Origin of the sequence: Vibrio spartinae (genome assembly GCF_024347135.1) — a bacterium.
GTDB classification, from domain to species: Bacteria; Pseudomonadota; Gammaproteobacteria; order Enterobacterales; family Vibrionaceae; genus Vibrio; species Vibrio spartinae.
On record NZ_AP024907.1, the window covers coordinates 1,554,088 to 1,611,758 of the forward strand.

The window sequence follows — 57,671 nt, forward strand, 5'->3', positions numbered from 1 at the left end:
GTGACGACACACTGGATGCGATGGACCATCGGGATCTGCCTTTCCAGCAATTGGTGCAGGCCTTAAAACCGGAACACAGTGCCGGACAGGTTTCTCTGGTCAATGTGATGCTGAATTTTCAATCTCGTCAGTCCAGTAGTGTCGGAGCGCTTTCAGGCGATACCGTCAGTACGCCGCTTGATGTTGCACCGAGTGATGTGATGACTGATTTGACCTTGTATGTTATGTCGGATCAATATGGTCTGAAACTGACGTGGGAGTATGCAGCCGAACGGTTTGACGAAACTGCTATCGTCCGGCTGGCGCATCATTTACAGCAGTTGATGATTCAAGTCGTCCGGGCACCAGATTGTCCGCTGAAATCTCTTGAGCTGGCCAGTCAGCCGGCGCAGCCGTCGGCTGTTGCTCCGGATCATGATTTTACGGTTGCTGCCCGGTTTGCGGCTGTAGCCGGGCAGTCCCCGGAACGGACCGCTTTGATTCAGGACAATGGCATTGAAGGTGGAGAAGTCATTTCTTATCAGCGTCTGATGCACATGGCAGCAGCAATTCGACAACAGCTTGACCGGTACGGCATTACCGTAGAAACACCGGTTGGTATTCTGATGGAACGTTCAGTATCGCGGGTTGCTGCTTTTCTGGCCGTCTCAGCCTGCGGTGCAACGATTGTTCCTCTTGACCCTGCGTATCCCCACGAGTGGTTGAATGCTGTGCTCACACAGGTTCGCCCCGGTGTCTTGCTCTGTGATGAACTGACCAGTGAAGCCACCGACAGTCATGATGTGATCGATAGGGTTTGTTGTCCGGTGCTGCATGTTCCCGGGGAGATAACAACCAGTGCGGCAGAGATTGCATCGGCTGACTTTGCCGCGCAGGTCGTAACTGTTTCTGCTGATGCTGTCGCTTACATCTTGTTTACCAGCGGCTCGACTGGCCAGCCGAAAGGGGTTATGGGAACTCACCGGGGGCTTGCCAATCGTTTGGGCTGGATGTGGCAGCAGTATCCTTTTGCTCAGGATGACATCGCTTTTCAGCAGGTGTCTCCGAATTTTGTCGACTCCCTCTGGGACCTTTGGGGCCCCTTGCTTGCTGGTGTTCCGGTAGTTTTGCCGCCGCAGGATATCAGCCGGGAGCCACAACGCTTTTTACAACAGTGTTTGGCGTATCGGGTGACTCGATTGACACTGGTTCCGTCATTGCTTGATGTCCTGCTTCAGGAGATGGAGCGAAATGCCATTATGTTGCAGAGCCTCCGTCTGTGCATTTCCAGCGGGGAAGCTCTGCCCCGGGCTTTGGTGACACGTTTTCAGACCCTTCTTCCGGATGTACAGCTCCTGAACTTGTACGGTTCTTCAGAAGTTGCCGCTGACGTGACTTACCGGGAGATTACGATTGAAGATGTGCAGGCGCCGGTGGTTCCGGTCGGGTTTTCGATCGCACGGACAGACATTCACTTGCTGGATGATGAATTGTATCCAACACCTTTGGGAGCCTGGGGAGAAGTTTATGTTGCCGGAGCTTCATTGGCCCGGGGTTACTGGCAGCAGCCAAACCTGACGGCCGCTGCCTTTATTCCTCATCCCTTCGGCTTGCCGGGGGAGCGCTTGTACCGTACCGGTGATATCGGTCGCTGGCGAAGCGATGGCGCGCTGATCCTTGGCGGACGAGCGGACAGCCAGATCAAAATTCGTGGGGTTCGGGTTGAGCCAACATGGGTAGAAGAAATGATCCGGAATTATCCCGGCGTCGATGATGCGGCCGTGACTGCCGGAGAAGAAACACCGACGGTATTGACGGCTTGGATTTGCGGTAATGTTGCTGATGAAGAAGTATTGCGCCAGTTTCTTTCCCGACGGCTACCGGCCCAGATGATTCCGGCGCGGATTGCGTTTGTCCAGTCGCTTCCCCGGCTGAGCAACGGCAAAGTTGACCGCAAGCGGCTCCGTTCGGAAAGGGTTATCACCAAAGGCGGGCACACAGCAACAGTGCCCGAAGGAGAAACAGAGCAGGCACTGGTGGAACTATGGGCGACGCTGTTGCAATATCCGGCCGATAGTCTGAGTGTGACGGCGAATATTTTTGACCTCGGCGGTCACTCGCTGCTGATGGTTCAGGCGCATGCTCTGATTCAAAAGCATCTGGCATCGGACTGTCAACTGACGGATTTGTTCCGCTATACGACGATTCGGAGTTTGGCCCGCTATCTTGCACAATTAGCCTGCGAAACGGAAACCTCACAATATCAGGCAACGGAATACCGCCAGGGACAACGGTCGAGGAGTCATTTCCGGCGGCAGAGCCGCGCAGCCCGGCGAACTACGTTACGGACAGCCTTACCTAAATGAGTGGAGAGATGGATATGGATTCAAATGGCTTTGATTCAGATGATGTTGATTTACATGATGGTGAATTCAATCAAATCGACTCGGACGATATTGCCGTGATCGGCATGGCGGGGCGCTTTCCTGGGGCAGATGATATCGATACATTCTGGCAGAACCTGATCGCAGGGAAGGTTTCCATCGCATCGCTGACGGAGGAAGACCTTCAGGTTGCACGAGTCCAAGAGAAGCTCCGCACTCATCCTGACTACGTTCGGTCTGCCGCCACAGTCGATGACATTGATCAGTTTGATGCGACGTATTTCGGGCTCTCCGCCCGGGAGGCTGCGTTAATCGATCCGCAGCACCGCATTTTTCTCCAGTGTGTTGGCCACGCTTTGAACCACTCCGGATATGATTCGTTTCGTTTTCGTGGCGATATCGGGTTGTACGCCGGCTGTAGCATGAGCTCTTATTTATTGAGCAATTTATTGCCTCATCGGGAGTGGCTGGAAGAGATTGGTGCTTTTGAGGTTGCCCTAGCGAATGACAAAGACTATCTGACTTCGCGGGCAGCTTATCATTTTAATTTGAGCGGACCGTGTATCGCGGTTCAAACGGCATGTTCGACGTCTCTTGTCGCCGTACATATGGCGGTGCAGGGACTGCTGGCCGGGGAGTGTGATATGGCTCTGGCTGGCGGGATCACGCTTCGGGTACCACAAAAGGCTGGTTACCTGTACCGGGCCGGATCGATTCTCTCGCCCGATGGGATGTGTCGGCCTTTTGATCGAGAGGCAAACGGGACGATTTTCGGCAACGGTGTCGGTGTGGTGGTGTTGCGACGTCTGGCTGATGCGATGCGTGACGGTGACCAGATTTTTGCTGTGATTCGAGGATCGGCTGTGGCAAACGAAGGTGCCGGAAAAGCTGGGTTTACGGCACCGAGTATCTCGGGTCAGAGTAAGGTGATCGCAGAAGCTATTGGAATTGCCGGGATTGAACCGTCGGAGATCGGTTATGTGGAAACCCACGGCACCGGAACATCGCTGGGGGATCCGATCGAATTGCTGGCGTTGGCCGATGTTTTCGGTCAGGGGCATAAACGGTATCGTCCGACGATCTTGGGAGCACTGAAAGCCAATATCGGCCATTTGGATTCAGCTGCTGGTGTAGCCGGTTTGATCAAAACGGTTCTGACACTCCATCATGGCGTGATTCCGCCACATCCCATGTATCATGAGCCCCATCCGGCCAGCGCTTCTGTCTTATCTTCGGATGCCGATACCCTGTTTTCGGTCAATACAGTGCCTGAATCCTGGACGGAACCGCATGGTAAATGTCGTTACGCGTCAGTCAGTTCATTCGGTATCGGCGGCACCAATGCACATGTCGTCCTTGCTGAAGCGCCTGTTTCTGCTGAAATATCCAGACATCAAGGTGTTGATGTGCATGAGAACACCACTGAGGAAAAGGCGGTTGTCCTGACTTGGTCTGCTTCTTCCACTGAAGCCTTAGCCAACGTGGCATCAGCGTTGGCTAAGGATATTGAGCAGCATGGAGCCGATGCGTTGAAGCACATCGCGGTGACGATGAACTCCGGGCGGCGTGAATGCCTCTGGCGGCGGGCGGTTGTCGTCACCGGACGAGATGAAGCCATTGAACGGTTACGTCACGATCAAGACATGCCGGTCAAAGTCAGCGCCGCACCAGCCGGAGGATACGCATTGCTATTTCCGGGGCAGGGTGCCCAGTACGTAGGTATGGCAATGACGCTCTACCGGGAAGAGGCGCTGTTCAGACAATATTTTGATCAAGTGCGTCAGGTTCTGGTGGCTCGGATGCAGAGAGATCCCTGTGAGCTGCTTGCCGCTGGTGTTTCCGCAACATCGTCACTCAATCGGACCGAGGTAACGCAGCCTTTACTGTTTGCTGTGGAATATGCATTGGGACGATTTCTGATCGACCGGCTGGGAGAACCAGCAGTGATGGCAGGACATAGTCTGGGAGAATTTGCGGCGGCAACGCTGGCAGGCGTAATGTCCCTTGAAGATGCTGTGTGGCTGGTTTGCGAACGAGGGCGAATGATGGGCGCATTGCCGAGTGGTGCGATGCTGGCAGTGCCGCTCCCGATGCAGGTTGTGCAGGAGAAAACCCATCTGGATATTGCGGTAGTCAATGGACCGGGACTTTGTGTGATTTCCGGTACAGAAGCTGAGATTGCTGATTTTGAAGCGCTTCATCATGATCTTCCGTTAAGACGTTTACAGACCTCGCATGCTTTTCATTCTGCGATGATAACTCCGATGGTTGCACCGTTCGAGTCGCTTTTGGCCTCCGTGCCACTACATCCGCCGCGCTGGTCGATCCTTTCCTGTCTGAGCGGAGAACGAGTTGACGACATGATCTCCACACCAGCCTACTGGGGGCGGCTGACTCGGGAGACGGTGCGTTTTGATTTGGTCTTCAGCACCTTGTCACAGATGGGGCCAACCCTGCTGGAAGCTGGTCCCGGGCGGACACTGAGCTTACTTGCGGGAAACTATGAGCCGTTCCGCACCACTAAGGCGATCCCCTGCATGGGCGGAAGTGATTCGGAAACCATCAATCTGAATCAGGCGCTTGCCCAGCTCTGGTTGCGTGGACATTCGATTGACTGGCTGGCGGGGGAGAAAGTGCAGCGGATGAGCTTGTCTCTGTATCCGTTTGCTCGGACCCGCTACTGGATTGAACCGGAGGAACTGAGGCCGATATCTGATGAGACGCATCGGACAACGGAAGACGTTGCCATGTCGCAACATTACTCTCGTCCGACATCATTGCCGGCCCCGATTCTACCCCGCACCGAAGCCGAGAGTCTGGTTACCGGAGTCTGGGAAAATGTACTGGGAATTGCCCCCATAGGCGTGACGGATGACTTTTTTGAATTGGGAGGGCATTCATTGTTGGCGGTTCAGGTGGTTACCCGCCTGCGGGAAGCCCTCCGGATCGAATTGCCTCTGGAGCTGTTTTTTGAGGCACGAACTGTCATGATTCTGGCCGAACGAACTGAGGGATATCTGGCTGAAGCGATTGAAGCGATGTCTGAAGAAGAAGTCGCAGCTGTGATGGCAGCTTTGGAGCAGAACAAAGAAAACGAAGTGAGCCGGAAAGGAGATCATCAACGGTATGAGTCATGATCCGAGAACATCAGAGAAGGGAATAGCCCCCTCGAAAACCGTAACTGTTGCCACAGACGCTGCAAAGACAGCCACGGAAATGTCTGACAGTAAGCGTCAGCTAATGTCCTGTTTGTTACGCGGTCAGGGGGCGCACGGGAGTGAAATTCGGCATGATCCCAAGATAAGCCCAGTCATTTCTTTTGCTCAGGAACGATTATGGTTTTTGGAACAACTTGTGCCGGGCAGTGCTATCAACAATATCGCTGGTGCGGTTTTGATCGACGGTGCACTGGATACGGTGGCGCTAAGGCAGGCATTCAAGCATATTCTACACCGGCATTTGCCGCTTCGCTCTTGTTTTCGGGAAGTTGACGGTATGCCGACGGTACAGCTTAATGATGTTGATGCGATGGTATGGGAAACTCATGATTTTCGCCAGTTTGATGAAGAAACGCGGGAAGCGAAAGCGATGGCCGAACTGTCGCAATGGTCTGGGGTGCCTTTTGACCTGACCTGTGGGCCATTAGTCCGTTCCTGTTTGTATCAGTTGGCTGAACGACAATTTCTTTTCGGGGTGGTGATTCATCATATTGCTTGTGACGGCTGGTCGCTGAATTTACTAGTTCAGGAGCTGGCACAATTTTACCGGGCTGAGACCGAGGGGGAAGAGATACCCCCTCCGCTGACAGTGAACTATTATGATTATTCATCGTGGCAACGAGGTGATGCAGCCCAATCTGGCTGGTCCGAGCAATTGGCTTACTGGAAGCAACAATTTGCGACGCTGCCTCCTTCACCCTATCCTTGGCCAGATAGTCATGATGCGATCAGAAGCGATGCTATCGGGCGACGAAAAACCCTTTTTATTCCGGCATCACTAAGTCAGAAGTTACGGAAGCTCGGTTATGAGCATCAGGCGACACCATTTATGGTGCTGCTAACCCTTTATAAAATTTTGCTCCATCGTGTCGGAGGGGAATGTGATATTTGCGTCGGTACACCGGTGGCTAACCGGGATCGACGTGAGATTGAAAGTTTGATCGGTTTTTTTGTTAACTTTCTGCCGTTGAGGACGGAGCTGAGCGGTGAGCTCTCTTTTTTACAAGCTCTGGCACGTGTGCGAGCGACATCGATCAATGGTTTTAATCATCAGTCGTTACCATTTGAAGTGTTGATTCGCGAGGTTCAGCCAGAATGGCATGCTGGCTGGCGACAACTGGTACAGGTTGCATTTGCTTACCATCAACAACATCCGACCCATCAGATAGCTTCAGGTAATGCACTACGGATGCAACCGCGTGAAGTTGACCACGGTGCTGCAATGTTCGATTTAATGCTCTCGGTTCAGGAAGAGTCTGACGGACTACGTGTGGTACTGGAATATGCGGTTCCCTTTATTCATACTGCCACAGCAGATATGTTACTTTCGGCATTTCAGGCGCTTTTGACCGATGCGGTGAATGCACCGGAAACGCCGATCGCGGCGATGTCGTTGCAAAGCCCGCAGGCATATGAACGGCAGCTATGCCGTAGCAGGGCGCTGCGATCATTTCCAGTGACCGATACGATTCATCAGCGTTTTTCGGCACAGGTCCGGCGCTATCCTGAGGCTGAAGCTGTCCGCTATGGGCACGAAAGTTTGAACTATAAGGCTCTGGAGCGTTTATCCGATCATTTGGCGAGATCTCTCATCGCCCGTGGAGTCACACCTGGAGCACGGGTCGGTATCTGTCTGGAACGTTCACTCGAGATGGTCGTGGCCGTTTTAGCGGTGCTGAAATCAGGATGTGCCTATGTTCCGTTGGATCCGGCTTACCCGAAAGAGCGGTTGGCGCTGCTGTGTGAACTTGCTGAACCGGCTTTGGTTGTAACCAGAAGCGGGTTATGTTCGCTTGTTCCACCATGCCTGTTGATTGACGAAGAAGGGGTGGATGAAAAAGATACGGATGGACCATACGGAATGACACCATCCGAACTGCAGGACTTGCCGCAGATCACACCCAAAGATGCCGCCTACGTTATTTTTACGTCCGGTTCAACCGGGGTTCCGAAAGGTGTGGTGGTCAATCATGAAAATGTCTTGCGTTTGTTTGAGGCTACGCAGGCACAGTTCCATATCGATGATGAGGATGTCTGGAGTCTGTTTCATTCCATCTCGTTTGATTTTTCCGTATGGGAGTTGTGGGGAGCCTTGCTGCATGGTGGCTGCCTGGTCGTCGTTCCTCAGGCTGCGGTAAAAGATCCACTGGCCTTGAGGCAGTTACTCGAACGGGAAAAAGTCACGGTTTTGAGTCAGACACCGTCAGCATTTCGTGGCCTCATTCGGGCTGAAATGCATCAACCATCCCGGTTGGAACATCTGCGGCTGGTTATTTTTGGCGGAGAGGCGTTGGCATTGCCGATGCTGAAAGACTGGATGGACAGGTACGTCGACAGTGGTCCGGCGCTGGTTAATATGTATGGGATCACCGAAACGACCGTGCATGTCACCGCTCGGCGGATCCACGCTGAAGATATTACCCGCTTGCAGGGAAGTGTGATTGGCCGCCCATTGGATGATATTACGCTTTTCCTGCTGGATGCGAACGGACTGATGGTGCCGGATGGTGTCCCGGGAGAGATTTGGATTGGTGGTACAGCCGTAAGCCAGGGATACCTGAATCGCCCGGATCTGACGGCAGAGCGTTTTGTGGTACGGGACATAGCAGGATTTCATGACCGTTTTTATCGGACTGGGGATTTAGCGAGGTATTGGCCGGATGGTGACCTAGAATATTTAGGACGCATTGATCAGCAAATTCAAAATCGAGGACATCGGATCGAACCGGGGGAAATTGAAGCGGTTTTCCGGCGGCATCCATTGGTTGCTGATTGCCTTGTTTGCGAGCGGACGGCCCATAACGGTAATGCATGGTTGGTGAGTTATGTGATCGAATCCGGTACGGACCTCCGGCCCGACATTGCGCAGGAAACTCGGTTGATGAAGACGGTTTTCGACGATATTTATGCCGAGGGGGTTGAGCCTTCTTCTCCGGAGGTACCGAATATTACTGGCTGGAACCACACGGATACCGGCCAGCCGATTGACCGGGAAGAGATGGAGGAATGGATTGCATGGACACTCTACCGTTTACGCCTGTTGCACCCTAGTCATATTGTTGAAATTGGCAGTGGCCTCGGTTTATTAGCGCTGGAGCTGGCAAAGCAGTGCCGGACATACCGGGGAAGCGATATTTCCGGGGTCGCTGTACGTTATCTGACTCATAAATTTCAGGCATTGGGACTGGCTCACTGTCACGTGGAACAGCAGGATGCTGTGGACTTTATCACGGGTATTATGACACCTGTCGATCTGGTGATTCTCAACTCAGTGATTCAATATTTTCCGAATAAGGATTACCTGACTCAGGTGCTGCGCGGTGCTCAGCGTGTGGTCGGAAAGCAGGGGGTGATATTTATCGGTGATATTCGCTGTTTGTCGCTGATGCCGGCTTTTTACACCGCCGTGGCGATTTCCCGCACCGGCAGAGATGCCGGGATCAGACAAATTGCTCGCCTTGTTCGTCAACTGGAAAAGGAAGAACGGGAAATCTGTATTGCCCCTGATTTCTTTCACCAGTTTGTTCCTGACGGATTTGTTGATGTGCAGTGGAAACGGAGTCGTTATCAGAATGAGATGACCCGTTTTCGTTATGACGTGGTGCTGTATTCACAGTTACAACCACAACTGAAGATTGATAAAAGTTTATCTTGGGAGTCGTTGGGACGGGATCCTGATCGGCTTCACTCTCTGCTGAAGGAGAGTCCTGAAACGTTGCGGGTCCTGTCGATTCCGAATGGCCGTTTTTTTCAGGATAAACTGCTGGGCGATATGCTGCTTGGCTCGGAGAGTGCGATAGAAGGCCGTGTTGATACATTGATCTTCCAAGCAGCCGAACAGACGCGGGAGCAAGGGGCTCTCGATCCGGAAATACTTTGGCAGATGGCACAATTGACCGGTTACCATGTCTGTATTGCGCCTTCGATTGAAGAGGGGACAGCATGGATGGATGTGCTGTTTTCCCTCGAACCGATTGAAGCGGGTCATCCGTGGCAGCCGGAAAAACTCCATACGCAAGACCTAGGATCAGAGAAATCACAATCGGTAAACACGTTTGAGCAGATTAATGATCCGCTCCAACAGGTCTATCGTCGTGACCGACTGGAAAATCTGCGCCGATATGCGGCAGAGAACTTGCCTACCCATATGGTGCCTGATCTGGTTATGTCGGTGGATGTTTTTCCGGTGACGCCGAATGGTAAATTGGATCTGGAATCATTGCCGATGCCAAGAAATCATTCAGAATCACAGAGGAGTGGTGCATCGCCGAGCACTTTTCATGAAAGAGCACTAACAAAGATCTGGACCTCGTTGCTTGGTATAGAAAGTGTTGGGCTAGACGATGATTTCTGGCTGTGTGGCGGGCATTCGTTGTTGGCTGCTCGTCTGATGTTCCGAATTGAAGATGAGTTTCAGATCCGGGTACCGCTGATGGCTTTGTTTGCTAACTCAAGCTTACGGGGGATGGCTGCAACGATCGAAGCGGCCCAGTCGCAAAAGCCGGGGCAGGGAGCGCCTACCAACCCGGCATTCTGGTATGCAGAAGCGGAGGTCGATCCTGACATTGTGCCGCCAACCACGCGTTCTCTTCAGCCGACTATACTGCTGACTGGAGCAACCGGTTTTTTCGGTTGTTATTTGTTGTTCGAAGCCTTGAGTTGTGGCCGTTATCAACAAGTATACTGTCTCGTCAGGGCTGCAGACGATCAGCAGGGCTATGCTCGCATCCGTCATATGCTTGATTCCCGAGGACTATGGCGAACGGAGTTCGCATCGGTTTTGCAGGTGTGGAGCGGAGATTTGGCCCAGCCGGATTTAGGGTTGTCCGAGCAACGGTTGCAGCTGTTCGCCGATCAGGTTGGGGAAGTGCTTCATAATGGCTGTCGGGTCAACTTTTCCGAACCTTATCAGCAACTGAAAAATGCCAATGTCGTTGCTACCGAAACTCTGCTGCGGCTGGCTTGTCGTGGAGATGCAAAACCTTTTCATTATATTTCCAGTTTGGGTGTGTTTGATGACGGTGATATGGGAGAGCGGTTTGGGTTATATGAAGATCGGGAACCGAGCCATCCGCATACGCTCGATGATGCCTACAGTCAGACAAAGTGGGTTGCGGAACGGATGGTGACCGAGGTTGGAAAACGGGGATTACCGATCACAGTTATTCGTCCCAGTCGGATTGGCAGCCATTCGGTGAGCGGTGATATCCGGCCGGATGATCTGTTGTGGTTGGTGATTCGGGCATCGTTGGCGATCGGTGCGCTGCCGGCCTTAGATCTGCCGTTGGATGTCATTCCGGTTGACTATGCTGCTCGGGTAACTCTTGCGCTAATGGATAACGAACAGGCATTCGGCAAAGCATTCCATCTTAATCATCCCAACCCGTCTCGCTATCAGGAAATACAGCTGTGGCTGGCGTCAGCGGGTTATCCGCTGGTCGTTGAGAATTATGCCGTATGGCGAAGCAAAATGCTTGAAGCGGCAAAACAGCATGCCGATAGTGCCGTGATCCGCTTGGTTCCGCTGCTGGCCCATATTGCACCGGACAGTCTGACGGAGGCAAAGTATGCTTGGGCAGATAGTACCCATACCCTGCAATATACAGCGGGAAAAATCGGACCTTGTCCGGCCTTCGATGGTACGTTGCTGCTCCGGAGTCTCCGGACCCTTGAACAAAGCGGATTGATCAGTTCACACAGAGGAAAGGAATAATATGCGTCTTTACTTACTTCCTTATGCCGGTGGTTCGGCGAAATCTTATCAGGTATTACAACCATTCTTTGCTCCGACAATTGATGTTGTCCCGCTGGATGTCCCGGATCGGGGCCGAATGTATGCTGACCTACCCGAGCTGTTGAGCCTTCGGGAAATGGCTCACCGGATTGCTGTTCATATCGGCAATGAGACAGAACCTTACGCGATTTTTGGTCATTCAATGGGCGCGCTGCTTGCGTTTGAAGTTGTGCGGGCGTTGACCTCGATGCATGGCTGTTTACCTCTGCTCCTAATGGTTTCCGGACATCAGGCGCCACATTTGGAGCGGACATGTCCTTCATTACATGATTCGCCTCAAGATGAATTTGATCGTCGCTTATCATTACTTTCTGCCACACCCCAGGAAATTCTGGATCATGGAGAGATGATGGATTTGCTTCGTCCGAGGATCCGTAGGGATTTTCAGGCTTGCGAGACCTATCGCTATACAGAAGGTAGGGCGTTACCCGTTCCTCTGGCTTGCTTGGGAGGAGACGATGATCCCACTGTTAGCATCGATGAACTGCACGCTTGGTCGATGCATAGCAGTGACTATCTTGGGAGTTTTCTGTTTCCGGGCGGGCATTTTTATTTTCTGGATAACTTGCCGGAAGTCGCGAAAGAAGTGGAGCGACTGATGTGTCTGGTTGCAATGACGGCTTGAATGCTCCGGTGGGCTTTTATTGTCTGCGCTGACCATTCTCCTGTGGGGGGAGAATCATATGAGCGACATTCATGGCTACTAAAAAAACCGCTCACAATCAGTGAACGGTATGAGGTCAATTTGTGCGATTACATATCAATCGTCGGATTCAGCAATCGCCAGCGCACGCTGACTAAGACCGGATAGCATGATTGGTACCGCCTGATAAATCTCTTCGAACTGAGCCATCGCATCCGCGCCCGCTTCATTCAATGTTACCAGTGAAGTTTCCGGGTCATAGAGCATGGTAATGGATAGCAAAACGCCGCCCAGTAAGGCACCATTTTCCGTTTCAGGCGGCATCAGTGCTTCCCAGTCATCTTTGGTCAGTTGCCAGCCTTGTAACATACCTTCACAGAAGTCCCGAGTCGCCTGATTGACAATTTCTTCATCATCCAGCAGGCATGAAGCCGGCCATTGCCATGAGCCACTGAGTAATGATTCCCGGGCCGTATTCCATTGTTGAACAACGTGTTGGCAATACATCTCAAGATGAGAGGGCTCCGCGAACGGTGCAACCTCACTCCCACCCCAAAGATAGGGGAGCCATTCTTCCGGTGAAATCAGATATGGTGTTGCAGCGAGAGCAACAATAAATCCCGTCATCTGATGTTCATTGAGCAGTTGTTCGGGTTGTTCTACCGACGCAATAATTTCAGTTAGTGTCACATTCATGCTTGATCAAATCGATTGAGTGGGTGGATCGTTATGGTATTTGAAATTAAAAGAAGTTGCGAGACATCCGATTTGTTTCTTTAAAAACGGCTTGTTTTACAGACATTTGTTTTAATTTTGTTTCTTCATTTACAAATGGTTAACTATTTATTTTTATTAGTTTTTTATGCTAGTTTTTAGTGTATTTATTGGTTTTATATTTAGTGTTTATTTAAATAAATAGTGATTAATTTTATAATTATTGTGTTTTAATGCGCACAAATAGTGTTGTTTATCTGAGTGAAACAAAATGAAAAATAGTGCGCCTTTTTGTGTTCGCCACGCAGCTGCCGATACATTTGCAATGGTGGTATTCTGCTTTGTGACAGGTATGGGCATTGAGGTGTTTATCTCGGGAATGACGCTGGAGCAGTCATTATCTTCGAGGCTGCTTTCAATTCCGGTCAATATTGCGATTGCTTGGCCATATGGGCTCTTCCGTGATTTTGTCTTGAGATCCGGACGGCGCTTTTCTCCCAGCGGATGGATGAAAAATATTTGTGACCTGTTTGCTTATGTCGCATTTCAATCACCCGTCTATGTCGGAATTTTACTGACGGTTGGTGCAACATACGATCAGATCGTCACAGCCGTGTCTATCAATGCGGTGATTTCTTGCGGTATGGGCGTTGTTTACGGTTACTTTCTCGATTGTTGCCGACGCTGGTTTCGGGTACCCGGTTATTATCACGTCTGATTTGTGTGCTGTTGCTGATTGTTCAGATAATCGACCAATCAGTTAATTAATAACCATTTGATTGTCAAAGGGCAGCTTTTACGATTTTTCTCCTTGACCTTCTTCCGAAGAATCATTAAATTAGCGCCCCGTTGAAGCAATAATTTCAACGATTCGGTGAGTTGTCCGAGTGGCTGAAGGAGCACGCCTGGAAAGTGTGTATACGGCAACGTATCGAGAGTTCGAATCTCTCACTCACCGCCACATTCAAGGCCGTAGACGTTCGTCTGCGGCCTTTTTCGTTTCTGAAATTCGTTGCTGAAATCTATACCGGAAAATCAATGTTGCAGCATGAGAATACATTGATGTGAAGTGCCTCGGGAAAAGCAGCGATACGGATTCAAACTGGTGAAAAACCATAGACTTTTGCGCAGCAGTCTCCTGTTGGTTGTTGATCTGCCGAGATCAATCAACAGGAGATACACTGCGATCCCTTCAACACATACACCAGAAATCACTACATCTCTTTTTTGTGTCCGTATACCTTTCTATAACACTTGTATCTAAACCGGATAAAAGAGATGGCATCAGGTCTGAATTATCCGCTCTGGCTGGGAGCTTTAAGGGGCAGTCCTTCCAATGATTTTTACCCCATGAACAGGAAGACTAAACCGGGATTGACCCGGTTATTGCGGCATGTCCGGTGAAAAAACAGTGTCATGATTATTTCGCAAAAATAATATGACACTAAGTTTTATTTAACTTCTTTCTTATTTAATTTGATATGTTTAGTATTGCGACGCTTACACATACTTATACAGGAAATTTGTTAAATGAAACTAAAAACTCTGTTGGCTGTTTTTTCTGCCCTGGCACTGTTGTTCGGTGTTGTCGGGCAGAGTTCCGCGGTGACTTTCTCTGGTACTTTTTATGCCAGCCAGTCATGTCCGGCTTATCAATCAAAAAACAAGAAAACCAATCCTGGTAACATCTATCTGGTTTCCGGGCAGTCTTACCAAATTCGTGAGGCGAATAAAAATGACGCCACCTGGTACCGAGTGGTGGTTGAAAATGCTAATCCGCAGTTGCGTTGGGTCTCTGTCAGTTGTGGTGAGGTAAAAGGTGATGATTCTTCTTCATCTGGCAGCTCGGGTTCTGGCAGATGTTCAACGGCGGGTCAGGAAGACAGTTATGTCTTTGCTCTCAGCTGGCAGCCAGCTTTCTGTGAAACACACACGTCAAAGCCTGAATGTAAGGTCACGGATTCCAGCGCTTATCAGGCCGGAAACTTTACCCTGCATGGTTTATGGCCGAATAAAGCTTCTTGTGGCACAAGTTACGGATTCTGTGGCAGTTATTCTCACTCGGTGAGTCCTTTTTGCAGCTATGATGCGGTTCCGATGTCATCATCGACGCTGGCATTACTGGGACAATATATGCCAAGTGCAGCCTATGGTTCTTGTTTACAACGTCATGAATGGTACAAGCACGGTACCTGCCAGACGCAAAGAAACGCGGATGAATATTTTAAAACTGCGATTCGTCTGCAAAAAGAATTTAACCAGAATGTCGCTTATTTCATGCAGGAGCATCTCGGTGAATCTGTCTCCACGCAGGACTTTTTTGATGTTGTGGATCAGGCGTTTTTCGACGGAGCGTATAAACGGTTACAGATTTCATGTAAGAACAGCAAATTAGTGGATGTCTATATTAATTTGCCGAAACAACTGGATGAAAATGCTTCCCTTGCAAGCTTAATGATGGATGCTGATCCGAAGTTTTCTAACCAATGTGGCAGCAGCTTCACTGTGGATGAAATCGGCTTTTAATCATCCGTTCTGACTGATAAAAAAGAAGGCGGTTTTCCCGCCTCCTTCTTGTGATTACATTGGTATAAAACCCGGTTCAATCCGGGTTTTATTTCTGAAAGTTATCTAAATCAATCAAATTGAAAGATAAAATCCCGCTGAACTCAATGTTGCAGCATGAGAATACATTGATGTGAAGTGCCTCGGGAAAAGCTGCGATACGGATTCAAACGGGTGAAAAACCATAGACTTTTGCGCAGCAGCTCGCCACACTGTGGGCATTGTTCACTAACCGATTCAAATCATTCAGGTATGAAGACTTCACTCGACCATCTTCCCGAACGTAAACAGCATGAACTTGCGCTGATCTCGACCATTTTGCGCGACACGCTGGAAGAATACCTCGTTGGTAAGCAGGGGAGTAAAGCCGAGTTCCGGATCCTGAAAATCATTCTGTTCGGCAGCCACGCCAAAGGCGGTTGGGTTAGCGATATTCCCAACGGCTATGTCAGTGACTACGACATTTTGGTGATCGTCAATAAACCCTCGCTGGTGGAAGAGGATCTCGTTTGGCGCAGGGCGGAAGAACAGATCGACCGCAAAGTCAAAAGCGCGCCGCTGGGGCTGATCGTCCACACGCTCAAAGAGGTCAATGAACAACTACAAAAAGGTCATTACTTTTTTACCGATATTCGTGAACAAGGTATCTTGCTTTATAACGCCAATGGGAAGGAGCTCACTGAACCGGCGAACTTAACCGAAGAAGAGCATCGAGAGATTGCGCAGGGGCATTTTGATCATTGGTTTACGAGTTCTCAGCAGTTTTTGCGTTCTTTTGAATTTTCATTTCACGAGCAAAAGTGGTTGAATCATTCTGCATTCCTACTCCATCAAGCCGCAGAGCGATTTTTCGCCTGTACGTTACTGGTGCTGACCAACTATTTACCCAAAACCCACAATATCGAGAAGCTGAAAAAATTCTGCGCCGACCAAGATCTTGCTTTCGCTGATATCTTCCCGATGGATGATAAATTCCACCGCCGCAGCTTCCGCCGGCTACAACGCGCCTACATCGATGCCCGTTACTCGATGCATTACGAAATCACCGAAGAAGAACTGGTGTATCTGCAAGAGGAAGTGGAGAAGCTGAAAGGGCTGGTGGAGCAGGTTTGTCTGACGCGGCTTACGGTTTAGGCTGTTTGAGGAAGGAGGAGAATGGACCGATCACTTTGTGGTTTCAAAGACCATAAGACTTTTGGCATCCTTTATCTATATTGCATAATTGATCGCATCGATCTTTCTATGTCTGAGGATTATGCCAATCCATGATTATGCGATATCTTGATTAATCACAAATAATCATCCGTTGTTTAATCCCGGGAATACATGATGAGTCCATTCGAACACTCTGGCGCCTTACGTGAAGCCAATCGTCTCATTGAGCAAGCTTTAGCCACCGGCCAGAATCATCTCGATTTAAGCCAATTAAATCTCAGGCAACTCCCCCCACAGCTTGAAAAGCTCTCGCAGCAGTTAACCTCGTTGAATGTGAGTACAGAAGCCTGAGCAGTTTGTCTGGGATAGAAAATCTGACGTCAATTAATGTCGTTGGATATGAGTTGGTGTTTGTTAAACTATAAGTGCACTCACCGCATTCATCGTTTGTCAGTCCGAGTAGGTACATCTATACGCCTTTAAAATAGTCGTATCTTGCATCGTAAGTGGCTGACAAAAATGAGTGAAGCAGAAAGACTGAAGGTAGTATTTAATAAATTAAGGACAAGTGGTACGCAGCAAGACTGGATTCGCAACGAGTGTCTTGCCAACGACGACAAATATACCAAAACAGACTACACGAAAGAGTTCGTGTTGTTTGAAGCTGAGGATGATGAGATTGAGATCATCATGCTCGAAGGTTTGTCTCTCAACCATGTGTCCTTGTACCAGATTTTTATCCGAGACCTAGATACTAAAAAAGTCCGGTTTCCTTTTAATACTGGTGATTCGGAGTTAAAAGACAGCCTCTCACCCGAAACCTATACCGATTATAAATTTACTAAACTCAACAAGATTTCTTCTCTGAATGGGGAGACGATAAAACCATGTAAAGAGTTTAAAGAGAAGTACGCTTACAATCTGACTAAAATGCAGCGCTGGGGTACGGCATCGAGAAGCTGCCTCGTTGCAATCCCCGATAGTGCAATGCTGCCAAAAACCGATAGTTGTCAGAGTCAAAAAAGAAAATCCGACGACTCTTTGTGGGTGCCACTAAAGGAATTGGAGCAAGGGGAAAAGGCTCAGGATAAACGTTTTTTCGAAGCTATGAAGTTTGAGAAAGAAAACCATGTAATTATCGATTCGGGGAAATGTAAGCTTTATTCATTGAAAACCGGGGTGACTTATGTTGGCAACTGTTCGCAAAAAGTGCACGGTAAGAACCTGCTAGAAGCCAATTCGACCTTTGCCATGAGCCGCTCTCAGGCGATAGCTAGTGCTACAAAAAACCGAGATGCGATAGATGAAACCTTCGTTATTCAAAAGGAGTTGCTGACGATTACCTCAAAGATTAATCTCGGTGGTTCTGCCCGAGATGGATTTCAGGTCCGGGATCTATCGGATATGGACCTCACCAAGGAGAATTACCTGCCGGGACACGCGATTCCCTATAGTGCCAAATCGTTTTGCTTAGCCGATAATTCACCCGATAGCGATCTGAGCTTTTGGCAACACAATTTCGCCTATCCGTGTGGTAGGGCCAAGGCCCGGTTGTTTCTCGAATTCGGTTTGATGCAGACTTCGGTCAACGCGCAAAATTATCTGGTTGCCTTTAATAAGCCGGAACGGGGACTGGGCAGTGGATTTCGCTCTAAGATTGAAATTACTCGATTTATTCTGAGGGATATCGGCGATTCGTTTTGGCACAATAAGTATGTAGAGGCAATACTGGGCGAGGAAAGCGGCTGTTATCCGCAATTTAAAGACGAAGAGAATGACAATAAACTTGGGCATACCTTGGTGTATTCTTCTTCCGAAATTTTCCCGGCGCCTTTAATGCTCAGGTTTGGTTCTGCGGTAGTGATTAATGGTCACGGCTTTGGCAGATGTTTAGAAAAACGGCGGGGTTGGAGTAAGTCTCATGTATTGGAGCTGGGTCAGACAATCATCGATGGTTTTGTCAGTTATGTGCGGGAAGTCGGTTTGCTCGATCAGATACTAGAAAATAATGGTAGTGGCTTTAAATCGAAGAAAACCAAGGAGCATAGCATAGAAGATATTCTGAACACGGGGCGCTTGTTTCAGTACGCCGGTAGCGGGACCGATTACACCAATACGAATGTTGAGGAGTATAGTAAAAATGAAGATTGGGCCTCACTTGAAGCCTTTCAAACCGTGCGTAAGGTCATCCATCTAAACAAGCACAAAATCAAAACGGACGATGATATTGTCAAAGCCCTTACTGCTGAAGAGGTATGCATCTGTTTTGCTTTGGAAAACAGTCTGTTCGGTTCTACGAAAAAACACGCAATGTTAAAACGTTATCTCGACAAAAAAGTCAGGTTACCCGACGTTGTCAATTATCCGAAGGATTGATTTGATATTCGCTGTTAGGTAGAAGTTACGGAAATAGAGGAGCACCATTCATTCTAAATTCTAGCTCACTGGGAAGAGATGTTAAGGGACACATCTTGGAGAATAACAGGGACACACATTTCTGGGGAAAGTAGAGAGACATTAAAAGCACTGCTGGTGGAATAGCTTTGTTACAGAATGATCCAGTAACCTGAATTATTCGAGTATTCAAGTGAGATTTACCTACATTACCCATCTATTCTTTGCATTTTCCGTGAATGAAATGAATGTTCAGATATGCATCATTTGTTATATTTGTTCATCATAAAGATGGATGACAATAAGGACATTGAATGCGTTTTATCGAGAATGGCCCCTCAATCCCGGATGAGTTGCTGACAGCGAGAGATCAAGGACGGGTTGTTTTCTTCTGTGGGGCTGGTGTTTCCAGAGCGAAAGCTGATTTAGTCGATTTCTTTGGGTTGGTTAATAAAGTTACGTCACAGCTTGGGGTTCAGTCAGACAGTGATGTCATGAAATTACTCCAAGTATCCGATCAGACAAAAGCTAGTACTGGCATTGAAGGAATTGTCTCAGCGGATCGTCTTTTTGGTTTACTGGAACGTGAATTTTCATCCAGGGAGATTTATCGGGAAGTTGCCAACGCTCTTGTTCCAAAGTCAGATGTTGATTTGAGCGCCCATCGAACGATGCTCAGATTGGCACGAACCCGAGAAAATGCCATCCGTCTTGTGACAACGAACTTTGATCGTCTGTTTGAGTTAGCCAATGTCAACCTGCCAACTTTTATCCCGCCCAAGCTACCCGATTTATCTCATCCGGATGAGTTTCACGGGGCAGTTTATCTTCACGGCAGAATTAATGATGAAGGAAGTGATGCCGATGGTGGCAGCTTTGTACTTTCCAGCTCAGAATTCGGAGAAGCATATTTGTCGCGTGGTTGGGCAACCTCTTTTGTGAAAGAGATTCTGAAGAAATATATTGTGGTTTTCGTCGGCTATTCGGCAGATGACCCACCGGTACAATATTTACTTGAAGCTTTGAGTAAGGACTCAGATCATTTCAATGATATTTATGCGTTTCAGATTGGGAATGCAAGTGAAGCGAATGTAAAGTGGCAGCATAAGGGGGTGAAAGCCATTGCATTTGATCAGTATGATGCGCTTTGGAACACTCTCGAAGCATGGGCAGAGCGAGCCGATGACCCTGATGAATGGGTGCGTAAAGTCCTTGAAAAAGCGCAATCTAGGCCTGAATTGCTAAAACCTCATGAGCGGGGGCAAATTGCGTATCTTGTCTCGACTGCAGAGGGAGCGCGAGCGTTTGCAAAGGCTGATAATTTACCACCAGCAGCTTGGTTAAATGTGTTTGACTCGAAACTGCGTTATGAAAAACCGAAGCACTCCTATTTTGAAGAGCCTCAAGAGATTGTTGATCCTTTTGATTTATACGCTTTAGATTCTGATTTTGCACCGCAACAAATTAGATCTGAAGATATCTACGCTGATCGTGAAATCCCCGAGGATGCTTGGGACGCTTTTGATCTTAATTCGTCAGATATTATTTCAGTAAACGAGCAAAGAATGCTTTGGTTTCGTAAGAATAATGAACTTTCAACGCTCCCTAATCGATTGGAACAAATCGCATTATGGATCAGCCGGGTAGCCGATCAACCTGAAGCAATATGGTGGTCATTGAAGCAACCTTATCTGCATCCTTGGGTGAAACAATTGATTCTGTCAAAAATAAATCATTATCCAAACTCGGCTGTATGTGATGCATGGGGATATTTGTTTGATTCGTTTGACAATAAAAAAGATTTCAATGTTTTTAGATTCTTACGAAAAGTAACCGCCAGAGGGTGGAGTCATCAGTTATTACGTGAATTTGCCGCTGAAATTAAACCTTATCTTACAGTTTCTGAACCATTTAGCCGTAATAAAAATACAGACTTAGAAAATATTCGAATCAGCGACTTTATTTCCTTACGGGTTCAGTATCCATCATTATCCAGAGAGATAACAGTTCCGGATGAATGGTTAGCTCGAGTGGTCGTAGTGCTCCGTCGTAATATAGAATTTGCGGTTGAACTATCTGAAATTGGTAGATTTGGCTGGCGAGATGATTTTTCAATTCACTCTGGAAATAATGCATTCCGAGGACAGAATCGTTTATCAACATGGGTTCAGTTCTTGATTGTTCAATTTGAAAAACTATGTCTATTTGATCCAGTGGCCGCACAAGCTGAATTTTCTAAATGGCCTCATGATGATGTGGAAGTATTTGCCAAGCTCAGAATGTGGGCTATTGGAAAAACAGGCTTAATTCCCAACAAACAATTTACTTATGTATTTGAGAGTATTCCTGAAGAGGCACTGTGGAACCCTCGTCATAGCAGCGACCTGCTTCCGGCGCTTAAAGCACGATGGGACGATTTAAATATAGAAAACCAGCTTATGGTTGAAAGGAAATTTATTGAAGGTCCCCCTCGATGGGAAGATGAGAGTGACGAAGCGTATCAGAATAGAAGGACTCGACGAGTCCTCAATAGATTAATCTGGCTTCAACAACAAGGTTGTACTCTCCAGACGGATACGTCAGAGCTTGAACAGCTGAGAAGCCATATCCCTGAGTGGCAACCTGAGCATGCACAGGATGAAATGAAAGCAAATAGTTCCGGGGTTTATCGTGTTCGTACAAAAGATGATTATTCAGTATTAAATGGTGTACCACTGAATCAAATCCTTATTCGTGCAAATGAAGAGTCTGGCAGAAGTGAAGATCGCCGAACTCAGTTTGATCCATTTCTCGGTTTATCAAAAGAGTGCCCCGTCAGAGCTTTTTCAGCATTAAGATGTGCTGTTAAACAGGGTGAAATCCCTGAATGGGCATGGCGAACGTTTCTTCAACCCCATATCCGTAAAGAGGATAAACCACGATTAACAGTTTTGATTGCTGCTCAAATACTTCGTTTGCCTTGTGAGCAGGCCGCAAAAATTATTGTGCCGATTTGCTATTGGATAAATGAAACATGTTCTGTAATTGCTGAACATGACCAAGCACTTTTTTATCAATTAATCTCTAAATCAATCAAAACATTGTCTCATCCAGTTATTCAAGTTCATTTTTCAATCGTCCGGGGAGACAGAGAGCCTGACTGGTTATTTGAATCCATTAATTCTTCTGTAGGCCAACTTACCTTGTCATTCTTTGAAGAGCCCCAAATCAATTGGATAAAGTCAGATAATGAGTCTTCTAGTTGGCTGGTATTGTTAGAAAATCTATTGATATTGCCCGGAGAGTCACATCGATATGTCATTGCTGTGATGACACGAAATTTGAGTTGGTTCTATGGTATTAATGCTCACTGGACACAGAAATATCTACTTTCAATTCTTGATGGAAGTGATTTGGCAGACAAAGAAGCATTCTGGTCTGGTGTTTTGTCAGGAGAGACTATCCTAGGGGAAGATATATTCTTTATTCTCAAACCTTATTTAATTGAAATGGCCCATTCAGATAATGCAGAAAAGCGGAGATTCTTAAACTCGATCGTAAGTTTGCTGTCTTCAGCCTGGAGTATTATTGATGAAGAAACATCCGAAAAATGGGTTTCAGACCAAGAACTCCGCGATCTCTTGATTTCTGCTGATGATAAGTTTCGTTGTCAGGTATTATGGAATATACGTAATTTTGATGAACAGATATGGTTTTTACATTTTAAAGAGTTAATTTCTTCTGTCTGGCCGCGTCAATTAGTAGCTAAAACGCCAGCAGTTTCACATACGTTTGTCGAAATAGCTTTGGATGCCGAATCTCATTTTATTGATGTCGTAGTGTCGATCTTACCTTTTTTAACCCGGTTAGAGCGCGCCGGAGATTTGTATATTCATCATGATGATTTTCTCAAGCGGCACCCAAAAGAAGCGGTTCTTCTTTTTCATACGGTTTTACCGGACGATGCCTACTTATGGCCTTATGCGTTTGGTGAATGGCTCGAAACCATAAAAGCATCTTATGCGGAAGCTGATGATGAGCAGTTGATTGAGCTGAGCCGGAAGTGGGATGCGAGATAATTTTTCATTCGGTGGCTTTTTTTGGGGGCAGACAATCAAGGTCGTGTTGTAACGAGCCTGATATGAAATCCGTCATTCCCTCTGGGGGATCATTTCAAGCCTTTCTCGAACGGCTTTGTACCGGGCATCTGGTATTGCTCACAGATGTTCCGTCTATCCCTTTACTGACTCAAGATCGGGATGAATTGGAGAATCAATATTGGCGGGGATGTACCTCAGCTTGATGAAGCTTTAGATGACAGACATGATATCGTCGGTTGTGGTGGTAACGTGAATATGATTTTTGATCGTGATTATCGATTAAAAACGTTGATTTCTTATTACCTAATAGTCCTCTTTATGTTCGCTATATTGAAACTGAACTCAGTTTTTTCAGTCAATCATCTGTTGACCAATGAGGTTGCAAGGCTGATGCATCAGCAAGAGTGACAATGACGGCTTAGGGAATGTAATTTAGAGCCGTTTTGTGTTGTAGCGGCTCTGTTTAAAATACTATTCTCTAATCTTATTTTCTTCGAATGCACTGATGAGTTGATACAATTAAAACAGTCAGTGGCAGTCCAAGCCCGGGCTGAGATGTTCCTTCAGAAAAATACCTTTCCTCTTTGCCTGATTGGGGTGATCTTCATTTTCATCAGGATTCATATAACCGTTTGGTTATAATAGCCTCGGTTCTGTTTCTGTTCATATGTGTATTGATGTATATTTGGCTTTTTTATATGAACGAGAAATTGTAGTGACCCCCGAACGTTTTAAAGCGTATGAAAAAACTTTCAAGAGAAAAGCGACAAAGGTATCGGCTAGACCGCATGTCATTTACTGGACGCCGGAGCCTGAAACATCCGAAAACGACGATACCCGGTCAGAAGAGAAAACCCCGCTGACTCTGAAAGAACGTCATCAGAAGCAGATACAGGAAAATATCCGAGCCAACGACAAGGCATTTGAAGCGGTTCAGGCACGAAAGGCGGCGGTCAAAGTCGATCCGAACAATATGTACTGGCCGGCATACAACCCGCTGGCCGAGGACGGAGAAAAGGAAATCCGGGTAGAGTACATCGAGAAGATCACCAGTATTGCGGTGCTGTCTATCGAGGAAGCCAGAGAGTTTTATCAGTCCCTGGGAGGAAAAGATACGCTCGAAGATTTCAAGAACTACGGCGACCTGAGCAAGGGAAGCGCGGAGGCTTACGCAACGGCCAAGGGCTTAGGTGGCCTTGGTGTGAAGTCCTATACCAAGACGATTCATGGGAAAGACTGGATTATTATCAAGGACTTTCGGAAGTATCAGCAGACCCTGATGAAAGGAAATAAGTGGGGAGCCAATCACCCGAGAGTAATCAAGATGGGGCTTGGTATGAACAACCTGAAGGGAGCTGTACGCTATGTGAAGTTCAATGCCGGGATTGAGATAGCCTTTGCTATCGGGATTAATGCAGCAGATTACATCATGAGGGATGATGAGACTCTGAGCGAATTTGTAGGGAATTCAGCCGGAGATATGGTAAAAGGGATTGTCTCTTTGATTGGAGCTGCCGTAATAACTACTGTTATATTGCCCGCAACGGCTAGTGTTCTATTCTCTGGTGCTGTGTTTGCTGTCGCTTCCTTTGTCATCGGTAAAGGTGTTGATTATGTTGATGATATTGGAGGATACACCGATGATTTTACAAACGCTGTGAAGGAATTATTTTAGTGATTATTTTTAGAATCGTCCTTACTTTTCTATTCATGTGTCTTGGTGGCTTTTTTAGCTTGGATATTATGGGGAAGCTACTTATAACCACAGATGTTGTAAAAGTTGACGGTATTCTCAATATATGGGGAAGCTATGGTTCATTCTTGGTTGGCTTCTATCTTCTACTTTATTGGTGTGATCAAGTCATTAGTCTTCCTTTTTCTATTGGAGATTTTAACCGAATAGGGGTCATTCTTCTTCTTGTCGTTTCTCCATTACTTACTATAGTGACATATGCAAAGCTTCATGCAGATATATCCGACTATGTTGAGTGTACAGATCTCCGTAAAATTTCAAGTCGTTATTCAAGCCATACCTATGCAGTTTCAGAAGAGCTGTGCCAGCAAGCGCTTGAAGAGAAAGCAAAGCGCCGTCGTTGATTATGTGATTTTTATCACAAAACCATAGCTCCGAAACAGATGTATGCCGAACTGTATGCTTTAGAAATAACGACTTAATTATTTTTATTAAAATCATATTATTACATTAATAAGTCGGATTCCTCACTCGATCTATACCGTAAAATCAATGTTGCAGCATGAGAATACATTGATGTGAAGTGCCTCGGGAAAAGGCCGCGACATGGATTCAAACTGGTGAAAAACCATAGACTTTTGCGCAGCAGCTCGCCACACTGTGGGCATTGTTCACTAACTGATTCAAATTATTCAGGTATGAAGACTTCATTCGACCATCTTCCCGAACGTAAACAGCATGAACTTGCGCTGATCTCGGCCATTTTGCGCGATACGCTGGAAGAATACCTCGTTGGTAAGCAGGGGAGTAAAGCCGAGTTCAGGATCCTGAAAATCATTCTGTTCGGCAGTCACGCCAAAGGCGGTTGGGTGCGGGATATTCCCAACGGCTATGTCAGTGACTACGACATTCTGGTGATCGTCAACAAACCCTCGTTGGTGGAAGAGGATCTCGTCTGGCGCAGGGCGGAAGAGCAGATCGACCGCAAAGTCAAAAGCGCACCGCTGGGTCTGATCGTACATACTTTGGAAGAAGTGAATGAACAGCTCAGACAAGGTCACTACTTCTTCAAAGATATTCGCGAAGAGGGCATCGAAATCTTTGCCGCGACGCCGAGAGAACTGGCCGAGCCGGGGGATCTGAGCGATGAAGAACGTCGTCAAATCGCCCAAGGGCACTATGATTACTGGTTTGAAAGTGCACAGCAATTTTTTCATTTCTTTGGTCAGGCTCTTTCTGATAAGAAATGGCTGAGCAACGCAGCATTTCAACTCCACCAATCCACAGAGCGGTTCTTCGCCTGTACCTTACTGGTTCTGACCAACTACTTACCCAAAACCCACAATATCGAAAAGCTGAAAAAATACTGTGCCGGGCAAGATCTTGCTTTCGCTGATATCTTCCCGATGGACGACAAATTCCACCGCCGCAGCTTCCGCCGCCTGCAACGCGCCTACATCGACGCCCGTTACTCGATGCATTACGAAATCACCGAAGAAGAACTGGTGTATCTGCAAGGGGAAGTGGAGAAGCTGAAAACGCTGGTGGAGCAGGTTTGTCTGACGCGGCTTGAGGGGTAATTCCACTTATTCAGCATGTATCGAAAATGATGATGTGTGCTCCCGTCTTTTCCGCTCTATCCCTTTATTTTCATCCGCTAGCCAGATTTTTTATAGTCGATTCCCCATTGACCGTAGGCATCACAGTGACTATTTGCTATAAATATATGCAATGAATTGATAATGTTTACACCCACATTTTGTATGCGGAAGAGCGGTAGCGTGGAAAAATGTTATGCTACACCATGAGGTATGAAAGCGGACTCTTTACACCACCCAATAAAGATACGTTTTAATAGTTTTTCGCGCGTAGTGACGAGCCAGCATAAACTCTTCTAAACTAGTGAGAAACAGGGATTTCATTAACAACTCTAGCACTGTTTTTATATACAGTTTCCATCAAATCACAACGTGGATAAATTAGATAGAACGAGTCAGCATTTTGCGATAGATGTTGAAAAAGAACCGACTTTTTACTACTTGGTGGTGAGTTGTGAGATTTTCAGTTTAGAAAAGAATTAAGTTATACAGAAGTATTCTTATAGAGTGGTTCTGTATAAGAAATGTTAGGTCTTTAATATGAGAATGGAAGTAGAATGATTAAAAATAATAATGTTAGCGATGAGTATTTAGTTGATCCTGAACCATTTTCTATATTTCTTGGAGTAGCAGGTTTCTTGGGATCTGTTGCTTCTCTCGCAGGTTATATAGAGTTTAAAAGAGACCAAAGAAGATTTTTTGAACAGCAAAGAGGGAAAACGCTCTTTGAAGCAAGAGACTACTTGATGTCTCTTGAAGCAGACATCATGCAAATAGAGGCATCACTAAGAAAGCTTGAGTTCATTCTTGTTGAAGGAACCTCGACTAACCAGTCATTACCGCTTTCACAGTTGAGGTTAGAGTTTGGCACTTGCAAACCCCTGTTCACATTGCATGGTTTTAGGAAGTTTGAAGAAACAATGCAAGAATTAAACAGACTTGTCGGGAAAAGTTTTGACACTACTTCACAATTGTTTCAACGGTTGTATAACCTCGATGTACGTATACCCAAAGAAGTTTATCGCAACTTGTTGGATATACAATGCAGGCTCAACAAGGTACTTCGAAATGATCTGACGTATGAAGAAGGCTTTAATGTATATTACGAGTTAATTATATTTACTCGCAGTGTTATTAGAAATGTGCGCACAGAAATATCTAGAACAATGTAGTGTAGCAATGACCTAACACATAGCTGCACGCGCGGACACATACTGCTATGCTCGTTTTGTGTCTGTCGCTGTGCTCCATTTTCACACAAAACGCTCTCCGCAGCATGTGCCGGTGAGCAAGGCGTAGGCAAATAACGGAGAAGAATATTGTTCGACGAATTGTTTTCTAATTTAGCGCCCATACTGGAAGTCACTATTAAAACCAAAGAGGGGCTCTTTGGTCTAATGATCGTTGCATTATCCATTGTAGGCACCATCTTATTCAGGAAAGCAAATGAGTGGATAAGGTTTATTATATTTTTGTTTCTCTTTGTCGGCGTTGGTTTATACGGATACGCAATAATAGATGATAAAAATTTTACCCCGCCTGACCGAGAAATAGAAAAACAAACCGAGAAAGCAAACCCCGAAAGCAAGACGCCCGTAGTAAGCAAACATTACGAAGGTTGGATATACCTTGGCACTTATAGGGATGAGAAATGGATAAAACCGCGATTTCATAACCCAAAGGGAATGCCTCAGGGAGAAATATCGGTATCACAGGAGCGGCCTCTCATGACTATGCTTCCGGAACGAAAAAGCTTTTTCAGTACTGAATACGACTATGGGGATAAGCTTGTTGATATACCACCGAATGCGAAAGTTACTGTATTGAAAACTGAATATATTGGTAGAAGTAGGGTATATGCAAAAGTTGTATATATTGCAAAAGATGCCTAACAATCACATCCAGCCGACCCAAAAACCGCTACGCGTTTTTCGGTCGACTGATGTGTGGCGTTATATTTTTTTGGAGTATTAATGGACGCTGATAAATTTACAATATTAGTGAAAGAACAAGCTAGAGATTTTTCTGTTGAATGGTCTGAAGGTGACAATGTCGGAGTATCTGCTCAAGCACAAGAATGGCTTAATAATTTATCTTCTCAACATAAAGCATTATTACGTGAAGTTTTGGAAGAGACAGTAGATATTAGTTTAATTAAGTTATTTGAAATAATGGATGGTGTGCACAGTTCGAATGCAGAACCAGTAGAGGCTTCAATTGGCAATAGCAGAATCTCAGGTAAGGGATGTTCTCAATTGCATGATTTATATGCGAGTAAAATATAACAAGCCGTTAAAGGAGACTGTTCATTATTCTGTGTCACGCCCATTTTTATAAGTCCAGATATGGAGTGATTCGGCCTTCAAAGTGGATGCTGAGCTGAGACAGTGTCAGGTTCCAGTTCTGCACCGGATGTGTCCACATACCTTCATACAACAGCTTGAGCAAGCTGGTAATCGGTTCAGATAGTGGTGAGCTTTTTCTTTACCGCGCAAATAGAGCACTGCCGCTTCAGAGAATGCCCATTTAAGATGCGCATTCCCGATTTTATTTCCCTGAGTGCCATAGGTTTTACCCGCCGATTCTGCTTTGCATTTGACTACGCGGGCATACGACGCGAAATTTTGAACGGATTCAAATCGGGAGATATCCCCGATTTCATATAAAATGGTGAGCGATAATATTTTGCCGATACCGGGAACGGTTTTGAGCAGTTCAAGATAAACAGGGTTGTGGGCTTTCGCTTGTTGTTCAATAAACCAGTCAACTTGGGCCAGCTCCTTTGTTCGCTTGGGTAATCATAAACAATGGGAAAATTTCCGCCGCGCAGTAATGAGGCTATTTTGAATGAATCGACTTTATCATTTTTAGTTTTTCCGCTGTGTATCGCTTTCATATACAGTGCATGACCAAGAATGAAATCGATGTTGAGCTCTCTGCACCAGTCAGAGACCCAATACCAACAATACATGCATTCGACGCCAACAATGACATGACCAATATACGGTTCGAGGATGAGTAATAAATCGTCTTTATTGGCCGTAATCTTTTTATGAACGATGACATTGGCTTGTGAGTCAAGAATACAGACATAAAGTAAACGGGCATGGAAATCGATACCACAATAGTATGGATGAAAATCTCATTGAGTATCAAGAAGCTGCAATCTGACTCCGCAACCTGTCACTTGTTTTGCAAAAAAACGCAAAACAAGTGACAGGTTGCTACGCAGTTGAGCTTGGCGTTATATGCCAGTGATCAAAAAATCGATAGCTGCGATGATTTCATCACGAAATGTGCTAATGTCGTCTACGGGGTCGCTTAATAATTTGGCAGGAACACTTGCCATTTGATGAGTTAGGATTACAAATTCGCCCTCATCAATATGAATTGTTGGGCATAAATGGCTAGGAGCTTTCTTTTCCAATAATTCGAAAGGAGTTAGAGGAATTACCAAACGAGTATTTAGTGTGTCAAGTAACTCGCTCTGCACATCGACAAAGAATGGATAAGCAGTAGCAGTACTTTTATCGTTGTTTTTATATAATATGAATTGTGACATTAAAATACTCGGTGTGAATCAGAAAAAAGTCCGTATTTTTCAGTTAAATCGTTGCAAACGTCAATTGCTGCTGAGTTTTGTTCTAGCCATTCAGCTTTTAATCGTTGGCTAACTTCTTTCTCAAGAGCCCTCTCCATTGTGGCGGATAGGTTTATGTTCAACCGTTTTGCTTGAGCAAGTAATTCACTGTTAAGGCTTAAGTTTGTAGCTTTTTTGGGAGCTTGCGAATTTAGATTGTTTCTCATAAAGTTACCTCGTGCGCATAAGTATTGCGCATGAATTATAGGTGATCGAAAAGTATATAACAAGGCGCAGCAGCGGACATATTTTAGTTGGGCACTTGTGGTTTAAAGTTATAAGGTTGCTAGTGCAACGGTAAAAGTGCCGCTGTGCTAGGCGTTGGTATGACTCCCCACGTCAAGTAGCACACAGCCATTTCTTCTAAATGAATAGACTTTTTGTACTGTTCAAAAAGAGATGAGTGAACACATTGGAAGAAGCCGGTAAATTCGTCGGTTATCATGCTGGTATCCGTAGATTATTTGGTGTTCACCAAACAGAGTTAACCTGACTTGATACGTCGTGGCACCGTTTCTTCAGTCTATGCTCGTGGTTCAATCAGATAGCTATCTGATTGCCATCCTAACACCGTCGGAGCTTATGCCACTGCCGTGGCTTGTTCCAACGTATCCACTCAAATTGATAAATCATACAGGCACTCTCGCTAACCGCAATTTAGGATCGACTCTGGTAAGGACAATTTCTCTTGATATAGCCCAGATGTAAGCGCTCATTTCTCGTGCTATCGCGGTTACTACCAGATTGTAATGCTTCCCTTTTTTAATGAGTCGTTGATAGCGTTTACACAGCCTTAACTGTGCTTGCCAAGCTATATCGACGATTTCTTTAGGAAGCCTTTCTTGCCGTATTTGTAAATCCGTAGAGATGTTAGCGGGATAGCGATAGCTGTGAGCGCCTTCAACAAGAAGACGCCTTGCTCTGCTATTGCCACATTTGGTGATGGCACCAATATGACGTTTACCTCCGCTGGAATGTTCAGAAGGAACTAATCCCAGATAGATAGGCCATAAGCTTTCTGGGATGATCAAAACGATTCAAGTCGCCTAGCTCAGCAATCACGCCTGTTGCAACGAGCATTCTCACCACGAAGAGCTTGTATCGCTTTAACAACAGGATAATATCGCCATGTTTTTACTTGATGAGATAACTCATTATCTAATCGTTCCAGCCTTGTCATACGTTCAGTGATGGTTTGTATGGCTTCCTGTAAAACGATTTGCTGAGCGGAATGAGGTAATACCAGTTCCGTCAGCCACCGTAAATGTTTCAAAGACCAGTTTGCCGTCCCTTCATAGTGAATGTTATTGCGTAAAAGTAAGGCTTTGGGATATTTAGTTTGAAATTGACGGGCAAACTTTTTGATAGCCACCTTAGAGCTTGATATACGCCCGAAATGAATAGGTGTCGCTCCGCGCTGCTCCTCGATATAGGCGATTTCAATAAACTCTTTCTGAGTGTCCAGCTCTATAAAAACTATGCTATGTTCAATCATGCTAGCCTCCATGATTTAGTTGTTGACACACTAATTATGGCTCTGGTTTTACACGAACCCACGGAATTGGAGGCTAGCTCTCGTGGGGAGTCATTATGTCTATAAGCTTTGGAAGGAAATTCTTACTATGACGATAGTAGAGCAGATAGTAAATCGAGAAATTGAAGCTGTAATCATTTATGAATCCACTAACGTTATCGCGTTTGCAGATCACGACCCAATAAATTTTGGGCACATACTGATTTGTCCTGCCTATCCTTATGAGAGTTATATTGAGCTTCCCGATCATATCCTATTTGAAATACATTCGGTGGCGAAAGATCTCTATAAACGTATTGAGGATGTATTTGCACCAGATGGTATTTCCTTTATCCAAAACAACGGAAAGTTTAATGAATTATCTCACTACCATTTGCATATCTTCCCTAGGTTTAACGACGATCAGTTTGGTTGGCGAAGTAGTGGTCTTGGAGTTCAAAGCATAGAAAGACTGCGTGAATCTTTAGCATGCTTATAACAAGATCATTGGACTCCCGCTCTAATCACTGACTAACATTTGAGTGAGCAAACCTGTTGGGAGAACGAGATGAATACAACGATTATTGGCGTTGACTTGGCGACTAAAGCGATTCAAGTATGCGTTTATGCACACTCCAAGGTACAGTCTAATAAAGAACTGACACCTCAGCAATTTAATGCGTTTTTGCGCCAACAATCTCCATGTGTCGTGGTCTTTGAATCTTGTAGTGGTTCTAATTATTGGGCGCAATATTGGTTCCCCACGCTTGGCATTTTGGGTGGGGTACATCAGTGTATAAGAGTAGAGTTTAATTATGCCTGAAATTCAAAAAATATATGATGATATGTGGGTGAATGCAATTCAGTGTATTAAAGATGATAAGTATGGAGTGGACAACTTAATAAACTCTCCAGAGGATACTAGGAGAGGGGTGACAGTTTTATCTTATCTTAGTAATGATATTGGCGTTGGAATACGTGAACTATTAGGTGAGTTGAAGCAGATTGAACCAGATCAATATTATTACCCTACGAATGAATTTCATTTAACAGTATTATCTATCATCACTTGTGTTAAAGGTTTTAAACTATCAGACATTGATGTAAAGGCGTACTCTGATGCATTTGAACAGGCGGTGGAAGATATCGGGCCGCTTCAAATTAGATATACAGGTGTTACTGCGTCACCATCTTGTATTTTAGTCCAAGGATTTCCTGATAATGAGCAGTTAAATATATTGCGTGACAAGCTACGAGTAAGCTTTAAGAAATTGAATCTTTATACAACTATTGATTTAAGATATGAGATCTCAACTGCACATTGCACAGTAGTTCGGTTCCGAGCACCGCTGAGAAATAGATATGCGTTTATAGAGCTGCTTTCTAAGTACAGAAAAATTGAGTTTGGTACATTTGAAGTAAATAGGCTAGATTTTGTTTTTAATAATTGGTATCAAGACTTGTCGGTAACAAAGCTGTTATCTAGCAAAGGACTTAAAATCATCAAATAATACACATAACAAGCAATCATCAAACAAACTAATCGCTTAGACTCTACTTTGAAATACGGCTTAGTTATGAAAGAAAATAGAATCGCTTAAATTGTATTTTGTCTATGTGACAATATGTATATTTAGACATATTGTCACCGTTTTCGCAAAATTTTAAGTTTTTTACAGCTACTGTGTAACTTTTACTAGCAGGATATCACAGGGCATTGCTTCAATTAGCGGAGCAGAAACGGACATAAAAAACTGTCCTAATCGGCTATAATGATGGTGGCCCATAATTAATAAATCGATATTATTTTCCTTTATGGTCTCTATAATTTCATTGGATAGCTCACCCGAACAAATAATTGAATTGGTCACTGGGTAATCAAGATCCCCCAGCTTTGCTAAAATGTCGGATTGAGAGCGAGTTCGGGCCATCTCATCATATTTTTCAAAGTCGAAGTCTAATTCGCCAATATAGAAATCCTCAAATTTCATGTCAATATGAATCGTAGATAAAGTCGCGTTATGATTACGAGCTATTTCAACGCCTTTATTGACTATAGTTTTTAAATTTTCATTAGTATTAATTGCGACCAAAATATTGTGGTAAGACATAAGTAATTCCTTAAAGTAGATGAATGCCGGTTGAAACTAAATTAGTAACGAAATAACCACCAACGATTAGCCAAATCCATAAAATAGTGGCTAAAATAATCGGTTTAATTCCTACGCCACGAATTTTGTTAATATTTGTATCTAAACCCAATGCCCCCATAGCCATTGTTAATAAGAAAACAGAAGCTTTAGTTAGAATCCCAACAACCGCTACCGGAATAATATGAGTTGAATTAATACCCGCAGCAACAACGAAGAAAATAGCAAACCATGGAATAGTGATTTTTACTTTTTCTCCAGACAAGTTGGCACGATTACGAGTAAGGTAATAACTCAAAATCATTAAAAAAGGCGCTAGCATCATCACTCGAGTTAATTTCACAATAACGGCAGTAACCGATATGCCATGACTCATTGCATTAGCTGCTGCCACGACTTGCGCAACTTCATGGATGGTCGCACCGGTATAAATCCCCATGATGGTATCATTCACTGCAAATACATGATAAATCAAAGGATAAACGAACATACCAAGCGTACCAAAAATTACGACAGTAGCCACCGCAACCGCTGTATGGTGAGGTTTAGGTTTTAAGACCGGCTCGGTACCCAAAATAGCTGCGGCACCACAAATTGAAGACCCTACAGCAGTAAGCATAGCGGCTTCTTTTTCCATTTTTAAGAATTTGATACCAATATAAGAACCGCCAACAAATGTCACCGAAATAATAATAAGATCGGTGATAAGACCAACACTGCCTACACTAATAATTTGTTGGAAAGTGATAAAGAAACCATAGAGAACAATTCCTAACCTAAGCAACTTTTGCTGACTAAATTTTATTCCAATTTCAGCAGACTTTGGTATTCTAGAGCCCGCTATATTACCAATAATCATTCCTAAAATAATGCAAATCACCAACGAGCTAATTTGGTAATGTCTGAAAAAATTAATTGTAGATAAATAATAAGATATCAATGACAATATCAGTGTAAATATAATGCCTTTTAGATATTTCATAAGTCCTCCATAAGCTATAGCGCTATGCTAACTAATTAGTACTCATACTGATATCGAGATAAAATTTACAAACGTTTAGTTTTATTGAACATCTACGGCAATAAATTCATGATCTCTTTTATGGATGGAACAAAGAGAGAACTCATAAACCTATCCTTGTACTGTATAAAAGACAGTGCAAGGATAGGTTTGTATCTAAAATTAACTAATACGGAGCGTTATGTTCCTTGCTCTGCAGACGAACAGGCAACGGTCAGTGCGTCCTTAGGATGGGGTACCAGAGTCATCAGATCACTTGTGGTCGTTTCCAGAAATCCTGACATTGCTGAGGCATAGATTGACATTAACATGGGTGGTTGAAATGGAAGTAGTTGCAAATTATCAAGTCTGGTTCTCTCTGCAGTAAAGCTTGTCGGCTCATAAGGAATACCAATACGTTGCGCTAGGTCTGGTAATGAGAATGGCTTAATAGCGGAGTTATCTAATGGTCCGAAGCGTTATCGGGAAATTGAAAAGGCGCTAGCTGGTATATCACAGAGGATGATGACCTTGACGTTACGGCGATTAGAACGTGATGGCTACGTTTTGCGCCATATCGAACCCACGGTTCCTCCCAGCGTAACCTATGAACTTTCAGATCTCGGACATTCATTCTCAACTCAGGTTGCATTGCTTGTCACGTGGAGTCGAGAGCATAAGTCTAAGCTCGAACAGGCGCGTTCTACTTTTGATAGAAACATGGGGAGTCGTAATTTTTGATGAGCTCAAAAATCTATAAGTCGAGTTACCTTTACATAACAGCACATGTTGGACGGCTTGGCAAATAGCAACGGCATCATTGAGGTCATTTTTGCCTTTCGTTCTATGGGGAACAACATACTTAACTGCCATAATACGAGCATCATGTCCTAATTTATTAAGCGTTCTTGCCCAATAATGTGCACTGCCACACGCTTCGAGTCCTATACACATAGGTGGCATATTTGCTATTGTGGTCAGCAATTTAGAGCAAGTAACAGATTTATGAAGAGCGACTTTACCTTTCGAATTAACGACATGAATACTGAAATGGTTTTTCGCTAAGTCGATACTGCCAAAATAAGAATAATCAGACATAGATCCTCCGGTGTTAATAATTACCACCTAAGTGTGGCAGATCCTCGGAAGGGGAAATCCATGTCATTCGTTATAGAAGTTCGGGATTAGATGAAAAATAGACTTTTTTATCTAATCCCAAATGGTTATTATAAGTTTTTTGGGTTTTCAATACTGTTTTTTAAGATAAAACTGCATAATAGCGACAGCCATCGGATCCTCTCATAATACCTGAAGTAACCATTGGTGTTATCATACACCACATATTATATCCTGATACTTTGCATGTTACTTCAGCAAACCAAGAGCCGGACAAACCTACCATATCTGCACCTTCTTTTAGTTTATTATAAAATACTCTGCATTTTGGCTTCACACTGTCAGATTCACCTTTTTTTTCTTTTTCTGCGAAGCTCATAGCACCATGAGCAATGAATGAAACTTTTTCTTTTATAGTTGCAGCAGATTTTGCTTTTACTACGGCTTGGTCAAAAGTTAAATCTAATCGTTCTACTTCTTGTTCGAATTCAGTGTTCATAATAAAATTCCTCTTTAATTAATTTTAAAACTAATTTAATTGTAAGCTCACTATTGATACTGACCATTTCAGTTTCTGTGGCCTACAAACCAAACACTAGTCCTTTTATTTTGAATAACCTATTACACGTATATTACGTAGCGTCACACTCGACGCTCTTATTGACTAGGTACGGGCAACTCCAAACTCGTCGCATAAGTATCCTCATCCTAAACGACATCTTCCTACCGGAAATGTCCATCGACAAAGTCACCGCACGCGGCGACAGCAAAGCAGGCTAGGGTGCGGTTGTGGCGAGTGAGGTGGTTTGAGGGGGGTGGGACTGATGAAAATTTATGTATGCATAGACAGTTTATTTTTGAAGTGATCTCATTTTTGCGCGTTTAGCCATATTAAATAACTCCATTGTGCGCACTTTGTACTGACAGTACATAGGAAAGTCTTTTATTATCAATGAATAAGAATATCCGCACCAGAAATAACGCGCATGCACAGTACGCACTTGTGCTCGTCCTCCTTGGATGACTCGCTAGGAATATCATGGAAGAATTATCAGGCGGAAGAAAGTCCACAATATATCGAGATGGTGAAGTTGTCTATCGTCCTCTACAGCCTTGGAGTCCGACAATCCACCAAGTATTGAAGCACCTAGAAAGTTCAAATGTTCATGGGTGTCCAAGGTTTCTTGGCATTAAGCAAAATCAAGAAGTCCTAAGTTTTGTTGCTGGCGATACTTATAACTACCCTTTAGTCGGCGCTATAGCTTCAAATGAGGCGCTCATATCAGCAGGGAAACAACTCCGAGAAGTCCATGACGCTACAGTCTCTTTGTTAAGTCAAATGGATGTGAGTAAACATCAATGGATGCTTGAGCCTAAAGAGCCGTTTGAGGTTATTTGTCACGGAGATTTTACTCCTTACAATGTTGCCCTTTCCCAGAGTTCAGTCGTTGGTGTGTTCGACTTTGATACTGCACACCCGGCTCCAAGGGTGTGGGACTTAGCTTATTCCGTTTACTGCTGGTCTCCTTTTAAAACTGATAACAATGATAAACTCGGTACACTTACAGAGCAGGTTGCTAGGGCAAAGTTATTCTGTGACAGTTATGGCGCAACGGATTTAGAAAGAGAGCAGCTTGCAGATGCAATGGTTATGCGTTTACAGGCTTTGGTGTCATTTATGCGTCAAGAGGCTAAAAGTGGTGATGAGTCCTTTGCTGAAAATATCGAACAAGGTCATCTTCAAGCCTATCTAAATGACATCGAGTACATATCTATAAACAAATTAGAAATTCAGCGTGCGTTGTGCAACTAATAAGTGGCACCAGCCTCGGCCCGGCCAAAAGACGCTGGGCCTGGACTCGCTGTGCCAAACGTTAGGCCGGTGGGGGATTTTGCCCAAAGGGAATAAACGTAAGCTGCTCGATCAACCTCAACATGTGATTAATCGGTGGTTAACATAGGATAACGATACACACCGCGCTTTTTGGGGCTATCAAGAATTTTATCTGCATAAAATGTTTCCAACTTAAAAAGATATTTTCCGTAATTTATTGGTTACACTATCGATATTGTTAGATCACTGAAGACTGGGTATGGAAGTAGAAGAGATTTATCGCCGAGATTTAAACCTGTTAGTGGCGTTGCGAATTCTGGTTGAGGAGCGCAGTGTCAGCCGAGCAGCGAATCGTTTAAACCTCAGTCAGTCAGCAATGAGTCGGGTGTTAGGGCGATTACGTAGTTTACTGTCGGATCCTCTATTCACACGTCAGGGGCAATATCTTATTCCTACTGAAAAAGCTTTATCTGTGAATCGGGCTTTAGGTGAACCGCTTGAGTCTCTCCGACAACTCTTGTCCCCAATCGATTTTGATCCCAAGTCTTGTGAGCAGACATTCACGATTGCAACGACTGACTATGCAATGCAAACCATTTTACCATTTGCTTTACCTCGTATTTATCAGGAAGCACCTCATGTTGCGTTTGAGTTTTTGCCACTACAAAATGAGCATTTGAAAGGTCAACTCACTTACGGCAGAGCTGACTTAGCTATTTGTCGCCCAATTCACTCGATTGAAGCATTACAGTCTGAAGTCTTGGGGCGTGTGGGGGTGTTGTGCTTATTGTCGAAACAACATCCGTTGGCCAATGAACAGATGGGTCTGGATGATTATTTGAAGTACCCTCATGCGATGATAGCAATTAGTGATGGGGTTAAATCACTCATTGAACAGGCACTAGAAGATAAACCTCAACGGCGCATGGTTCTGAGGGCATATCATTTGGAAGCTGCGTTAGCGATTGTCGATATGATGCCACTCATTATTACAGTACCTGCCGATTTAGCATACTTAGTATCCGAGCGTTATGATCTGATAGTCAAACCTTTACCATTTCATTTTACGCCGTTTGATTATTCAATGATTTGGCACCCTCGTTGTGAACATTCTCCTGCACAGGAATGGTTGAGAAGCATCGTCAAAGAAGAATGTAGCAGGCTGATCGCCAAGCGTGTGGAAGATATGGGACTGGATGAAGTAAGGCCCTGAGCGGGCCTTACGCAATAGGGATTTAAAGCTTGATCACCACTCGACCTGTATTCTGACCCGTGGTAATTTTCTCTGCATACTGTGGCGCTTCATTTAATGTGATTTCAGTACACGCTTGCTCAAAATAATGCGCTGGTAATAGTTGGGCAATTTTTTCCCATGCGGCAATCCGTTTTTCACGTGGACAGCTGACTGAATCAACCCCTTGCAAGCGGACATTACGCAAAATAAATGGCATGACCGTTGTGGGAAGATCAAATCCTCCGGCAAGACCACAGGCAGCGACAGCGCTGTTATAGTCCATTTGAGATAGTACTTTTGCTAACACTTTGCTGCCAACTGTATCAATGGCACCAGCCCAGACTTGTTTTTCTAACGGGCGAGCCGGTTCTTCAAATTCATTACGATCAATGATTTGACTGGCACCTAGTTTTTCTAGTAATGGGCCATTTTGTTCGACACGACCCGTAACTGCCGCGACTTTGTAGCCAAGTTGAGACAACAGAGTGACTGCGACAGAGCCAACACCACCACTGGCGCCTGTCACCAAAATCGTTCCGTCTTCAGGTTTAATGCCTGCGTCAATCAAAGCCTGAACACAAAGCATTGCAGTCAAGCCAGCAGTGCCGACCATCATGGCTTGTTTTGAGCTGAAACCCTGTGGTAGCGGGACCAGCCAGTCCGCTTTAAGACTTGCCTTCTGTGCCATGCCTCCCCAATGATTTTCTCCGACTCCCCAACCTGTCAATACAACCGAGTCACCTTCTTGATAACGGGCATCATCTGAACTGATGACTTGTCCTGCCAAATCGATTCCGGGCACCATCGGGAAATTACGGATAATTTTACCTTTGCCTGTAATAGCCAGACCATCTTTATAGTTCAGCGACGAGTAATCGACAGCGATTAACACTTCACCTTCCGGGAGATGTGATTCATCGAGTTGTTCGATAGTTACAACGGTTCTTTTATCTTCTTGATTCAGGATTAAAGCATCAAACATAGCATTCTCCACAAATATAGTAATGATTAACTTATGGCAGTCTAGCGCTGATACCCGTATGAATTAAATGAAGCTTTAGCATAGATAGATATGCATAATAATCATATGCCTGTCGATATATAGAATGAATGTGTATTGCGGTGAGTCGTGCTCACTGAAGTTGGCTATGCACAAGAGTCATGGTGTGGATGTAAATAAGTCATTTTACTCATAGATCAAATTCCATGATATTACTATGGTTATTGATCCCGAAGTTTTCATATCAAACAGGCTACATTCACTCAGCATTTGGGTTGGCTGGCGCGTTTGATATGAGAATTAATCTATTAGAGGCACAATCTATGACTAAATTAACCGATGACATCGTATTCCAATCAGGCGGCAAACTGCATAACCGAATCGTCATGGCACCGATGACGATTCAATCTGCGTTTTTCGATGGTGGTGTAACGGAAGAGATGATCAATTACTACGCAGCTCGTTCAGGTGATGCTGGTGCCGTCATCGTCGAAAGTGCGTTTGTTGAAAAATATGGTCGAGCATTCCCGGGTGCACTTGGTATCGATACGGATAGCAAAATAACGGGCTTACGCAAGCTCGCTGAAGCAATTAAAGCAAAAGGCTCAAAGGCTATTTTGCAGATCTACCATGCTGGCCGTATGGCAAACCCAGAGTTCAACGGTGGACATCAACCGATTTCTGCCAGTCCTGTTGCAGCTTTGCGTGATAATGCGGAAACACCATTGCAAATGACCAAAGAGCAAATCGAAGAGATGATCGAACACTTTGGTGATGCCGTGAATCGAGCGATTCTTGCAGGGTTTGATGGTGTCGAAATTCACGGTGCAAACACGTATCTACTCCAGCAATTTTTCTCTCCGCATTCAAACCGCAGAACCGACCAATGGGGCGGAGACATTGAAAAACGCACGACTTTCCCGCTCGCTGTACTCGCAAAGGCAAAAGAAGTTGTTCATACGCACGATAAATCCGATTTTATTATCGGTTACCGATTCTCTCCGGAAGAGATTGAACAACCGGGTATCCGCTTTGATGACACGATGTACCTGTTAAATAAGCTAGCGGCATGTGGTTTGGATTATTTGCATTTCTCTATGGGGAGTTGGGCTCGTAACTCAATTGTGACCCCAGAAGATCTAGAGCTGCTCATCAAAAAGTACCGTCATCTACAATCTGATGCATTAGCTCAAGTGCCAGTGATTGGTGTGGGTGGCATTGCTCAACGTAGTGATGCTGATAAAGCCATTGAACAAGGCTATGACCTTGTCGCAGTGGGTAAAGGTTTCTTGGTTGAGCCAACTTGGGCAGAGAAAGCGCTTAACAGCGAATCGTGTGCCGAGTTTGCCGATATCGCGCAACAAGCAGCGTTGAAAATCCCAACACCATTGTGGGAAATCATGGACTACATGATTGTCGATAGTGCAGCCGAAGCGATTAAGCACCAGCGAATTAAAGAGTTGCAGAACGTACCGATCAAGTTTAATGCCGGTGAATATACTGCGTACGGTCGTGGTCATAATGATGACTTGCCTGTGACAGTCGCTTTCTCTGAAGATAAGATCCTCGATATCTTTGTTGATTCATCAAAAGAATCTGACGGCATTGCCAACCCAGCATTTGAACGTATTCCGCAACAGATTCTAGACGGTCAAACTCTCAATATTGATGTGATTTCAGGTGCAACAGTCAGTAGCCAAGCCGTGCTTGATGGTGTTGCGAACGCTGTTGATCTCGCTGGTGGTAACTCTGAAGCGTTACGTTGTAAGGCAAGAGCAGCGGTTGAGTGGTCAACCAAGACGGTTGAAGAAACGGTTGATATTGTGGTTGTTGGCGGTGGTGGTGCTGGCTTAAGTGCAGCGTTAACGGCAATGGATCAAGGCAAGTCGGTCATTTTACTTGAGAAGTTTCCTGCGATTGGTGGCAACACCGTCCGTACCGGTGGTTGGGTCAATGCCGCTGAACCTGAGTGGCAGGGCGCTTTCGCAGCACTACCCGGTGAAAAAGAGACGTTAATGCAGCTCGCAAATACGCCTGAGTCTGAGTTTGTTGAAGAATATTTAGCAGACTTTAGAACCTTGAAGTCTCAGTTAGATAGTTATTTCACCGCGCTGGAAGAAGGTCAACAGTATCTATTCGACTCAGTGGAACTGCACCGTATTCAAACCTATCTGGGCGGTAAACGTACCGACCTCAATGGTGAAGCGATTTATGGTCAATATGATCTTGTAGAGACATTAACGTCTCGTTCAATGGAGTCAATTGATTGGCTGACTGAGAAGGGCGTCGATTTTGATCGCAGTGTTGTTGAAATTCCAGTCGGTGCATTATGGCGTCGAGCGCATAAACCAAAACGTCAGAAAGGTGTTGAGTTCGTTGACAAGCTATCAAAACGAATTCAGGAGCAGAACGGTCGAATTATTACAGATACTCGCGCGACTGATCTCATCGTTGAAGATGGCAAAGTTGTTGGGATAAAAGCGGTACAAGCCGATGGTACCGAACTGATTCTGCATGTGAATAATGCTGTTATTATGGCGTCTGGCGGCTTCGGTGCCAATACGCAGATGATCAAGAAATACAACACATACTGGAAAGAGATTGCTGACGATATCAAAACAACGAACTCACCAGCACTGGTTGGTGACGGTCTTGAGATCGGCGAAAAAGCGGGTGCAGAGCTCGTCGGTATGGGCTTTGTTCAGTTGATGCCAATTGGTGATCCAAAATCGGGTGCATTGCTGACTGGCTTGATTGTACCACCTGAAAACTTTGTGTTTGTGAACCAACAAGGCAAACGCTTCGTTGATGAGTGTGGCAGTCGCGATGTGTTATCTGGCGCCTTCTTCGATAACGGTGGTCTCGTTTATATGATTGCCGATGAGAATATTCGTCACACTGCTGCCAATACTTCAGATGAAACGATCGAGCGGGAAATCAAAGACGGAACCATTATTAAAGCTGACACGATTGAAGAATTAGCTGAAAAAATTGGTGTGCCAGCAGAGACATTGTCGAACACCATCAGCCAATATAATCATTGTGTAGAGCAAGGACATGATCCTGAGTTTAACAAGAGCGCATTTGGCCTCAAAGTGACACAGGCTCCGTTTTACGCCACGCCACGTCAACCGTCAGTCCATCACACAATGGGCGGCTTGAAGATTGATACACAGGCGCGCGTGATTGGTAAAGATGGCAATGTTATTCAAGGCTTATATGCAGCCGGTGAAGTCGCAGGTGGCATCCATGCCGGTAACCGCTTAGGTGGTAACGCCCTGATTGATATCTTTACATATGGCCGTATTGCGGGTGCAAATGCTGCCAATCTGGTGTAGTCGTCTCTCAATCAAATAGATCGAACATAGAGATCGTACATAGGGGAGCTTTGCTCCCCTTTTTTATTTTACACACAATGACGATATGACGATGAATCGCTATAGCGCAAGATTTGAAATGATGGGGACCTTTATTGATTTGGTGGTTCACCATCAAAACGGTGAGCAACTCATCAAAGAAGCATATGTGCAATTAAAGGATTACGCGACTCGGTTTACGGTCAATCAAGCAGATTCTGAGTTGATGCGCGTCAATCAAAGTGCCGGTATTGCGCCTGTCGTGGTTGCCCCGGATCTGTTTGAGCTGATCAAACTCGGTCAATGTTATAGCGAAGATATCCGTACCCCTTTCAATATTGCGATTGGCCCTTTGGTCAAAACGTGGCGCATTGGCTTCCAAGCAGCGACAGTGCCATCGCAAGAGCTTATTCACGAAAAACTGGCATTAGTCGACCCGACTCAGATCATGTTGAATGAGCAAGAGCACTCGGTGTTTCTTCGCCAAACCGGAATGGAAATAGACTTAGGCGCGATTGCGAAAGGTTATTTTGCTGATCAAGTTAAGCAAAGGCTGATCGATGCGGGTGTGACGAGCGGCTTTATTAGCTTGGGTGGTAATGTGCTCACGATTGGACATTCACCAAACAATCCGCATCAAGCATGGAACGTGGGGATTCAGAATCCATTGTCCCAACGAGGTAACGTGATACGTATCGTCCCGTTGCAAGGTATGTCGATGGTTACGTCTGGTATCAATGAACGTTTCTTTGAATCCAATGGTCAGCGTTATCACCACCTGTTGGATGGGAAAACAGGGATGCCGATTGCAACGGATATCGCCAGTCTGACAGTTGTTTCCAAGCGCTCTGTGGATGGAGAGATTTGGAGTACCGCGGGCTTTCTGCCTTCGGCTGTGCAATCGATTCGCTATCTAAATGCGATTGAAGGTATCGAGGCGGTGGCAATCTCGCTACAAGGAGAGGTGATGACGACCAATGGATTCATCGGCCATGAACGTGCAACGGACTCAGTAAAATAGAAATCTCACGTGCCCCCTATTTAGGGGGTGTAATGGCTAAATCGCTGAGTCGACGTGGTCTGTTACGCTTGCTTTGTTTGCTTTTCTTCCATTCTGCTACACCCTGCTCATCAATCCAAAAGATCAGAAAACGACGGCCACTCTGCATCAAAAAATCGACATTTTGTTTTTTGCAAACATAAGGTCGAATTTCAACCATTAAAACTATATTGTTTATTTACATTTGGTTACAACTTTTAGGTTGTCACAGATAAAACCTGTCTTGGCGTTTAACATCCAGAGAATGCTTTTATTGAATTAAGAGTTACGTGATACGTTTTTATGACTGAGTAACAAGCCTGAAATCATATTCTTCATGGTAAGAAAAGAGTTACTGTAGAAGAGTTTTCTGTGTCATTACCATCGACTGATGGGGGCTCATTACCGAAAATATTAACGTTTATCATTCGATGAAAAGGATGTTTTAGAAGGGTACAGCGAGTCGAATATATCGCTAAATATGACGACATAAGAATATCTTAAAAACATCCAACTTAAATAATCACCATGAGAATATTATGAAAACCTCCAATACATTCGGTGAAAGAAAGGTAAATAAATCTTATATTGCAGTTACTTTTGCTCTGGCTCTTTCAGGTCTCTCTGAATTAGCATCAATTTATTTTGTTCAGCCTCTGCTTCCTTTTCTTTCTGATAAATATCATATTCCTGTCGACCATGTGAGTATTATTCTGTCGGTTGAAATGGCTTTATTAGCGATAGGTCTTCTGTTTACCGGAAGCCTCTCTGACCGGTTTGGCCGGAAAAAGCTAATTGTGACTTCTCTGTTTTCCGGCGCGATACTGACTTGTTGTTGCTCGTTTATTACTTCCTGGAATGTTCTGGTTGCGGTAATGGGGCTTTTGGGGCTGACACTCAGTGGCATCGCTGCGGCGGCAACGGCATACATCAGTGAAGAAGTCGCTCCGGCTGTTGCTGGTATCGTAACCGGATATTTTGTGTTTGGTAACTCAATGGGCGGGATGTCAGGCCGTGTCTTTGCCAGTCAGATGATCGAACATACCACGCTACATAATATTTTTTATGGATTTTCGATATTACTATTGTGTGTTTCTGTTTTAGTTCTGGTTACTTTGCCTGAATCCAAAAACTTTAAACCGACGCCGAAATTGAATCTGAGCCGGATGATTAACGGTATGGGAGAACATTTCAGAAATAAAATGATTTCGCCTGTTTACTGTCTGGGATTTATTATGTTTGGTTCATTTGCATCACTATATAACTACCTGACTTTCTATGTTTCTCATAAACCATTTAACCTGACACATGCACAGGCCGGTTTAATTTCAGTCTGTTTTATCTTAAGTGTGATCACGGCGCCTCAGGCTGGCCGCCTTGCAAATAAATTCGGTGCAACTAAAGTCTTAACCGGATTATTTTCAGTCATGATCGTGGGGATGTTGTTGGCATTGACACACACACTGACGTCGTTACTTATCGGTGTTGTGATTTTTACCAGTTGTTTCTTTGGATGCCACTCTGTCTGTCTGCGGTGGGTAAACAAAAATGCGACTCATAACAGAGGTCAGGCAACGTCTCTGTATCTGTTCTGTTACTACCTAGGTGGTTCTATACTTGGTTACTGTAACGGATATGTTTATACCTATTTCGGATGGGCGGGTATGGCAACGTTTGTTATCGCTCTTTTGTGTATCGGTATTTGCATTGCAACTTATTTAAAAGCTCAGATCCAGCGTAATGAGACGCTGATCGCTGTCAGAAGCTAATTTGGTCTGAGCTTATCCTTTTCTGGATAGTCAGACAGGATTGAATGTCGGTAACTCAAAACGGATGAGTTACTGGCATGATTCATTGCGGGTGCCTAGTTCCCATTTCCCTTCTTGTTGTCACCCGATTTTACGTTGAATGACATGAGCAATTGAGTTCATTAAAACTATTTTTAATTCTTCACATGAGATAGATCAGTATAATAGGGTAGCATTACGATTTGGAAAAGCGGTTCAGTTGGGGGAACAATAGTGGTAAGAAATATTATCTACCTTAAAAAAAGGTCGTATTACTTTAAACTGGTCGTGACCATTAATGTTGTTTGCTTTATCGGTCTAGTGCTTGTTGCCCTGAATCTCTATAACCGGAATTTCTCTGAAAATCTTCAAGAATTGAAAAACTACGGGTTATCTCAGGCAAGAGTGATTGCTCATGATCCGCTATTGTCTGAACAAGTATTTAAGAAAGACATCAAAAAATTGACCGCGATTGCTCAAAAGTATCAATGGGGAGGCGAAATTGAGTACATCTCTATCTCAAACACTCATGGTATCCGGTTATTTCATAGTAAAGGCTATGAGATCGGCCACAAAATTCATTCTAATAAAATTGATGAAATTGCGCAGGGAAAGGAAATCTCAGATGTAAGTGAAGGGTTATACGGGCGGGTATTGGTCAAGGCTCGAGTGCCGATTTTTTATCATGATCGCTTTATCGGAATTGTTTCTACCGGAATCTCTTACCCTAAGTTCATTGAAAAACAGAAAAAAGATCTGAATGAAATTGCAATGCTATTTATTGCTGCCTGGTTCATTAATCTGGGGATTAGTTATTTATTAATCCGCAGCTTACGTTACCGGTTAAACTTAATGACACCCGAGCAGATAGAAAAAGGCTTTGTTTATCGTCAGTATATTCTTGATTCCGTTTATGAGGGGATTGTCGCTGTAGACAAAGAAGATAATGTGGTTCTGATTAATGATGCTGCAATAGAATATTTGGACATTCTTGACGACGACATCCGTGGGAAACCCATTTCAGATTATATCTTTAATACGGACTTTTTTAGCAGTAACTCTCTTGAAGAGCTGAAAGACGAAACCATTCTTTGTAATGGTCATTCTCTGATTGCAACCCGTAAACCCATATACGATAAACAGGGTCATGAGCTCGGTTTAGTTGTGAGTTTTCGCATTAATACGATGCAAAATGAACTGGAAAACAAAATGAACCAGTATGCAAAGGATAAAGACAATCTCAGAGCGATCATTCATGAGTTCAACAACCAGATGTCGGTGATTTATGGCTTACTTGAGATGAGGCGTTATGACAGTGTATTGCAATACATTAATACGGAATTTTCGACCCGGCAGAATGATGTTCGTGAAATCTCAAGAATGTTACCCGTTCCTGATCTTGCGGCAATGTTCCTGAGTAAAAGAGCCCGGGCGAAAGAGTTGAACATTACGCTCGAAATTGATCCGATGAGTCGTATTGACAGTAAGCTGTTACCCATTGATATACAGGATATCACTTGTATTATTGGCAACTTAATCAGCAATGCTTTTGAGGAAATAGTGAACAGTAACGCTGAGCAACGGGTTGTCAGTCTGTATGTCTATCAGAGTGATGAGTTCATTATTGAAGTCGCAGACAGTGGAAGAGGGGTTTTCGAAGAAGACGTAGACAAAATTTTTGAGCGTGGTGTTACTTCGAAAGATGGTGATAATCACGGCATTGGTTTGCATCTGGTTAAGATGCTGGTCGAGCAGGCCGGAGGGCGAATTGTTATTGAAGAGTCAGATTTTGGCGGTGCTTTATTTATTGTGTTTATTCCGTTAAAAATTTGTTCTATATCAAAGCAATCGACATATGTTGAAGTGGATTAATTTACGGAATAGTTATTTAATGGAATTAAAACCATTAAACCCATATTGTTGATTTTCACTTGATTATTCAAAGTTTATTGTCACAGATGAAATTCTTATTTGAATTTACTATCTACTCAGTTATTTATTTTAATGTTGAGAGTGACAAATTATGACTTCGACACTGATGAGCGAAAGGCTCGAACGAGAGCCCTTGATTAACAAGAGATTGTTATCGATATTATTGGTCGTTATTGTTCCACTTCTATTTTATATATTACCAGCTCCGGAAGGTTTATCTGTCCAGGGATGGCATTTATGTGGGTTGTTTATTGCGACAATTCTTGGATTAATTTTTAAACCTTTTCCTGCCCCTGTGATTTTATTATGCGTGATTTCGGTTATCGGTCTGACTGGCGGAGATACGAAGCTAGCGTTAAGCGGATATTCATCCACGACAACTTGGATCGTATTTTCTGCGTTAATTATGAGTAACGCAATTCTGGTCACTGGTCTGGGAAAACGGATTGGATATCTTCTGATTGATAAGTTCGGAAAAACCAGTCTGAGACTGGGGTATGTTCTGGCGATGCTGGACTTGATTATTGCCCCCTGTACACCATCGATTACGGCCAGAGCCGGTGGTATTGTCTTCTCTGTTGCGAAAAGTATTTCAGCTTCTCTGAATTCCTATCCGGATTCAGGTGCCAGAAAAATTGGTTCTTATCTGATGATGAACTCGTTTTTAAATACTAAATCAACAGCTTATGTTTTCTTGACCGCGGCTGCTCCCAACCTTCTGATTTTACCGTTTATTAAAGACATTCTTGGCGTTGATCTAACATGGACGAGCTGGTTCGTTGGTGCTGTTGTTCCTGGTATGGTCATGCTGCTTCTGACACCGCTGATTATCTATATGGTTTATCCACCGGAAGAGAAGAAAATCGACAATAAGCGCATTGCTAAAGAAGGCCTGAAAGAGCTTGGTGCGTTTAGTAAAAAAGAAAAAATGCTGGGTATTATTTTCTTGCTGGCTTTAGCCGGTTGGGTGATGGGTTCTGTATTTCATCTGAGTGCAGCCGTTGTTGCGATAGCAGCGTTTATGTTGATGATCCTCTGTGGTGTTATGTCCTGGGATGATGTATTACAAGCTAAAGGTGCATGGACTGTGCTGGTTTGGTTTGGTGGTGTCATCGGACTGTCCGCTTCTTTGAAAGCAGAAGGCTTCTTCTCTTGGCTTGGCTCATTGCTGAATCATTTTGCCAGTACCGATACTAACACTACGCTGGCCTTTGTGATGATTGTATTGTGTAGTGTGTTGGTTCGTTATTTCATTGTTTCCGGTTCGGCATACGTTGTATCGATGATCCCCGTGTTCTTTACACTGGGTCTGCTGATGGGGGTTTCTCCTGGTCAGTTAGCTATCGCACTGGCATGTTCTACCGTTTATGGTAGTGGGATTACTCACTATAGTAGTGCTGCCGGCCCCATTATCTTTAGTGAAAATTATGTACCGCTGAAAAACTGGTGGACAGTCGGGGCTGTGGTTACTTTCATTAACTATGCGATTAATATGACACTCGGTCTGTGGTGGTGGAATATACTCGGACTATAGATTTTCCCCTGAGTCACATTGATCAGTTTAGATAAATCGAAAAAGCTGCCCGGTTGATATCTCGTTTCAGATGAGAAATCCTGGGCAGTTTTGTGTCTGGCCGATGAAAAGAAAAATTAATGGCTTCTGGTATAAAACCGTTTAGCCAGGCATCTGTGCGTATGGGGTGCGTACTGATACAAAAGAGAAGCAAAAGAGAAGGTATACAGAAAGGGTGATTCCCGCGAGGCGGGAACATAAGGTATAAATCAGTTGACAGCTTTGCTGAAGAATCGTTGAGGTCGGCCCACTTTCCCGTGTTTGACGGTCGCTTTTAAATACCCGCTGCTGACCGCGTATTCAAGATATCTTCTGGCGGTTGTCCGGCTGACAGAGGCTTCGGCACTGACCTGCACAGAAGTGTAGCTCTGGTCTTTTGAAAAGACAGCCAGAATTTGCTGTAAGGTAATTTCATCGATGCCTTTGGGATGTCTTATGCCTTCTTCTGAGTTATTGTGCTTGTTGTACATTTTCTTGATGAAAGTTTGGTCAACCTGGCCGTCTTGATTAAGGCTGATTTCTTTATGGAACTGATAGTAGCGTCCCAGAGTTTCAGAAATTTGATCCAGCGCAAATGGTTTGATGATGTAGTCAAAAGCACCCAGACGAATGGCGTTTGTCGCTGTTTCAATATCATTTGCCGCAGTAATAAAGATGACATCAATGTTGCTATTCTGAGAGCGAAGTCTGCGGAAAAATTCAATGCCGGTTCCGTCTGGTAAGTAGTTGTCCAGTATGATCAGCTTCACTGAAAAGTGATTGAGCATCATCCTTGCATCAGCAAGTGATTTGGCTGTGCCGACAACTCTGAATGGGTATATTTGAGAAATATGGTCAGATAATAGGCCCGAAATCTCTTTAATATCTTCAACGATTAATAAATCAATTCTGTTCATAGAATAATTTAGCCTTGACTAAAATTGATGAAACTAGCGGGTAATTTTCCATTATAAGTGATAGATGTCACAATAACACAGATGCCAAATAAAGGAAGTGAACGAAGGCAAGATAATAGTATTTTTTAAAATTAAGATCTAGTGATGTCTGACAGAGCCTTCCATCTAAAACATGGGTTGAACTCGGGGTTGATCTGAATCAATCGCTGAATAAATGTTGTTCATGAATCTGTCGTCGTAAAGTGACCTGTCGTTATAAAATAAATAGTTAAAGCAATTACTTTGGTAGAAATGAATACAATATTCAAATGGATTTATACATCATGGCTCGGTGATTTTTTACAAAGTAGGTTAGAACTGTTTGAAATAATAATGGATGACTTAAGAATTTATTAGTGAATGAGTATTGCTTTGACTGGGGAATATTTTTCAGGATATCTGAACGAGTTAGTCAGTATGATCGGTTGAGGTCTTGATTAATATATGTTTATTGCCAGTATTTATCAGTTATTCCAGCCATGAGTTAGAAAAATATTTCTGAGCTGGATAATGAGGGGTGTGTTGCTTCGAGTAAAATCCGCCTTCTCACGAGCTAAGCCGGCGGATTTTTACTTCAGATATCATCAGAGCGAGAGGACACCCTCAAGAATCTTTTTAGCGGTCCTGACCAGAGAAACGGACGACACTTTGCCATTTTCGCGGGCGACTTTCAGATCGATGAAGCCTGATGGGTGCTCAATACAACAGTCGACGAGCTCAGCGTTTTGCTGAAGTAAGTCGTAGCTGACTGTTCCGCGATGACACAGCGACATGGCAAGTGCAATACTGCCGGTGACTGCAATCGCTTTATGGCATGTTCTTGGCACATAGTAACGTGCGTTAATAGTGCCTTTATCCGTTGCCGGTTTTGAAACCAAAATTGGTTTGGGAATGACTTTGTCAGAGACGTCACCCAATCCCATCATTTCTCCCGCTTGGCGTCGTAAAGCTTCCAGTTTTTGGGTGAATTCAGTATCTGCATCCAGCTCTGCCGGTTTTTCGTAACCGGTTTTGCCGAATTGGGCTGCATCAACAATCATGACCGGAATGGCAGCGTCAATGCAGGTGATATTGTAACCGTCGAATTTGTCCTGCACATTGCCTGTCGGGAAGAGTTTCCCCGTTTTTGCGCCTTTCACATCAAGGAAACTTAACTCGATCGGTGCACCCGGGCTGTTGACGCCGCTAATGTAAGTATCACCTTCATAGTTTACTTTGCCGTTTGGGGTTTCAACCGTTGCGTGGATAATTTTGTTGGTATTTAAATTGCGGATGCGAATGGTGGTTTTGTCACCATCGGCTTTGACTAAACCTTTTTCCAGTGCAAAGGGGCCGACACCGGAAAGAATATTTCCGCAGTTGGGGGAGAAATCGGTTTTTTTCTCAGTGATGCCGACTTGTGCAAACAGATAATCAACATCGACCCCCGGTTCGGAAGATGGTCCGACAATGGCGACTTTACTGGTGAGACTGTTTCCGCCACCAATGCCTTCAATTTGCAGCTCATGGCCTGAGCCCATTGCTTTTTCCAGAATTTTAGCGATTTCTTCCCGGTCTTCAGGTAAATCTGAGGCAAGAAAGTAAGGACCGCGAGAAGTGCCGCCACGCATCATAGTTAAGGGCAGTTGAGTTAGCTGAGTCATAGGATCTCTCTTGTTATCCAGTAATAAGACTGATCTTCTGCTAATCGGGAAAAGAGATGTGAGAGGTCTGAAGGGCGGTGACTAAATTTAAAAAAACAGTATGGTTATAATGAACAAAATTATTGAGATCGTTGTGGATTCGTCACAATTTAATGGTGTTTTGTTGAATATAAATATACTTGTGAATTCATATTAAAGTCGTACCTTGGTGAGTGAGCGGTAAACTGTGTCCGGAGAACACATCTGTCCGGAGAACACATCTGTCCGAAGAACACATCTGTCCGAAGAACACATCTGTCAGGTGAATGCTAATCTTTATCGTTCAACAACAATAATTTGAAGGTAAAAACTCTTTTTTGTTCATTAAATCTATACTGTTTTTTATTTACTTTTTCATTCGGTTACATGTCATATTCCTAGAGAGCAAAAACCATAAAATGGTCCCAATTTACAATTCCAGAAGGGAACATTACCGATGAAGCGAATATATCAACAATATCTCGATAAATGCGAAGAACGCGCGGCTCAGGGGGTGGTAAAACCCGCTTTAACTGCTGAAGAGGTTCAAGCCTGCTTTGCCTTGTTACAGTCTGAAGCCGACAGTGCATTGTTTGCGGAGATTCTTGATTTGTTGAAAAATCATACACCTGCCGGTGTGGATGATGCTGCAAAAGTAAAAGCAGAAATCCTCGGTCAGATTGCTCTGGGTACGCTTTCCGTTGCGGCGATTTCGCCCCGAGAGGCGACCCGAATGCTGGGTAGTATGATGGGTGGCTATTGTGTTGATAAGCTCATTTTACTGTTGGACGATGATCAATTGGCTGAAGAAGCTGCGAACCAGTTGAAAAATATGCTGTTAGTGTATGAAAAATCGGACGACATCGTTGCAAAAGCCCGTGAAGGCAATCCATATGCGAAGCAGGTTGTAGACAGCTGGGCTCAAGAAGAATGGTTGAGTCGTCAGTCATCGGTTGCTGAGTGTCTGACCATGACCGTCTTCAAAGTCACGGGTGAGTCAACGACCGATGACTTCTCTCCGGCACCGAATGCCTGGTCAAGACCGGATATTCCGCTCCATGCTCTGAGCATGTATAAAAATGCCCGCGACGGGATTCAGCCGGATCAGGATGGAGAGCGAGGGCCTGTCAGCTTAATCAATGAATTAAAGCAACACGGTCATCCTATCTGCTTTGTCGGTGATGTTGTTGGCACCGGGTCTTCTCGTAAATCGGCGGCGAACTCATTAATCTGGTACATCGGTCACGATATTCCCTGCGTACCGAATAAACGCAGGGGTGGGGTTGTGTTAGGGGGTAAGATTGCGCCGATCTTCTTCAATACATTAGAAGATTCCGGAGCCATGCCGATTGAAGTTGATGTTTCAAACATCAACATGGGCGATGTGATTGATATTTATCCATATCAGGGGCTGATTAAGCGTCATGACAGTGATGAAGTCCTGGCTGAATTTACGTTGAAACATGATGCTATTCTGGCGCAGGTTCGTGCCGGCGGTCGGATCCCTTACCTGATTGGTAAATCTCTGACTGAGCGCGTGCGTCAAGCATTAGGGTTAGCGGAAGACAATACCAAAGCAGGTAGCGTTGACCAACCGTTTACACTGGCTCAAAAAATTGTGGGTAAAGCCTGTGGTGTCGCTGGAGTTCAACCGGGCATGTTCTGCACACCCAAAGTAACGACGGTTGGTTCTCAGGATACCACCGGAGCGATGACGCGTGATGAAATTAAAGATCTGGCCTGTATGAAGTTCAGTGCTGATCTGGTGATGCAGTCATTTTGTCATACCAATGCTTATCCCCGTATGATTGACAGCCAGCTTCATGCAACCCTGCCGGAATTTTTTGAATCCCGGGGCGGAGTCGCACTGAGACCCGGCGATGGTGTGATCCACTCATGGCTTAACCGAATGCTGGTCCCCGATACTCTGGGTACCGGTGGTGACAGTCATACTCGTTTCCCGATGGGGATTTCATTCCCTGCCGGCTCAGGTTTGGTGGCTTATGCTGCCGCAACCGGGACGATGCCGATCGATATGCCGGAATCGGTACTGGTGAAATTTAAAGGTGAGATGAAATCAGGAATTACGCTGCGTGATTTGGTGCATGCGATTCCTTATTTTGCCAGAAAGCAGGGGTTACTGACGATCGAAAAAGCAAATAAGGTCAATGTATTCTCCGGCCGTATCATTGAAATTCAGGGGCTGGAAAGCTTATCTGTTGATCAGGCGTTTGAATTAGCCGATGCAACCGCAGAGCGTTCCGCTGCGGCAACGACGATTGCGTTAGCGCAAGAGCAGGTGATTAAAAATGTGCGTTCAAATGTCACTCTACTTGAATGGATGATTGGGCAAAACTATGGTCATCGGGAGACTTTGCAAAGCAGGGTCGATGCGCTGAAAACCTGGTTAGAAAAACCAACATTGTTGGCCGCCGATCCGGATGCCGAATACGCTGCGACGCTTGAGATTGATCTGGCTGAGATTGACGAACCGATTCTCTGTTGTCCAAATGATCCGGATGATGCGCGTCAATTGTCTGAAGTAGCAGGCACCAACATTGATGAAGTGTTCATTGGCTCGTGTATGACCAATATTGGTCATTTCCGGGCCGTCGGTAAATTGCTTGATAAATTACCGGATCTGACTCATTCAGCACTGTGGATAGCGCCACCAACAAAAATGGATGCGGCACAACTGCGCAAAGAAGGTATTTTGAACACCTATATCCGGGCCAGAGCGCGGGTTGAAGAACCCGGATGTTCTTTATGTATGGGGAATCAGGCTCAGGTCAGAGAAGGTGCCACTGCGGTTTCGACATCGACACGTAATTTCCCGAATCGACTGGGACAAGGCTCTAAAGTATTTCTGGCATCGGCTGAACTGGCCGCCGTCACTGCAATTCTGGGCTACTTACCGAGTGTTGATGAATACCGTTCCCGCGTGTCTGTCCTCAGCGAGGATCAAGACAGCCTGTATCAGGAATTATTGTTTGATCAGGATGTTGCCTATCAGACTGTTGCCGACCAGACTGAAAGCCGGATTGCGGTTGTATCCTGCTAGAACGCAAGGATAAGCAGTTTAGCGGCATTTCTTGATTGAAAACATTTGATTAAAAAACAGGTGATACCGAATGGTATTGCCTGTTTTTTCTTTCCTGATGTCTCAGCCGCACCACTAATGTTACTTACAGCATGAACGACGCACTGATGTGAAGTGTCTCGGGAAAAGTCTGCGACATCGCAAGTGTGATACTGCCGGTCACTCATCACTCTAGCTATCTTCGTCAAGCAGAGCCAGAAACCAGAAGCCAGAAGGGGGCGTGGAAAGTCATGTAATCGGTGGGTGTTCAGTCACAAACGATGTTTTTGACTATTTAGTAAATGATGGTGTTATGTTGACTCATCAAATGGAAGAGTGAAGTGTTGATTTAGAATGAGACTGAGCTTATCAATTGTGGCAATTTAAAAGTTGGAGTCAATTTATGAACGATAAATGCGTAGTTCTGGTAACAGGTGGCAATAAAGGTATCGGTTTTCAAGTTGCACGAGAACTGGCGTTATTAGGCGGAACTGTGCTTGTGGGCGCAAGATCAGAGACCAATGGAAAGGACGCTGTATCTAAGCTAATGAGTGAGGGGCTTCGTGCTGATCTAATTCCGATTGATGTGACTGATCAGGAATCTATCCAAACTGCAGAAAATCTCATTCGTGAGCGCTATGGGCGTCTCGATGTTTTGATCAATAATGCAGGAATAGCAATCGATGCAGGTATGAGCCCAAGCCAGCTCAGCATCGACACGCTTAAGCAAACATTTGAGACGAATTTTTTTGGCGCCTTTCTGGTCACACAAACAATGCTCCCTTTGTTACGGAACGCCAATGCAGGGCGAGTGGTAAATGTATCATCTGGATTGGGATCACTGACTCTAAATAGTGATCCAGATTCTGAATTTTCGGGCGTAAAATTGATTGCATATAATTCCTCAAAGGCAGCCCTTAATTCGCTCACGATTCAATTTGCATATGAGCTGAGAGACACCAGCATAAAGGTCAATTCTGCCGATCCCGGATACACTGCGACAGATCTGAATGGTCATAGCGGCACACGGACTGTGGAACAAGCCGCTGGAATTATAATCAAGCTGGCAACGCTTGATGAATCGGGTCCGACAGGTGGGTTCTTCGATGAAAATGGAAGCGTGCCATGGTAAAAATGGCTGAGTTGACGTGGCATGGTCGTGCCCTGCAAACAGCGATAAATACTGATGAAAGAAGAGGGTGATACATCACAAGCAGATGCGTTGCACCGTCGTGTTGACCGTTATATTTTTCCATTAATTCAGGAGTTATTTCAATGCTTTATTCTGAGGCTAGTTGTCTTTGTGGTTCCGTGAAAATTACGGCAGAGAATATCAATCCCAAGTTTACAGTGTGCCACTGTCAGTCATGCCGAACTTGGGGTGGTGCGCCATTCTTTGCGGTGAAATGTGGGACTCAAGTGAAACTAGAGGGGGAAGACAAAATAAAAATCTACAAGTCATCGTCCTGGGCTTCACGAGGCTTCTGCACTGAGTGTGGCACCCATCTGTTTTATAAATTCAAAGAAACAGGCGAGTACAATATGCCAGTGGGCTTATTTTCAAACCTAGAAGGGCTGGAAATGGACATGCAATATTTTAGTGATATGCGCCCGAGCTATTATTGCTTTGCCAACGAGACGAAGGAAATGACCACAGAAGAAATCATGGCCTACTTTGCGGATAAGGTGTAACCAAGCATACCAGCGTTTATTGTTTAAGGTGTGGTTTGCAGTCACTCAGGTATTGCGAGCCTCACACCTGAATTGGGCATTATGATGCTACCGAGCGAAACTTCCAATAAGGAATACGATGAAACAGAACATTGTCCATATAGCTCTCGTTGTGAAAGACTATGATGAAGCAATAGATTTTTACGTAAACAAACTAAAATTCGAGCTGATTGAAGACACCTATCAACCTGAACAAAACAAGCGCTGGGTTGTGGTTGCACCACCAAATTCTCATGGTGTTACGCTGTTGCTTGCCAAAGCTTCGAAGGCCGAGCAGCATGATTTTATCGGTAATCAAGCTGGTGGTCGGGTATTTCTATTCCTAAGTACGGACGATTTCTGGCGTGACTTTGAGCGCATGAAATCAATTGGTATTCACTTCGTTCGAGAGCCAGCAGAACAAGACTATGGAACGGTCGCTGTATTTGAAGATCTATACGGAAACTTGTGGGATCTTCTTCAATTCAATCCAGACCATCCAATGGCGAAAAGGTAGCATACAAGACCTTCTTCATCGGGAAGGTTTCGTGAACGATGAAAAGTTCTCTCTTTTTACCCATAGTTGAGCACTCCCACCTTGGATGATTCGTTTGCTTTTGGAATAGAACGGACGATCAACTCAGTGAATTATCAGCACGAAAGCGCTTCATGAATATTAAATGAGGTGATGCAGAATACGCATTTGCAATTTAAATTTCGTGACAAATATTTTCCCCGAATTGTTGTTATTTTGTTTATTGCCAATTAGAGGCCGTCGTTATTCGAACGACACCTCAGTAAAGCCGTTTTCACAATATTATAATAATAATGAATGATTTATTTACATTAGATAAATGTTCAAGTGCAACTTTAGCGCTTGTTCTCTGTGGACAGGT

General features: G+C 44.7%; 41 protein-coding genes, 1 tRNA gene and 5 pseudogenes (1 of these 47 running past the window's edge). 33 read left to right on the top strand and 14 right to left on the bottom strand.

The window, feature by feature from the left end; genetic code table 11:
* The 4 genes in view from OCU60_RS06935 to OCU60_RS06950 are tightly spaced (at most 8 nt apart) and all read left to right on the top strand, a layout consistent with a single transcriptional unit that may run on beyond the window.
* Nucleotides 1–2,345, top strand: partial view of a non-ribosomal peptide synthetase gene (locus OCU60_RS06935; protein ID WP_074373875.1) — the 3' portion only. 928 nt of this gene lie to the left of the window's left edge; the window shows 2,345 of its 3,273 coding nt (coding positions 929–3,273); its start codon lies off the left edge, out of view; the stop codon is at nucleotides 2,343–2,345.
* A gap of 8 nt (nucleotides 2,346–2,353) precedes the next feature.
* The gene (locus OCU60_RS06940) at nucleotides 2,354–5,500 is read left to right on the top strand and encodes a type I polyketide synthase (protein ID WP_159439480.1); all 3,147 of its coding nucleotides are present in this window, start codon (nucleotides 2,354–2,356) and stop codon (nucleotides 5,498–5,500) included.
* Nucleotides 5,490–11,294: a non-ribosomal peptide synthetase gene (locus OCU60_RS06945; protein ID WP_074373876.1), complete on the top strand. Its 5,805-nt coding sequence runs from the start codon at nucleotides 5,490–5,492 to the stop codon at nucleotides 11,292–11,294. Before OCU60_RS06940 ends, OCU60_RS06945 begins: the two co-directional genes overlap by 11 nt.
* 1 nt (nucleotide 11,295) lies before the next feature.
* Complete coding sequence (locus OCU60_RS06950) at nucleotides 11,296–12,000, top strand: thioesterase II family protein (protein WP_074373877.1); 705 nt, start codon at nucleotides 11,296–11,298, stop codon at nucleotides 11,998–12,000.
* 135 nt (nucleotides 12,001–12,135) lie between these two features.
* Here the strand turns inward: OCU60_RS06950 and OCU60_RS06955 are convergent, their stop codons facing one another.
* Complete coding sequence (locus OCU60_RS06955) at nucleotides 12,136–12,714, bottom strand: UPF0149 family protein (protein ID WP_182288454.1); 579 nt, start codon at nucleotides 12,712–12,714, stop codon at nucleotides 12,136–12,138.
* Between the two features lie 289 nt (nucleotides 12,715–13,003).
* On the opposite strand from OCU60_RS06955, the gene OCU60_RS06960 reads away from it, so the two are divergent.
* The 14 genes from OCU60_RS06960 (at nucleotide 13,004) to OCU60_RS07025 (ending at nucleotide 28,501) form a co-directional block, all read left to right on the top strand.
* Nucleotides 13,004–13,450 carry an L-alanine exporter AlaE gene (locus OCU60_RS06960; RefSeq protein ID WP_074373878.1) on the top strand — a complete coding sequence of 149 codons (447 nt, stop codon included), beginning with the start codon at nucleotides 13,004–13,006 and terminating at the stop codon, nucleotides 13,448–13,450.
* 155 nt (nucleotides 13,451–13,605) lie between these two features.
* A tRNA-Ser gene (locus OCU60_RS06965) sits at nucleotides 13,606–13,693 on the top strand.
* Nucleotides 13,694–14,262: 569 nt separating this feature from the next.
* Nucleotides 14,263–15,258 carry a ribonuclease T2 family protein gene (locus OCU60_RS06970; protein ID WP_074373879.1) on the top strand — a complete coding sequence of 332 codons (996 nt, stop codon included), beginning with the start codon at nucleotides 14,263–14,265 and terminating at the stop codon, nucleotides 15,256–15,258.
* 291 nt (nucleotides 15,259–15,549) lie between these two features.
* Entirely contained in the window at nucleotides 15,550–16,431 is an 882-nt protein-coding gene (locus OCU60_RS06975) for a HEPN domain-containing protein (RefSeq protein WP_074373880.1), read from the top strand.
* A gap of 192 nt (nucleotides 16,432–16,623) precedes the next feature.
* On the top strand, nucleotides 16,624–16,803 hold the full coding sequence (locus tag OCU60_RS06980; protein ID WP_139302131.1) for a hypothetical protein: 180 nt from the start codon (nucleotides 16,624–16,626) through the stop codon (nucleotides 16,801–16,803).
* Nucleotides 16,804–16,971: 168 nt separating this feature from the next.
* The gene (locus tag OCU60_RS06985) at nucleotides 16,972–18,828 is read left to right on the top strand and encodes a hypothetical protein (RefSeq protein WP_074373881.1); all 1,857 of its coding nucleotides are present in this window, start codon (nucleotides 16,972–16,974) and stop codon (nucleotides 18,826–18,828) included.
* Nucleotides 18,829–19,160: 332 nt separating this feature from the next.
* Nucleotides 19,161–22,904, top strand: coding sequence for an SIR2 family NAD-dependent protein deacylase (locus OCU60_RS06990; protein WP_074373882.1), 3,744 nt, complete (start codon nucleotides 19,161–19,163; stop codon nucleotides 22,902–22,904).
* Nucleotides 22,905–23,084: 180 nt separating this feature from the next.
* A complete protein-coding gene (locus tag OCU60_RS06995) occupies nucleotides 23,085–23,333 on the top strand; it encodes a hypothetical protein (RefSeq protein WP_074373883.1) in 249 nt (82 codons plus the stop codon).
* Between the two features lie 277 nt (nucleotides 23,334–23,610).
* Nucleotides 23,611–24,600, top strand: coding sequence for a hypothetical protein (locus OCU60_RS07000; protein WP_235862199.1), 990 nt, complete (start codon nucleotides 23,611–23,613; stop codon nucleotides 24,598–24,600).
* A complete protein-coding gene (locus OCU60_RS07005; RefSeq protein ID WP_074373884.1) occupies nucleotides 24,600–25,022 on the top strand; it encodes a hypothetical protein in 423 nt (140 codons plus the stop codon). Before OCU60_RS07000 ends, OCU60_RS07005 begins: the two co-directional genes overlap by 1 nt.
* A gap of 294 nt (nucleotides 25,023–25,316) precedes the next feature.
* A complete protein-coding gene (locus OCU60_RS07010; RefSeq protein ID WP_074373885.1) occupies nucleotides 25,317–26,198 on the top strand; it encodes a HEPN domain-containing protein in 882 nt (293 codons plus the stop codon).
* Between the two features lie 575 nt (nucleotides 26,199–26,773).
* Nucleotides 26,774–27,388: a hypothetical protein gene (locus OCU60_RS07015; RefSeq protein WP_074373886.1), complete on the top strand. Its 615-nt coding sequence runs from the start codon at nucleotides 26,774–26,776 to the stop codon at nucleotides 27,386–27,388.
* A 147-nt stretch (nucleotides 27,389–27,535) separates the two neighbouring features.
* Nucleotides 27,536–28,108, top strand: a complete 573-nt coding sequence (locus OCU60_RS07020; protein ID WP_074373887.1) for a hypothetical protein — start codon at nucleotides 27,536–27,538, stop codon at nucleotides 28,106–28,108.
* 81 nt (nucleotides 28,109–28,189) lie between these two features.
* Nucleotides 28,190–28,501 carry a hypothetical protein gene (locus OCU60_RS07025; protein WP_074373888.1) on the top strand — a complete coding sequence of 104 codons (312 nt, stop codon included), beginning with the start codon at nucleotides 28,190–28,192 and terminating at the stop codon, nucleotides 28,499–28,501.
* A 46-nt stretch (nucleotides 28,502–28,547) separates the two neighbouring features.
* Here the strand turns inward: OCU60_RS07025 and OCU60_RS07030 are convergent.
* The 5 genes and pseudogenes from OCU60_RS07030 to OCU60_RS07050 all read right to left on the bottom strand — a co-directional run.
* Nucleotides 28,548–28,667 (bottom strand): annotated as a pseudogene (locus tag OCU60_RS07030) (IS256 family transposase); the annotation flags it as partial.
* A 2-nt stretch (nucleotides 28,668–28,669) separates the two neighbouring features.
* Nucleotides 28,670–29,334, bottom strand: a pseudogene (locus OCU60_RS07035) (transposase); the annotation flags it as partial.
* 126 nt (nucleotides 29,335–29,460) lie between these two features.
* Nucleotides 29,461–29,778, bottom strand: coding sequence for a CcdB family protein (locus tag OCU60_RS07040; protein WP_074373891.1), 318 nt, complete (start codon nucleotides 29,776–29,778; stop codon nucleotides 29,461–29,463).
* A complete protein-coding gene (locus OCU60_RS07045; RefSeq protein ID WP_074373892.1) occupies nucleotides 29,778–30,023 on the bottom strand; it encodes a type II toxin-antitoxin system CcdA family antitoxin in 246 nt (81 codons plus the stop codon). The genes OCU60_RS07040 and OCU60_RS07045 overlap by 1 nt, the downstream gene beginning before the upstream one ends.
* 462 nt (nucleotides 30,024–30,485) lie before the next feature.
* A pseudogene (locus OCU60_RS07050) lies at nucleotides 30,486–31,351 on the bottom strand (transposase).
* A gap of 127 nt (nucleotides 31,352–31,478) precedes the next feature.
* Between OCU60_RS07050 and OCU60_RS07055 the strand changes: the two are divergent.
* The 3 genes from OCU60_RS07055 to OCU60_RS07065 all read left to right on the top strand — a co-directional run bounded on the left by OCU60_RS07055 (nucleotide 31,479) and on the right by OCU60_RS07065 (nucleotide 32,880).
* Nucleotides 31,479–31,868: an HIT family protein gene (locus OCU60_RS07055; protein ID WP_074373893.1), complete on the top strand. Its 390-nt coding sequence runs from the start codon at nucleotides 31,479–31,481 to the stop codon at nucleotides 31,866–31,868.
* A gap of 69 nt (nucleotides 31,869–31,937) precedes the next feature.
* Nucleotides 31,938–32,192 (top strand): hypothetical protein, encoded by a 255-nt coding sequence (locus OCU60_RS07060; RefSeq protein ID WP_074373894.1) that lies wholly within the window; start codon nucleotides 31,938–31,940, stop codon nucleotides 32,190–32,192.
* Nucleotides 32,185–32,880 carry a 2'-5' RNA ligase family protein gene (locus OCU60_RS07065; protein ID WP_074373895.1) on the top strand — a complete coding sequence of 232 codons (696 nt, stop codon included), beginning with the start codon at nucleotides 32,185–32,187 and terminating at the stop codon, nucleotides 32,878–32,880. Before OCU60_RS07060 ends, OCU60_RS07065 begins: the two co-directional genes overlap by 8 nt.
* A 168-nt stretch (nucleotides 32,881–33,048) precedes the next feature.
* Here the strand turns inward: OCU60_RS07065 and OCU60_RS07070 are convergent, their stop codons facing one another.
* Both OCU60_RS07070 and OCU60_RS07075 read right to left on the bottom strand, forming a co-directional pair.
* Nucleotides 33,049–33,480 (bottom strand): universal stress protein, encoded by a 432-nt coding sequence (locus tag OCU60_RS07070; protein ID WP_074373896.1) that lies wholly within the window; start codon nucleotides 33,478–33,480, stop codon nucleotides 33,049–33,051.
* 10 nt (nucleotides 33,481–33,490) lie between these two features.
* Nucleotides 33,491–34,501: a YeiH family protein gene (locus tag OCU60_RS07075; protein WP_074373897.1), complete on the bottom strand. Its 1,011-nt coding sequence runs from the start codon at nucleotides 34,499–34,501 to the stop codon at nucleotides 33,491–33,493.
* Nucleotides 34,502–35,008: 507 nt separating this feature from the next.
* Between OCU60_RS07075 and OCU60_RS23025 the strand changes: the two genes are divergently transcribed.
* Nucleotides 35,009–35,260, top strand: a complete 252-nt coding sequence (locus OCU60_RS23025; RefSeq protein WP_370738686.1) for a winged helix-turn-helix transcriptional regulator — start codon at nucleotides 35,009–35,011, stop codon at nucleotides 35,258–35,260.
* Nucleotides 35,261–35,308: 48 nt separating this feature from the next.
* On the opposite strand, the pseudogene OCU60_RS07080 reads toward OCU60_RS23025, so the two are convergent.
* Together OCU60_RS07080 and OCU60_RS07085 are read right to left on the bottom strand one after the other, a co-directional pair.
* A pseudogene (locus tag OCU60_RS07080) lies at nucleotides 35,309–35,617 on the bottom strand (IS110 family transposase); the annotation flags it as partial.
* A 160-nt stretch (nucleotides 35,618–35,777) separates the two neighbouring features.
* On the bottom strand, nucleotides 35,778–36,134 hold the full coding sequence (locus tag OCU60_RS07085) for a hypothetical protein (RefSeq protein WP_074373899.1): 357 nt from the start codon (nucleotides 36,132–36,134) through the stop codon (nucleotides 35,778–35,780).
* A 540-nt stretch (nucleotides 36,135–36,674) separates the two neighbouring features.
* Between OCU60_RS07085 and OCU60_RS07090 the strand changes: the two genes are divergently transcribed.
* Together OCU60_RS07090 and OCU60_RS07095 are read left to right on the top strand one after the other, a co-directional pair.
* Nucleotides 36,675–37,448, top strand: a complete 774-nt coding sequence (locus tag OCU60_RS07090) for an aminoglycoside phosphotransferase family protein (protein ID WP_074373900.1) — start codon at nucleotides 36,675–36,677, stop codon at nucleotides 37,446–37,448.
* 280 nt (nucleotides 37,449–37,728) lie between these two features.
* Complete coding sequence (locus OCU60_RS07095) at nucleotides 37,729–38,682, top strand: LysR family transcriptional regulator (RefSeq protein WP_074373901.1); 954 nt, start codon at nucleotides 37,729–37,731, stop codon at nucleotides 38,680–38,682.
* 22 nt (nucleotides 38,683–38,704) lie between these two features.
* Here the strand turns inward: OCU60_RS07095 and acuI are convergent, their stop codons facing one another.
* Nucleotides 38,705–39,685 (bottom strand): acrylyl-CoA reductase (NADPH), encoded by a 981-nt coding sequence (acuI, locus tag OCU60_RS07100; protein WP_074373902.1) that lies wholly within the window; start codon nucleotides 39,683–39,685, stop codon nucleotides 38,705–38,707.
* 341 nt (nucleotides 39,686–40,026) lie between these two features.
* Here acuI and OCU60_RS07105 point away from each other — a divergent pair, with 341 nt between their 5' ends.
* On the top strand, nucleotides 40,027–43,041 hold the full coding sequence (locus tag OCU60_RS07105) for a flavocytochrome c (protein ID WP_074373968.1): 3,015 nt from the start codon (nucleotides 40,027–40,029) through the stop codon (nucleotides 43,039–43,041).
* An 85-nt stretch (nucleotides 43,042–43,126) separates the two neighbouring features.
* On the top strand, nucleotides 43,127–44,080 hold the full coding sequence (locus tag OCU60_RS07110) for an FAD:protein FMN transferase (protein ID WP_074373903.1): 954 nt from the start codon (nucleotides 43,127–43,129) through the stop codon (nucleotides 44,078–44,080).
* Nucleotides 44,081–44,108: 28 nt separating this feature from the next.
* On the opposite strand, the pseudogene OCU60_RS07115 reads toward OCU60_RS07110, so the two are convergent.
* A pseudogene (locus OCU60_RS07115) lies at nucleotides 44,109–44,228 on the bottom strand (IS5/IS1182 family transposase); the annotation flags it as partial.
* A gap of 409 nt (nucleotides 44,229–44,637) precedes the next feature.
* Between OCU60_RS07115 and OCU60_RS07120 the strand changes: the two are divergent.
* The 3 genes from OCU60_RS07120 to OCU60_RS07130 all read left to right on the top strand — a co-directional run bounded on the left by OCU60_RS07120 (nucleotide 44,638) and on the right by OCU60_RS07130 (nucleotide 49,351).
* Nucleotides 44,638–45,867 (top strand): MFS transporter, encoded by a 1,230-nt coding sequence (locus OCU60_RS07120; RefSeq protein WP_074373905.1) that lies wholly within the window; start codon nucleotides 44,638–44,640, stop codon nucleotides 45,865–45,867.
* 252 nt (nucleotides 45,868–46,119) lie between these two features.
* Nucleotides 46,120–47,757 (top strand): sensor histidine kinase, encoded by a 1,638-nt coding sequence (locus tag OCU60_RS07125; protein WP_083602705.1) that lies wholly within the window; start codon nucleotides 46,120–46,122, stop codon nucleotides 47,755–47,757.
* Between the two features lie 151 nt (nucleotides 47,758–47,908).
* Entirely contained in the window at nucleotides 47,909–49,351 is a 1,443-nt protein-coding gene (locus tag OCU60_RS07130) for a DASS family sodium-coupled anion symporter (protein ID WP_083602706.1), read from the top strand.
* Nucleotides 49,352–49,599: 248 nt separating this feature from the next.
* Here the strand turns inward: OCU60_RS07130 and OCU60_RS07135 are convergent, their stop codons facing one another.
* Entirely contained in the window at nucleotides 49,600–50,286 is a 687-nt protein-coding gene (locus OCU60_RS07135) for a response regulator (RefSeq protein ID WP_074373907.1), read from the bottom strand.
* 623 nt (nucleotides 50,287–50,909) lie between these two features.
* A complete protein-coding gene (locus tag OCU60_RS07140) occupies nucleotides 50,910–51,968 on the bottom strand; it encodes a 4-oxalomesaconate tautomerase (RefSeq protein WP_074373908.1) in 1,059 nt (352 codons plus the stop codon).
* 475 nt (nucleotides 51,969–52,443) lie between these two features.
* Here OCU60_RS07140 and OCU60_RS07145 point away from each other — a divergent pair, with 475 nt between their 5' ends.
* The 4 genes from OCU60_RS07145 to OCU60_RS07160 all read left to right on the top strand — a co-directional run bounded on the left by OCU60_RS07145 (nucleotide 52,444) and on the right by OCU60_RS07160 (nucleotide 57,292).
* Nucleotides 52,444–55,047, top strand: a complete 2,604-nt coding sequence (locus tag OCU60_RS07145; RefSeq protein ID WP_074373909.1) for a bifunctional aconitate hydratase 2/2-methylisocitrate dehydratase — start codon at nucleotides 52,444–52,446, stop codon at nucleotides 55,045–55,047.
* 421 nt (nucleotides 55,048–55,468) lie between these two features.
* Entirely contained in the window at nucleotides 55,469–56,197 is a 729-nt protein-coding gene (locus tag OCU60_RS07150; RefSeq protein WP_074373910.1) for an SDR family oxidoreductase, read from the top strand.
* Between the two features lie 143 nt (nucleotides 56,198–56,340).
* Nucleotides 56,341–56,757 carry a GFA family protein gene (locus OCU60_RS07155; RefSeq protein ID WP_074373911.1) on the top strand — a complete coding sequence of 139 codons (417 nt, stop codon included), beginning with the start codon at nucleotides 56,341–56,343 and terminating at the stop codon, nucleotides 56,755–56,757.
* Nucleotides 56,758–56,875: 118 nt separating this feature from the next.
* Entirely contained in the window at nucleotides 56,876–57,292 is a 417-nt protein-coding gene (locus OCU60_RS07160; RefSeq protein WP_074373912.1) for a VOC family protein, read from the top strand.
* Nucleotides 57,293–57,671 lie beyond the last annotated feature (379 nt).

Bases quoted from the DNA above. Each gene is read 5' to 3' on its own strand.
- OCU60_RS07060 (WP_074373894.1), top strand. From the start codon at position 31,938: ATGAATACAACGATTATTGGCGTTGACTTGGCGACTAAAGCGATTCAA.
- OCU60_RS07070 (WP_074373896.1), bottom strand. From the start codon at position 33,480: ATGTCTTACCACAATATTTTGGTCGCAATTAATACTAATGAAAATTTA.
- OCU60_RS06940 (WP_159439480.1), top strand. From the start codon at position 2,354: ATGGATATGGATTCAAATGGCTTTGATTCAGATGATGTTGATTTACAT.
- OCU60_RS07015 (WP_074373886.1), top strand. From the start codon at position 26,774: ATGATTAAAAATAATAATGTTAGCGATGAGTATTTAGTTGATCCTGAA.
- OCU60_RS06995 (WP_074373883.1), top strand. From the start codon at position 23,085: ATGAATTGGAGAATCAATATTGGCGGGGATGTACCTCAGCTTGATGAA.
- OCU60_RS07145 (WP_074373909.1), top strand. From the start codon at position 52,444: ATGAAGCGAATATATCAACAATATCTCGATAAATGCGAAGAACGCGCG.
- OCU60_RS06990 (WP_074373882.1), top strand. From the start codon at position 19,161: ATGCGTTTTATCGAGAATGGCCCCTCAATCCCGGATGAGTTGCTGACA.
- OCU60_RS07075 (WP_074373897.1), bottom strand. From the start codon at position 34,501: ATGAAATATCTAAAAGGCATTATATTTACACTGATATTGTCATTGATA.
- OCU60_RS07085 (WP_074373899.1), bottom strand. From the start codon at position 36,134: ATGAACACTGAATTCGAACAAGAAGTAGAACGATTAGATTTAACTTTT.
- OCU60_RS07135 (WP_074373907.1), bottom strand. From the start codon at position 50,286: ATGAACAGAATTGATTTATTAATCGTTGAAGATATTAAAGAGATTTCG.
- OCU60_RS07150 (WP_074373910.1), top strand. From the start codon at position 55,469: ATGAACGATAAATGCGTAGTTCTGGTAACAGGTGGCAATAAAGGTATC.
- OCU60_RS07095 (WP_074373901.1), top strand. From the start codon at position 37,729: ATGGAAGTAGAAGAGATTTATCGCCGAGATTTAAACCTGTTAGTGGCG.
- OCU60_RS07045 (WP_074373892.1), bottom strand. From the start codon at position 30,023: ATGAGAAACAATCTAAATTCGCAAGCTCCCAAAAAAGCTACAAACTTA.
- OCU60_RS06985 (WP_074373881.1), top strand. From the start codon at position 16,972: ATGAGTGAAGCAGAAAGACTGAAGGTAGTATTTAATAAATTAAGGACA.
- OCU60_RS07065 (WP_074373895.1), top strand. From the start codon at position 32,185: ATGCCTGAAATTCAAAAAATATATGATGATATGTGGGTGAATGCAATT.
- OCU60_RS06980 (WP_139302131.1), top strand. From the start codon at position 16,624: ATGATGAGTCCATTCGAACACTCTGGCGCCTTACGTGAAGCCAATCGT.
- OCU60_RS06970 (WP_074373879.1), top strand. From the start codon at position 14,263: ATGAAACTAAAAACTCTGTTGGCTGTTTTTTCTGCCCTGGCACTGTTG.
- OCU60_RS07090 (WP_074373900.1), top strand. From the start codon at position 36,675: ATGGAAGAATTATCAGGCGGAAGAAAGTCCACAATATATCGAGATGGT.
- OCU60_RS07010 (WP_074373885.1), top strand. From the start codon at position 25,317: ATGAAGACTTCATTCGACCATCTTCCCGAACGTAAACAGCATGAACTT.
- OCU60_RS07130 (WP_083602706.1), top strand. From the start codon at position 47,909: ATGACTTCGACACTGATGAGCGAAAGGCTCGAACGAGAGCCCTTGATT.
- OCU60_RS06950 (WP_074373877.1), top strand. From the start codon at position 11,296: ATGCGTCTTTACTTACTTCCTTATGCCGGTGGTTCGGCGAAATCTTAT.
- acuI (WP_074373902.1), bottom strand. From the start codon at position 39,685: ATGTTTGATGCTTTAATCCTGAATCAAGAAGATAAAAGAACCGTTGTA.
- OCU60_RS07120 (WP_074373905.1), top strand. From the start codon at position 44,638: ATGAAAACCTCCAATACATTCGGTGAAAGAAAGGTAAATAAATCTTAT.
- OCU60_RS07040 (WP_074373891.1), bottom strand. From the start codon at position 29,778: ATGTCACAATTCATATTATATAAAAACAACGATAAAAGTACTGCTACT.
- OCU60_RS06955 (WP_182288454.1), bottom strand. From the start codon at position 12,714: ATGAATGTGACACTAACTGAAATTATTGCGTCGGTAGAACAACCCGAA.
- OCU60_RS07155 (WP_074373911.1), top strand. From the start codon at position 56,341: ATGCTTTATTCTGAGGCTAGTTGTCTTTGTGGTTCCGTGAAAATTACG.
- OCU60_RS06945 (WP_074373876.1), top strand. From the start codon at position 5,490: ATGAGTCATGATCCGAGAACATCAGAGAAGGGAATAGCCCCCTCGAAA.
- OCU60_RS06975 (WP_074373880.1), top strand. From the start codon at position 15,550: ATGAAGACTTCACTCGACCATCTTCCCGAACGTAAACAGCATGAACTT.
- OCU60_RS07105 (WP_074373968.1), top strand. From the start codon at position 40,027: ATGACTAAATTAACCGATGACATCGTATTCCAATCAGGCGGCAAACTG.
- OCU60_RS07160 (WP_074373912.1), top strand. From the start codon at position 56,876: ATGAAACAGAACATTGTCCATATAGCTCTCGTTGTGAAAGACTATGAT.
- OCU60_RS07110 (WP_074373903.1), top strand. From the start codon at position 43,127: ATGACGATGAATCGCTATAGCGCAAGATTTGAAATGATGGGGACCTTT.
- OCU60_RS07140 (WP_074373908.1), bottom strand. From the start codon at position 51,968: ATGACTCAGCTAACTCAACTGCCCTTAACTATGATGCGTGGCGGCACT.
- OCU60_RS07025 (WP_074373888.1), top strand. From the start codon at position 28,190: ATGGACGCTGATAAATTTACAATATTAGTGAAAGAACAAGCTAGAGAT.
- OCU60_RS06960 (WP_074373878.1), top strand. From the start codon at position 13,004: ATGAAAAATAGTGCGCCTTTTTGTGTTCGCCACGCAGCTGCCGATACA.
- OCU60_RS07055 (WP_074373893.1), top strand. From the start codon at position 31,479: ATGACGATAGTAGAGCAGATAGTAAATCGAGAAATTGAAGCTGTAATC.